The following is a 57,671-nucleotide window of genomic DNA, read 5'->3' as shown; positions in this document are numbered from 1 at the left end:
TTCGGCGTTTCGGGCCAACCCCTCGACAAATATGCCAGGTAAGGCTAAGTTAATTGCTAAAGCAGTATTTTACATGCGGGTTAACGGGCCGGCGCAGTCGCCGACACCGTCGGCCCGGCCACACGACGAGTGAGACGCACCATGAATGCACGCGACAGAGATTTCGAACAACTCCAGGGCCACTGGCTACTGGCCCGACTGGGCAAAAAGGTCCTTCGACCCGGTGGCCGGAAGATGACGGAGTGGATTCTCGACCGGGCTCGCCTCACCGACGCCCGCGTCGTCGAACTCGCACCGGGACTGGGGATTACGGCGACGGAAATCTTGAATCGCGCACCGGGGGATTACGTCGGCATCGACGAGGACCCCGACGCCGCCAAGACGACCGGCAAGGTCGTTGGCCACAGGGGCCGGGTCACCGAAGGCAAGGCCCAAGCGACGGGGCTCGGCGATGACTCGGCGGACGCCGTCGTGGGCGAGGCGATGCTCACCATGCAAGGCGACAAGGGCAAGGCGGCGATTCTCGACGAGGTTCGTCGGATTCTCGTTCCCGGCGGCCGCTACGCGATCCACGAACTGGCGTTGACCCCCGACGACCTGGATGCGGCGACGAAAGATGAGATTCGCATCGCGATGTCCAAGGCCATCCGGGTCAACGCCCGACCACTCACCGTCGCGGAGTGGCGAAACCTCCTCGAAGAACACGGATTCGAGGTCGAGCACGTCCGCATTGCGGAGATGGGCCTGCTCAAGCCCTCCCAGATGATCGAAGACGAAGGGATCTCCGGAGTTGCCCGCATCGCAGGCAACATGATCAAGCACCCCGCGGCGCGTAAGCGCGTTCTCGGCATGCGCAGCGTTTTCGTCGAGAACGACGACGCCCTCGCCTCGATAGGCATCGTGGCCCGTCTGCGCGACACCGCCGATTCCGCCGACGCCGCCGATGCGACGGGTGCCGTTTCCAACGCTTCCGAAAGCGGGCGCGAAGCATCGCCCGCCGTCCGACGCGGGCCCGAGATTGAGTTCCTCGACGACGACCAGCAAGCTGAATTGACCGCCGATCCGGAGGCTCTGAGCCTTCATGACGTCGTCGCCGCCGCTCCGCCCGCCAAGGACGGCGACGGCCCGGCGGTGAAACGTCTGCAGACGGCCGACGGGGTAAGCATCATCGCCATGCGTTTCCGCTCCGGCCAGGCCTTGCCCGATCACCGCGCTGCACGCCCGATTATGGTGCAATGCATCGAGGGCCAGGTGCGCTTCACCGTAGGCGACCGCACCGAGGTCCTCACGCCGGGGACCGTCGCACACCTGCCCACCATGGTCCCACACCGGGTCGACGCAGACGAGGACTCCGTGTTCCTGCTGTCGATGCTCACGTAGATCCGTACACGGGGTTGACCGCCGCACGGGCGGAGCGATTTCGCCGGCCCGGACCGGCCTCGCCGCCGCATCCGGCGAGGGCCCCTTCGGCCGTTCCCCCGAACCACGCGGCCTGCGGCGCGTGCTCATCACCGGCACCGCTTCCGGCTTCGGCCTCGAACTGGCCAAGCGCTTCGTCGCACGCGGCGATTCGGTCATCGCGACCGATCTGCATGACTCGGCGAACGAGGACGTCGTCAAGCTCGGCGATGCGTGCACCTACCGCGAGCTGGACGTCACCTCCGACGCGGACCGGGAGGCGGCGGCCGCGGCGATAGGCGCGGTGGACGTGCTCGTGCTCAACGCGGGCATCGCGGTCGGCGGGGCGATCGAGAACGTCACCATGGACACGTGGCACCGCGCGCTCGACATCAACCTGCTCGGGGCGGTCTGCGGCTGCCGTGCGTTCGTGCCACTGTTGGAGCCGGGCGCGAAGATCGTGATGACGTCGTCGATCGCCAGCCTGATCCCCCGTGGCGCCCGAGCGGGTAAAGATCAGCTTTTGCGCGCTGACTTTATGCTCGGAGGCTTACGGTCGGAGCTTTACGATCGGACGTTGTGACCAATCACCGCCGGGATAGTAATTGGCGCATCCCCGAAAAGCTCCTTCTGGTATTCGTTCTGCTCGAAAGCGCCGGCATCGTTATCCCTGATGGTGGCCACGTTTGTCAGTTTGCGTGCCGACGGTGCGGAGCCCTTTTGGAGCAGTCCGCCACGGCTGCCCGCAGTGGTGGCCGCGAAAGACCCTGCGCCACGGTTTCCAGCAGCGGCGCCCGCGGTTCCGCCAGCAGCACCCGTAGCTCCGGTAGCAGTACTGTTGCGTGCGCTGATTAGGGAATTCATCAATCCACTTCCGCGCTGTGAAGGGCTATTCGAGGCGTTTGGCAAGGCAGAACCAGCAACCCCGGGACCCAAGCCGGTTCCCATCCCGCGCCCCGCTGTTGGCGCTGGCATACGACCAGGACTCGAAGTCGGAAGTCCCGAGGCCGGTGGACGGGGGCTTGCGTTTCCAGAAGGCGGCAGTGCCGGGATATTGCCCGCTGGTGTGAGCCCCGCAGTGCGTCCTGCGCCGAGAGGGCCAGCCGGCCGGTTGCCGTGAACTCCGTAAGGCGAGACTCCTTGCGGTGATGTGCGTTGAAGTGGGGCGCTCGCTCCCGAAGGGGTGACCATGGCTGGATTCGCCGTGCTCGGTTGAGCCATGGTTGATGTACCGGTCGGGGATGTTGGCGAGATTGTGGAGCTCGTTGGGCTGCTAAGTGATGCTGGGTGCACAGGGGCAGCAGACGGATTTGTGGGGTTCGACAAAGTCGAAGTGCTCGGTTGCACGTGCGAAGGAGCGGAAGGGCTCGCGGATGTGGATTGTGGTGTTGGAGAATCCGGAACAGTTGAGGTGGCACCAACTGGTGTGCTGGCGGCCTGCATGCTTCCAGTCATCCCCGCAGGCGAAAGGCTGAACTGGCTAGTTCCAGAACGCCCGGCGACTGTGGCCCCAACGGACACCTCGGCAGTCACACCACTTCCCGCATCGGCAGAAACCAGGTTAGGAATTCGGGGAATAGCTGTCTGTAGCTGTGCGGTATACGGACCAGAGAGAAAGGCTGCTACCTCGGCCTGTTCAAAAGCCTTTTGCGCGCCAGGGTTTGGGAGTGCCTTGGATTCGGCTTCGATCGCTGATAGTGCATTGACGGCCATCGCTTTCACAGATGGCAATACGGCAAGGTGCCCGGCCATGACCTCCGATGCGGTGGCGATGCTGGTAGCGCGTGCGGCCAGACCTTTCATTGTCGTATCCGCAGCAGAGAAAACAGCACCGCTGTTGCTCGACACCAAGCCGGATGAGATGGAGGTTAGATTGCTGGCCAACGTGGTCATAGTGTCGGCGAAGTTGTTCCAGTAGGCGATTGCCTCGGCTACGGCACCGTCATTTGTCGAGGAAAACATGGATAGTAGGGACTTCGCATCGAGACCAAGTTCCGCAGAAAGAGTGACTGGCGCGAAAGTGAGACTTCCAGCTTCAAACATCGGCCGACGCTGAAATACACCGCTTGTTCGCGCTACTTCAGCAAGGGAAGCGCCGTCACCATTGAACGGGTTAATGCTTCGAAGAATCCGATTCATGGTGGATTCGTGTTCAGTAATCACGCGACGGAAGTCAGCGAGATTCGTTTGCGCCCAGGTGAGTTGTTTGCCCAGAGACAAGCCGACGGCGGCAGAGCTTCCTGAACTGCCGGAAATTGCGAGACTGTGTTCTGTCGCCACCAGCTGGAGTGACGGAACCTGTGAGTAGCCGGCCAAGTTGGGCTGCATAAATCTGGAACCGCTTGCTAGAACATTCGTAATACTGAACTTCTGAATTGCAGAGTCGATTGTTGGAATTACGGCATGCATCATGATTCTTCCCCCAAGTAATCAATTAACAGCTCATTTACAGGAGCGCATCGTCGGTGCTGTGGGTCAGGGCTATCTTGTCCGGTTGTGTCGATAACGAATCCGAGAGCCCCTTGTTCTGTTTCGACAGAAGCAATACAGGCAGAGCTTCCGAGCGGTTCTGTTTGAGTGAATGTCACCCAATTGAAAATTCCTTCGTGATGAGCCAAAGGCTCGGCACTGTAGCGCTCGAGTTGCGAGTGAGCGACCGCGGCATGCCAGATGCTCAACAGGCCGGAAGCGTCGGATTCGATAACGCAGCCAATCTGTTTATTACCTTCGATTCGGCCCTCCATGTACGTCTGCTCCTGGAACCCCAGCCTGTCTAAACGCCCCATAATCGCAGGGTCGTCACACGGATTGGTCAGGACGAATTCGGGTGCGTCGTAGTTGTAGTGCCCATCGGGACCAAGTGGAGCATCACCGGGCTCCGGCGGATTGTTGGGTGGAAGCACACCCGCAGGTAACGTCACGCCCGAGTCAGTAGTCATGGTTGTCGCATTGTCGCCGACAGGTTGAACGTCCTCGCCGGATGCCTCGGTCGATGCGCAACTAGTCCCCGTTATTCCCCATAGAAGTGCTGACAGTAGGGCGGCAGTAGTCGCCTTTTTCAATTTTCCCTCCCCAAAGAATTTGTGTGAGAAAGATATAACACCGCGGTCGCAATTGCGCTTGCTGAGAAGCCGAAAAAATAGACCGGCTGTGGATAACTTTTAGGGGGTGTGGACAACGCGGTCGCCGTGCAAAACGACGCCTCTGCGTAGCCACCACCTGCACCTTTGGGGTGCGTTCTCCGGGGCGTCGTTAAGCGTTGGTGGACAGCGCGGGTGTAATGACCGAAGTAATCCGAACGATTGGTTAGACTATGAGGCGCATTACAAAACCACGGGAGTGCCAACCGAAATTCCGGCACTGAGAGGACGCTAGGGATCGAGCGTCGACCGGACGAACCTGAATCTGGGTAATACCAGCGTAGGAAAGGGATGTGTTGCTTCATGGCCGCACGTGTATCTGTATCCGCTCCACCGAAAGAGGGCGAGGTTACAACTGGCCCGATTTACCGCAGCAACAAGCATTACGACGAGGTTGCGTTTAGCAACGATTTCGGTGAGGCGAACCTGCGCATTCCAGTCCGTCGAATCAATCTGACGGACGGCACTCACTTCGATGCATACGACACCTCGGGTATTTACACTGAGGAAAACCCGGAACTGAATCTGAAGGAGGGGTTGGCTAAGACTCGTGACTCTTGGCCGAAGGCTCCGGCGGTGCCGGCGGTTGCGGGGTCTGAGGACGCCCCGAAGGTCAAGACGCAGCTGGCATGGGCTCGTGCGGGAATTGTCACCCCAGAGATGGCATTCATTGCCGCTCGTGAAAATGTGGATCCGGAAGTTGTGCGCGAAGAGGTTGCTGCGGGGCGCGCCGTGATTCCGGCCAACCACAAGCACCCGGAGACCGAGCCGATGATTATTGGCAAGCGCTTTGCCACCAAAATCAACGCCAACATTGGTAACTCGGCTGTGACTTCGTCCATCTCCGAAGAGGTGGAGAAGATGGTGTGGGCGACCCGTTGGGGCGCGGACACCATCATGGATTTGTCCACTGGTAAGGACATTCACGAAACCCGCGAGTGGATTCTGCGTAACTCCCCGGTGCCGGTTGGTACGGTGCCGATTTACCAGGCGCTGGAGAAGGTCAAGGGTGACCCGGCCAAGCTGACCTGGGAAATCTACCGCGAAACCATTATTGAGCAGTGTGAACAGGGCGTGGACTACATGACCGTTCACGCGGGTGTGCTGCTGCGCTACGTGCCACTGGCCGCCAACCGCGTTACCGGCATTGTCTCCCGCGGTGGTTCGATTATGGCCGCATGGTGCCTCGCGCATCACCAGGAGAGCTTCCTCTACACGCGCTTCGCTGAGCTGTGCGACATTCTGGCACAGTACGATGTCACGTTCTCCCTCGGTGACGGCCTACGCCCGGGCTCCATTGCCGACGCTAACGATGAGGCCCAGCTGGCTGAGCTGCGGACCCTCGGCGAGCTGACCAGGATCGCCAAGTCCCGCGGCTGCCAGGTCATGATTGAAGGCCCAGGCCACGTTCCGATGCACAAGATCGCTGACAACGTGAAGTGGGAAGAGGAGTGGTGTGAGGAAGCTCCGTTCTACACCCTCGGCCCGCTGGCAACCGACATCGCGCCGGGCTATGACCACATCACGTCGGCTATCGGCGCGGCAATCATTGCGCAGGCTGGTACCGCCATGCTCTGCTACGTCACGCCGAAGGAGCACCTGGGGCTGCCGAACCGCGATGACGTCAAGGTCGGCGTGATTACTTACAAGATTTCCGCGCACGCCGCCGACTTGGCGAAGGGGCTGCCGCGCGCTCAGGAGCGTGACGACGCGCTGTCGAAGGCCCGCTTCGAGTTCCGTTGGCATGACCAGTTTGCACTGGCTCTGGATCCGGACACTGCGCTGGATTACCACGATGAGACTCTGCCTGCAGAGCCGGCAAAGACTGCGCATTTCTGTTCCATGTGTGGTCCGAAGTTCTGCTCCATGCGTATTTCCAAGGATGTACAGGACTACGCGAAGGAACACGGCCTGGACTCCGTTGAAGCGATCGAGGCCGGCATGGCTGAGAAGTCCCAGGAGTTCGCTGATCAGGGGAGCCGCGTCTACCTGCCGATTACCGCGGAGTAGCTGGTTGTCTTAGAAGCTGCTGAAGTAAGCCGTGGTCGAGCTCTATTGGGCTTGGCCGCGGTTTTCTTTTGTTTTCAGCTATTTCTGCCGGCCTCAGTGTTGAGCCTCAAACGGGGGAGGGTAAGGCGCACCTTCATAAAGGCGTTAGGTAAACCTAACTAGTGGGGTGTACATTGCTTGTATGCACAGTCTGAAGTTCCTGACTTTCGATCATTCCCACCGCCATCTTGCGGGGGCTCACGAAACTCGCCTTTCGTCCGGCTCCGAATCATCGCCCGTTGGAGAAGGCAAGCGTCGACCGGTGAGGCAGAGTGCGCGCAGAGGTGTTACTGCGGTTTCGCTGTCCGGCGCCATGGTCCTTTCAGCGTTTGTGTCCCCAGCAATGGCTGAAACTGCGAAGCCAATCGTGCCAGACAACTTTCCCAATGTGATTAATCCAGCGGAGAACTTCCAGCCGCAGGATCCGCAGTATGTCGAATCCCCGGAAGTTTCTGTCACTTTTGAGGACGGCACACCAGCTGAAGGCGCCACAGTTCATCGCGGCGATGTTCTCATTGTTCGCGGCAGTGGTTTCAACCCGTCGGCCAACCGTGGTGGTTACCCGCTTCCAATTCCTCCGGGTGTGCCCAATGGTGTTTACGTTCTCTACAGTGCGTTCCCAGACTCCTGGAAGCCAAGTGAAGGTGCTCCGTCCTCGTCGCGGAAACATCCGCACGACAACATTGCTTGGGTCACGCCGGCTGGAACTCTCGAGGCGATACCGAACCAGGGCGTCGACATGCGACGTTCTATCGCTCGTCAGGCTACCCCGATGACAGATGACGGCAGCTTTGAGGCTCGCATTGTTGTTAACCCGCCAGAGACCCCAGCTGGTGAAAACTGGGGCATTTATGTTTACCCGGCAGCCGGCTCCATTAATGAGGCCGAGGAAATCTACATCCCGTTGAATTATTCGGATGCTCCGGGCAAGAATGCCCCGGCTCCCTCCAGCGAGGATTTAGTAATTTCTGTATCTGCGCTGGAGAAGGTATTCGGCGCACTGGGTGGTGGCGTCACTGCCAAGAACGGTGCCCTAGAGCCTGAGGCCGGTGTCGTCTCATTCACCCGCGACAATGACAACAGTGATGTCGAAGGGGAGAGCTACCGCGGAGAAGTTCACATCACCGCGAAGTTCAGTCTGGTTCATGTGGTCGTTCGTAATCCGCGCATTGAGGAAGGCCCGACCGGAAAGATTATTACGGCAGAGGTCTCGCAGGGCTACGATGTCGGCCCGGATGAGATGGAGCGCATGCCCATAGCTGCCGTGGTCGACAGCGATGGAGATCAGCTGATTACGACCATCGGCACTATTTCACAGATTCGATAGTCCTCCGGCCATCACGGCCGCCAACTGTCGTCCTCCTGGCACTTTGTTCAAAGAAAGCCGTCATACCTTGTGGGTTCTTGCGGGGTGTAACCACTGCCGTATTGGAATCACTACATTAGATAGAGGCGCTTACCAGCGATGAGGAGGAACGTGGGACGGCATAGTCAGGCAGAAGGACCTGTGTCACAGGATGGCGCATCGTCACAGGCTGCGGAGTCGCAACGTGCTGCTGCGAAGTCTCGGTCACAGGTCTCGCGAAAAATGCGGGCTCGCAAACCCAGTCAGACCCCCGCGCTGGCGCAATCGCCTGTGATGAGCTGGCCTCTTATTCTGGTCTCGCTGCTCGGTGGTCTTGCCTCGCTGTTGGCCTGGAATGGTCGTACTCAGCCGGACGATTGGGCTTCGCTCTGGGTAGGCGGGCTACTTATGGACAGGGGACTTGAGTCCCATCTCTATGACGCCGATCCAATCGATTTCACCGCCATGAATGGAGAGGTCTGGCCACGCCTGGCGCAGGAAGTGTCTGCGCCATTTACGCATCCCTTTGTGCAAAACCCTTTGTTCGCAAAGGCTCTGGGAGTGATATCCCACGTCATGAGCTTTGAAACCTCGGTTGCTTGGTTGCTGTTTCTCTCCGGAATGGCCGTCGTGGTCCTGGTCGTAGCTTCCTACCACCTGTGGTTTCGGTCCACCATGCCCTGGGGTATCGCAGCGCTGGTTACCGCATGCGTATTCGCTCTGCCGACCACTATTAATTCGTTCTGGATCGGTCAGACGACACCGCTGATCGTCGCGGGCGTCGCCTATGGGCTTGCTGCCTCGCGCACTCGTCCTTGGCTCGCGGGCATCGTGCTCGGCATCGTCGCATCCATTAAATTGACTCCGTATGCGCTCATCGCTGTGATGCTCTTTTTCGCTTATCGACGGCGCGCAGCCCTCTGGTCGCTGGCCACCACGGCGGTACTGGCGGTCTGGATGTTTATCCGCGTTGATATGGCGGTGATTTCGGATTGGATTGATCGAATCGGCGACATTGGTTCATCGGTCTTGGTCGGCGGTGCGAATCAGTCGTTGGCGTCGACTTTAGCCACAGACCTGGGAAAACCTGATTTATTAGTAACAGTGGTTCGTGATTATCCGAGTCATGTGAAAACGATTCCACTGTGTATTGCGCTTGGCGTGGTGTTGATGGTCACGGCAGTTGCGTGGTTGAACCCGGTCTACCGGTTTGAATTCCTAATCACGGGCGCGTGGCTTATTGCAGCCACATTCTCATCGATTCTTTGGACCCATTACATGTTGATGCTGGTCACGTCTGTGTTCGGTTTGGTCGCCATGGCGCGGACCCGATTGACCAGACAGTGGCCGTATATCGGTATTGCGTTGCTAGTGGTCCTGCTGACGTTTCCTGTGACAAACCCGATTGCTGCTACGCCATATACCGGCGGATTTATGTATTCGGGGATTACCGCGATGCTCTTGACGCTGGCATTGATGCTCATTATTGGTGGCTGCCACGCGTTTGCGGTACATCGGTATGGCGATGGTGATACAGGCGAGGTTGGACCTGGTTTTGGCAGTGAATTAGCTGCTGTGGAGACGTTGAAATTTCCTCAGCCAGAGCCAATGGTCTTATTCGACTTGAGGAAGCGCTAGATTTAGCGGCTCAGCATAGAGACGATGTCACGGGGAGACATGTCGCTGTAGATCTCGTTCCGGGTGCTCTTAACCTGGTGGCCGAAGTGGACTGCGTTAGCGTCACTGCTGGTGTCGCGGGCAAGAGCCTCGCGCAGCGGCTGAGAGAAGAAGGCGCGCTTGGTAGTGAAAGAACGGGGGAACAGGTTTTCAAGGCTCACGGTATAAACCCTTTCTGTGGTCGGAATCCGGTCGGGACTCCGGTTTGAGAGTTTCTGTATTCAAATGGTTTTCTTTGATGCGGTTGCCACTATATGTCTGAATATGCCCGATATCGAGTTAAAACGGGCAAAAGTGACTAAGCGGATACCGTTCCCAACATGAAAGCTGCATCACACTATGGCCCGGCTTAATGCTCGGTCACGGTCAGTTGTGGACTCCAATACAATGAAATCCGGAATCAAATGTGAAGTAGGAGTTTGGTTATGGCTATTTCTTCGGCACCCACCCCTGAGTCCCCGGATTCGGCGGATACCTCGGACGTGGCATCGCGCAGCGTTCCGGCGGCAGCGCTCAGTCACGTTGAGGATTTAATTGATTTTGTGGCTGCGTCGCCAAGCTCATTTCATGCGGCACAACAGGTCGTTGACCGTCTGAGTGCAGCCGGTGCCACGGTCGTCGACGAGCACGAGCAGTGGCCAAGCGAGCCCGGTGCCTACGTCCTGCGTCGCGATGGCGCTGCCGTTGCTTGGATCGTCCCGGAGACGCCGGCTGCCGATTTCACCGGTTTCCGTATTGTGGGTTCCCACACGGATTCGCCCGGTTTTCGTGTGAAGCCCAACGCGCGCACCTCCGCCGCAGGCTATGCGCAGGTCGCTGTAGAGGTCTATGGCGGTGCGTTGTTGGGAAGCTGGACCGATCGCGAAATTGAGTTCGCCGGTCGGGTAATTGATAAAAGCGGCAATGAGCACCTTGCTCGCACTGGCCCGGTCGCGCGCATCCCGCAGTTGGCTATCCACCTCAATCGTGCGGTTAACGAAGAGGGGTTGAAGCTCCACAAGCAGAATCACACTGCACCAATCATCGGACTGGATACTTTCGGCACCGATGTGTACCAGGTCATCGCCAATGCTGCGGGCCTGTCTATCGACGACATCGTCGCCTGGGACCTCATTTCCTTCGACACCCAGCAGCCGCGCACCTTCGGTGCTCACGATGAGTTCCTGGCTTCAGGTCGACTCGACAACCTGCTCAGCGTCCACTCCTCCCTGGTTGCCTTCGAGACCTTGCTCCGCCAAAACTGGAGCACGTCAACCACCATCCCCGTCATGGTCGCTTTCGACCACGAGGAAGTCGGGTCCGCCTCCACTACGGGCGCTGCAGGGCCACTGCTTGCCGACGTTCTGTCCCGCATCGCAGCGGCTACAGGCGCTGACCTGGAACGCACCCAGCAGCTCTACCGCGGTTCCATCTGTCTCTCGGCCGACGGCGCACACGGTGTGCACCCGAACTATGCAGGCGAACACGAGCCGGGGCACCAGCCGGAACTCAATGCTGGCCCAGTGGTAAAGATCAATGCCAACCAGCGCTACGCCACCACGGCGGTTGGTCAGGCCGAGGTTGTCCGAATCGCAGCGGAAACCTCCAAGCGCATTGGCCAGGAAGTGCCGGTGCAGTATTTTGTCTCTGCGAACCATAAGCCATGTGGCTCCACTATCGGCCCAATCACCGCGACGCGACTGGGTATCGACACCATCGATATCGGAGCTGCGATGGTCTCCATGCACTCGGCGCGTGAGATGTGCGGCACGATTGATCCATGGTGGTTGGCCGAACTCACCGTGGATTTCTGGGGTGCCGGACACTAGCAGCTCGCTGGCAGCGCTGAAGTCGTCTCTAGCAGTGGAGATGTTGGGGCGCTGTGGCCGTCGTGAAGCGAAAATGGGTGAGGGAATTTCCGTAGCTGCTCGTCGTGGAGCCTATTTTCTGTCATGCTATGAACCATGACTGATGCTAACGACACCCTGCCGTCGCACCGCCTTGAAGTACCTATCGAAGAGGCGGTGGCATGGCGTCGCCAACTGCACCAGAATCCGGAGCTGAGCTTCCGGGAGTACAGGACCTCGGACATGATTGAGGATCTGCTCAATCAATGGGACATCCCGACGTACCGGTTAACCCCGACGTCCGTGATTGGCGTCATCGAGGGTACAGCGGGCGACCCCAGCACTGGCCGTGTGATTGGCTACCGCGCGGATATTGACGCCCTGCCGATTCAGGAGGAAACGGGATTGCCGTACGCCTCGCGCACGCCGGGTGTGATGCACGCCTGTGGTCATGATGTGCACACGGCGATGCTGCTGGGCACGGCGAAGGTGCTCTCTGGAATGCGCGATCAACTGCACGGCAAGGTGCTGTGCATCTTCCAGCACGCCGAAGAAATGCTGCCGGGCGGTGCTCGTGAGCTGGTCGACAAGGGTGCCGCCGATGACTTGGATGAGGTCTACGCCTTCCACGTCGCGCCGCATCCGGTAGGGCATGTGGGAATTTGCGCTGGGCGAGTGACAACCATGTCGGGCATCGTCTCCATCGCGATTCGTGGCCGTGGCGGACACTCTTCGAACCCGCAGCTGTCGATTGACCCGGTGCTCATCGCCAGCGAGGTGACTCTCATGCTGAACACGATTGTCTCCCGCGATGTGGATCCAAAGCACATGAACATCGTCAACGTCGGCTCACTGCATTCAGGTGAGGCCGGCAACGTGATCCCGGATACGGCCAACCTGGAAGTGTCCATCCGCTCGGTGGATGAGGCCGACTGGGAGATTGTCTGCCAGCGTATCGAGGCCGTCGTCAACGGCGTCTGCCAAGCTCACGGCGCACAGGCGACTTTTGACTGGCAGATTCCGTACCCGATGGTGGTCAACGCCGACATTGCAGTCAATCGCGCCTGGCATGCGGCGACGAAGGCAGTTGGCAACTCCAAGGTGTTCGCCGCCGATCCGTGGGCTCCTTCGGATGACTTCTCCTATTTTTCCCGTGAAGCGCCGGGCTGTTACATGTTTCTCGGCACCGGTGGCCCGGAAGCGGGTAATCCCTTCTTTCTCCACAATTCCAAGTTTAAAATTGTGGAGAGAGCCATGGTCAATGGCATGCGCACGGAAATCCAAATCGCGCTCGACGCACTGAACCCGTCGAAGAATCATCCGCCGGAGCGCCCTGCCACATCTCCGACCATGCCCGCAGCAGGTTCCGTGCCTCCACGGCCGCGGAAGGCAGGCCTTGGCACGCCACAGTCGCATGCGGGCCAGGCGCGGGCGTCGTCAAGCGAATCGGCGGGGGAGACCTCACCGAGTCCTGAGGCGGCGGCATCAGATAATTCCAATCAGCCTCAGGCACCTAGAGAGGATGCATAGGACAATGTCCACGACCCCCAACGCCCCTAATAAGACGCTCGCTGCCGCACCTGAGTGGTCGAAGTGGGCGATTGGATGGCACGTCTATCCACTGGGGTTTGTGGGAGCGCCCATCCGTGAGAAGGATCGAGGCGCCGCGCCGGGCAATCGAATTCACAAACTGATTGACTGGCTTCCGTACGTCCAGGAGCTCGGGCTCAACGTGCTGCAGCTGGCGCCAGTATTCGAGTCGACTAGCCACGGCTACGATACCGAGGACTACTACCGCATTGACTCGCGCCTGGGTACCGAAGAGGACATGAAGGCTGTCATCGAAGCTGCCCATGAGCGTGGCATCAAAGTGCTTTTCGACGGCGTTTTCAACCACATCGGGGCAGAGGCACCCGCGTTGAAGACCGCGAAGGAAAACCCTGACTCTGAAGAAGCACAGCTCTTTGCGTTTACTCACTCAGATGGCGACATGACCGCGCCGGTGTTTGAGGGCCATGAGAGTTTGGTCGAATTCGATCACACCAGTGACGCGACTGTTGATTTTGTCGTCAACGTGATGAATTACTGGCTGGCGCGGGGGATTGATGGCTGGCGACTGGATGCGGCCTACGCAGTGGACCCACAGTTCTGGCACAAGGTTTTGCCGCGAGTGCGTGCTGAGCACCCGCACGCCTTTATCTACGGCGAGGTCATCCACGGTGACTATGCGGAGATTGTGTCGGTGTCCGGCATGGACTCGGTGACGGAGTACGAGCTGTGGAAAGCGACCTGGTCTGCGCTGAAGGAGGAAAACTTCTTCGAGTTGGACTGGACTCTGAAGCGCCATAACACCTTCGCGGAGTCTTTTGTGCCGGTGACGTTTGTGGGAAACCACGATGTTTCACGCATTGCGACGCAGGTAGGGGCCGACAAGGCCGTGCTGGCGGCGACGGTGCTGTTTACCGTGGCCGGTGTGCCGCTGGTCTACTACGGCGACGAACAGGGCTACACCGGTCTCAAAGAGGAACGCATCGGCGGTGACGACCAGATTCGTCCAGTGTTCCCGGATAGTCCGGAGGAACTCTCTACGCTTGGCGCGGATCTCTACCGCGCTTACCAGCAGCTCGTTGCGGTGCGACGCCGGTTCCCATGGTTGCACTCCGCTCGCGTGGAGACTGATGAATTGCGCAATGGTTTTCTTCGCTACCGCGTGACCGCAACCGACGCGGCGCTCGTGGACGATGCTGCCGAGGCCTTGGGCGAGACTGGAGCTTCCGGCGAGATGCCCTCGCTCGTTGTCGAGCTGAACCTGGAAAACGGCGCAACCAGCGCCGTGATCCGTGATGGTGACCACGTGGAATTTGAGTTTTCCTAGGCTCTCTTGGCGGCTCTAGGCTGCCCTCGGAGAACCAAAACCGCCCGGACACAATGTCCAGGCGGTAATTCTTTCGTGCCCCATCGATGAGTGGGCACAAGGGGTAGTGACTGCGTTTATGTTTGCTGGCTACCCCTGTTTTCGCAGATGCAGTGATTACATCTCTGCGGTCTCAGCAGGGGTCATCTCGTCGGAGGATGCCGGAGTGGTGGCCTTCTGCTCGAAGGTCTCCGACGGGTTGGCCTGGTCGCCGACCTTCACGTCCGAGTCAACCTGATTCGGGGGAGAGCAAGCGACCAGGGCTGCTGCGGCAATGGCGGATGCGGCGATAGCGCCGGCGATGCGGTTACGCATGGATGTGGCTCCTCTGTCGGAAAAACAATAGCTACAAGGGGCTAATAAACTTTTCTCACATTATCTTAAAGCAATATCTTAGAGGATTCTTAACGGCTTGCGGGAACCAAGGGGCCAATCGCCCCCGCGCCGATGCATAGGGTTGCCCCCGGAGTCGCCTTTTCCACATCGACATGGAGAGTATTTCCGCCACCGTTGAGGTACACATAGCGCGGTCGCAGATCGTTGTTCATCTTCACGACTGTGGAACCACCGCGGGTTTGCTCTTCGGTCTCGAAAGGATTGGGGAGCGACAGGCGCACATCCATGTCCTCGGAGGCGGTGGCCGGGAACTCAAGCACCCAGTCACCGAGCTTGATGATGTTCTCCAACTTGATGTCCTCCGACGCGGTGCCGTCCTCGCCAACTGTGATGCGATGGCCACACTGCTCGACAGGGCCGTCAGTGACACGGGTGACCTCGGAGACCTTGGCGTCGATAAGCGAACCGTCTGTATTGAACATGCGCGGGTGACCGGTGACGCGCTCAAACGGCGGGCGATCGGAGACCGCATCAAACACCCGCGAGTACATGTTCATCGGAGCGGCGACGGGCACGAGAACTTCGAAGGGGACGGGCTGGTCGATGAGATTGTAGTCGATCGCCTTGTCGGGGCCAGCGGCATCGGCTTCCTCGCGCAGCGCGGACAGCGACGCCTTGGTGTTGCCGATCCACTCCATTGCGATGTCATCAGACCAGGCATTGCGGTAAGTGACCACGGAAATCGTGGAGGTGACAGCCAGCGCGATGCCCAGCGACCAAATCAGAATGTGCGTACGAGCCGGTAGCAGCGCTGGCGCCTCGTCCTTCGGTGGGAGTCCAGCCAGGGAGATCGCGACGCAGATTACGATCACGAGCGCGACATCAGAGTAGTAGTGCAAAGTGTGCGCCAGCACGCCAGAGGTGTTCTCTCCCGAGCGGAACAGGGTGATGGCGAACAAGGTGGTGAACATGTACGCCACCGATAGCGTCCACGGAGCCCAGCCACGGTAATCGCGGCCGATGAGGGTGGCGGACAGAATCAACAGGATAATGCCGCCGAGAGTAATCAGCTGAGACGAAGCGGAGGCAAACGGCTGTCCCGGAGCCCAGCGTTCCCAGCTTGTTGGTCCGCCGATGATGCCGGCAAAAATCTGGCCGAGGCCGTTGAAGAACAGTTCGGGCTGTAGCTTGTCGGAAATGAAGCCAGTGGTTTCGGCGGGGCCGAAGTAGTACCACAGTGCCCAGGCGCCGGTCAGCAGCATCGATGGGATCCAGATGACGAGGCCACGGCGGAGAACCTGCAGGATATTTCTGCGTTCCATGTAAGCCAACGTGACGACAACCAGCATGGAAATCGGCGCGATAGCCAGGGACTTCTCAAAGAACCCGAGCGCCACGGCCAGCAGCACGAACAGGCCTACGGCCTCCCCCGGGCGAGGGCCGAAGGAACGACGCATAGTCGTGCGAATAGCGACAATCATGAAAACCACGAATGCTAGGTGGAACGGCTGGGAATTGGCCGCGGCCGACCACCAGGTGTCGCCCGGAAGCATCAGCGGTGTCCAGGCGACGACCGTGATGAGGAAGAGAGACACCAGCGTACGGCCGGTGAGAAGCTCAAAGAGTTTCGCTGTGGCATATGTCAGCACTACCGACATCACGGCCATGGTGATAGCCGGTAGCCACCAGTTCCACGGCGCGATGAGGTGATAGAGGCCTTGCACCAAGAAAGCCAGTGGCGCAAGGTGCCCGTCGTGATCCTGAAGCAGGTAGTCCTTGCTCAGCAGTGGGGTGTCGTAAAGGTGGCCAACAATGATGAAGTCATCCCAGTAAAAACCATGGCTAGTCAGCACCAGAATGCGAGCGACAAGCTGTATCGCAATAACAACTCCGATGAGAGGCCACCATTGCTTCGCAGACAGGTCAAGTCTCTCGCCCCACGTCAATGTGGGCATGTAGTATGGGCGAGAACTTTCCTGCTCAGCGGTGTTGTCAGCACCAGGGGCCTCGGCAGTTTTCACTGCGGAATCCGCGACTGTCCCCTCATCGCCCACTGTCGGCGTATGAGGGGTTTGGGCAGTTGGGGTATCTCCTGTAGATGACCGCTCGGCTTTAGTCATGGTTCCTTATGTTATCTAGGCCATCTGCTGGGCGCGGTAGGGTAGGCAAAAGTTAGTGCTTAGGGCGTGTCGACACAGGCTTCATACGCCGCTAATGAATACATCAATAATGTTTGAGCAATACCGCTCGAGTTAAAGAAAAATAGGAGCAAGTGGGATGACGCAATCGGCGAGTGCAGCGCGCGCTAACTTCTCGTGGCGCAATATTGACATCATCATTGCAGCTGTTATCGGCGTGGCCGTTGGCCTGATTTTTGTTATCTGGAACATCATCGGCGGTGCGGGCTATGAAGCAGTCAACGCGCTTACTCCTGGTCTTGGCGGTTTGGTCGCTGGTATGTGGTTCCTCGGTGGTCCGCTCGGCGCGTACATCATTCGCAAGCCGGGTGCCGCTATCTTCGTCGAGGTAATCGCAGCGACGGTTTCAGCACTGATCGGTAACCAGTGGGGTATCTCCACCCTGTACTCAGGTTTGGCGCAGGGGCTCGGCGCGGAGCTGGTGTTCCTCATTTTGGCGTATAAGAGCTACAACCTGGTCACCGTGGTTATCTCGGGTCTCATGGCAGGTGTCGGCGCGTGGACTTTTGAGCTTTTCACCGGCAACCTGGCCAAGACTTTCGAATTCAACGTCATCTACCTGATCTCCACGGCGCTGTCGGGTGCCGTCCTCGCCGGTCTGCTGGCTTACTTCCTGGCTAAGGCACTGGCGGCAACTGGAGCGCTGGATCGTTTTGCCATCGGGCGAGAGCGGCACGACGACGTCTAGGAAAATCGATGACAGATGAGGCGTTGACGCGGGGGCCGTCGTCAAGCGGAAATGTCCCTGCGGTGAGCGCGCGGGGGTTCGGATATCGGCACGCGGGGCGCAAAGCTGCGGTACTGAACGACATCACGCTGGACATCGAGCGCGGTGAAAAGGTGCTGTTGCTCGGCGCGTCGGGGATGGGGAAGTCGACGCTGCTCGCCGCTATTGCTGGCGTGCTTGGCGACGACTCCGATGGCGAAGCCACCGGAAAGCTCCTGATTGAAGGTCGTACTCCTGCTTCCGCACGGGGTTCGGTGGGCTTGGTGCTGCAAGACCCTGACTCGCAGACGATTAGTGCTCGCGTTGGCGACGATGTTGCCTTTGGTGCGGAAAACCTGGGCGTTGCCCCAGCTGAGAATGGCAACCGAGTGCGCGCCAGCCTGGATTTGGTGGGGCTGGATTTGCCGCTGGATCATCCCACGCACAGACTTTCGGGTGGGCAGAAGCAGCGCCTCGCATTGGCAGGTGTGCTGGCAATGGGCGCACGGGTCATTTGTTTGGACGAGCCGACGGCCAACATCGACCCGGCCGGTGTGCCGGTACTACGCGATGCTGCGATTACCGCGGCGGAGAGGACCGGTGCGGCACTGATTGTGGTCGAGCATCGAGTGGATGCGTGGGTCGATGTGGTCGACCGCATCATCGTGCTGGGCCGCGGAGGTGTGATTGCCGATGGTGCACCGCATCGGGTCTTGGAAGACCACGGGCAAGCTCTGACGGATGCTGGGGTGTGGATTCCGGGAGCTCCGCCTGCGCTGCCGGACGCGCGTTCAGTTGCCCGCGACCAGGACGGGCACCCTAGCGGTGACATCGCGATCGAAACCCGTGGGCTGGACATCGGCTATGGCGCGAAGAAGTCGTGGTTCCGCGGTGGCGAAAATGTTGATCCGATTGCTCGCGATGTATCCGTTTCTATTCCATCTGAAGCTTCCACCTGCATTGTTGGTCACAATGGCAGCGGGAAGTCCACGTTAGCGCTGACGCTCGGCGGCCTGCTTGAGCCGATGGCGGGCACGGTCCAAGTGGCCGGCAGCGGTAGTGCGCCGTGGAAATGGCCGTCGAAGAAGTTGGCTACTCGGATTGGCACGGTGTTCCAGGACCCCGAGCATCAATTTGTCACTGGCACAGTGCTGGAAGAGTTGCAGCTTGGCCCCAAGCTTGTCGGTGTCAACGCTGATCAGCGCATCGAGGAATTACTTGAGCGGCTGCGGCTAACGGCTCTGACCAAGGCGAATCCGTTCTCGCTGTCCGGCGGTGAGAAGCGACGTCTGTCGGTGGCGACAATGCTGGCGACAGCGCCGGATATTGTGCTTCTCGACGAACCGACGTTCGGCCAAGACCGCCGGACATTCACCGAGCTGCTCACTTTGCTTCGCCAGCTTGCTGACGACGGCCGAACTGTTATCTCGATTACCCACGATCCATTGGTGGTACAAGCGATGGGGGACTACGTCATCGACATGGATTCGTTTCATCCGGAGCGGTCAGGCCGTGCGGCGCCGGGACAGCGTGGTTCAGGGGAGCAGGCCGGTCCGAGCCGCACTAGCGGTGCGCGCGGCCAGGGCGAAGCAGGAGGGAAATCGTGACTGAAGTCGGTTCCGCCGGTACGGCTGAAGGTACGCAGAGCGCCATTTCGAGTAAGCAGCCTTTCCTCGCGACGGTCAACCCGGTGGCGAGAGTACTGGGCCTATTCTTGCTCACCACACCGCTGCTGATTTCCATCGACTGGGTCTCCGCAGTGGTTGCGCTTGTCTGCACGCTTTTCTTGGTGCCGCTGTCGGGTTTGGGTTTTCGTCGTTTTCTAGGACGCAGCCTGCCACTTCTTATCGCCGCGCCCATCTCGGGCATCTCGATGGCGCTCTACGGCAACCCGGAGGGCAAAGAGTATTTCTCCTTCCTGCTTGCGCATGTGACGGATAATTCCATTTCCCTGGCCATCGCGATCATGTTGCGTGTGCTGGCTATCGGTACTCCAGTTGTCGTGTTGACAGCCAATATCGACCCCACCGATCTGGGCAATGGGCTGGCGCAGATTCTCAAGCTGCCCAGCCGGTTTGTGCTGGCAACGGTGGCGAGTTTGCGGCTCGTCGGCCTATTCATCAGCGATTGGCAGGCGCTGACCCGAGCCCGTCGAGCACGCGGTTTGGGTGACCACGGCGCAATCCGCCGCACTATTTCTCAGGTGTTCGCTCTGCTGGTGTTCGCGCTGCGCCGCGGCACCAAACTGGCTACAGCCATGGAAGCCCGCGGCTTTGGCGCACCGATTAAGCGTACGTGGTGGCACACCTCGACATTGGCCGCGCGTGACTATGTCACCATGGCCGCCTGCCTTGCCATCGCCGTCGCAGCAATCGGTATTTCCGTGTGGGCCGGGGAGTTCCGCTTCCTGGGTGTGGCGTAGCAAAGGCGTTTCGATCACGATGATTCTGCTTATCGATGGCCGTTCCGGCAGTGGCAAAACCACCTTTTCGGCAAAGTTGCACAGTATCCTCGGTTGGCCAGTTATCCACTTGGAGGATGTATATCCGGGCTGGTCCGGTCTGCAGAAAGCATCGGCCGCAGTTGCGGAGACCATTTTGAACCCCGCTCTACCGGCCGATGAGCGCGGGTATCGCCGGTGGGACTGGTACGCCAGTGAATTCGCCGAGTGGGTCCCCACGCCACCGGACTCCTCGCTCATCGTCGAAGGCTGCGGCGCTGTCACTGAAGCTAACCTTGCCGCTGCCCGCGCCATCGGCGACGGCAACGCCTGGGGAGTCTGGGTAGAGCTGGACACACAGACTCGATTTGCCCGTGCCATGGCTCGCGACGACCACTTCGAGGAACACTGGGACATGTGGGCCGAGCAGGAATCCCAGCATATGGCGAAGCACAATCCGCAACAGCTCGTCGACTGGACCATCAACGTCCCAGAACAGTTAACGTGGAAGCTCTGATGAGAAAAACACTCGCGTGCCTCGGTGCAGGCTTCGGTTCCATGCTCCTCGTCGGCGGACTACGCGTCGCCGCTAATTCGGAGCTACGCCCACCACGCCTGCCCAATCGCAGACCTCCGCGGTGGGTTCTTCCCACAGTAGGTGCCGCGTGGACACTGGCCAGCTGCCGCGCCTACTACGCTCGCGCATCGCATCGCTTGACGACGCCCCTGCTCGCCGGCCTCGCAGTACCAGGAGCCGCAGCGATCGTTTTCGAGGCCGTTCGCCTTCGATGTGCAGCCCAAAAACCAACTCTGCCGCCACACACCGTGGTTGTACTGGGATGCGGATTGAAGAACAATCGGCCCTCGGCCCTGCTGGCCAGAAGATTACAGCGAGCAGTCTCAGCGTGTGATGAGCGTACCGAGCGAATCATCTGCTCCGGTGGGGTCGGCAGTGAAGCGGTGACAGATGCCACCTGCTCCGAAGCGGACGCCATGGTGGAGTGGTTGGAGGCGAACGCTGGGGACGTCGTAAAGCGCGGCGACATCGAGTTGATCCCCGAGGACCAATCGACGAATACGTCGGAAAACATTGACTATGCGTGCGAATGGATGCGCGGCATGGACGGTGCGTTGAGCGCTGGAACGGTTGTTGTGACCAGTGATTTTCATGCGCCACGGGTAGCGAAGCTCGTGCGCGAACGGGGGCTGGAATCCTGGTGTGTCGTCGGAGCCTATACGCCGTTAAGGTACTGGGCGACATCGCTGCTGCGAGAATTCCTAGCGCAGTTTATTCTGTGGGCGCCGCGCGGCAACGCGAGAATTTTACGAATTTCGCGGGTGCAACAAAGTGTTAGCCACTAGTATCAAACGAAGATAATTACGTCGTGCGGTGATAGTGCTGCGTAGAAATGCGTAGAGCGCGATATCGACCACGACATCGGAATCATTAAATCGGGAGGAACACCCACATGGCTTTGACCCCAGGATTCGACCTGTTCCAGCTGCCAGAGGAGCACCAGGAGCTCCGCGCCGTTATCCGTGATCTGGCGGAGAAGCAGATTGCTCCGTACGCAGCGGACGTCGATGAGAACGAGCGTTTCCCGGAGGAGGCCCTGAAGGCTCTCAACGAGGCTGGCTTCAACGCCGTCCACGTGCCGGAGCAGTTCGGTGGTCAGGGTGCGGACTCGGTTGCGGCCTGCATCGTTATTGAGGAAGTTGCTCGCGTCTGTGGCTCGGCTTCTCTTATCCCGGCTGTGAACAAGCTGGGCACCATGGGCCTGATCCTCAAGGGCTCCGACGAGCTGAAGAGCAAGGTCCTGCCGGACATCGCCAACGGTGAAATGGCTTCCTACGCGCTGACTGAGCGCGAGGCTGGTTCCGATGCCGGTTCCATGAAGACCCGCGCTGTCCGTGAGGGCGATGAGTGGGTCCTCAATGGTTCCAAGTGCTTCATCACTAACGGTGGCCGCTCCACTTGGTACACCGTCATGGCTGTCACCGACCCGGAGAAGGGTGCTAACGGCATCTCCGCATTCATGGTTCACAAGGACGACGAAGGCTTCCGCGTCGGTGGCCTGGAGCACAAGCTGGGTATCAAGGGCTCCCCGACCGCGGAGCTGTACTTCGAAAACTGCCGTATCCCGGCTGACCGCATCATCGGCGAAGAGGGCACCGGTTTCAAGACCGCCCTGGAGACCCTGGACCACACCCGCCCGACTATTGGTGCACAGGCACTGGGTATTGCGCAGGGTGCTTACGACTACGCTGTCGGTTACGTGCAGGAGCGTCAGCAGTTCGGCAAGCCGATTGCTGCTTTCCAGAACACCCAGTTCATGCTGGCTGACATGCGTATGAAGATTGACGCTGCTCGCCTCATGGTCTACACCGCAGCCGCTAACGCTGAGCGTGGCACTGCTGAGGGCGGCGCTCGCCTGGGCATGATGGCCGCAAACGCCAAGGCTTTCGCCTCCGACGTTGCTATGCAGGTCACCACTGATGCCGTGCAGCTGCTCGGCGGTTACGGCTTCACCCGTGACTTCCCGGTTGAGCGCATGATGCGTGACGCCAAGATCACCCAGATCTACGAGGGCACCAACCAGATTTGCCGCATGGTCGCAGGTCGCCAGATCCTCGCAGACGCACAGAAGCGCTAATTACCAGCGCAAACGCTAAGCCCTCGCTACCAAGGCGGGGGCTTTTTCATGCCGCCACATCACCCAGAATTTGTCTATTAACCCCAATGCGAGTTACCGACTGCGTTTATGTTTGGCGACCGCGAGCCAATGCGAGTTACCGACTGCGTTTATGACAAAAATGGCCCGAAAAACGGCTTCAAAGTGTCATAAACTCGCACAGTTTCACATTTGCAGCCCGTAAGTTTTTGGGTTAAGTAGCAAGAAGCATGTCCGGTCGGCGTGTGGCAGGGCATAAGGTTTGTCTCTTAACCCCAGGTTTTCGGCCGTCCTGCACGAGTCCGGCACCACACCATCCACCAGCTCGCCAGCAGCCGCACGCATCAGCCTCGCTAATCACACCCTCATTTCGCCAACCAAGCACAGGCAGCTACAACGATTGCCTCTGCTCCCCGGTCAAGAGTGGGGTGGAGCTCAGGGATGAAAGCTGGGTTGTGGTTGCCAACAGCGCTGCTCTCATCCGCGAAGCCGCCGAGCCACTGAGAGCTGCCTACGTCGTCACAAAGAACTTCTGGTTTCGCTCGCCGCGGTAGGACTGGGCGGTTGCAGTTGCGGCGATGATAGAGGCAACGATCAGCAGGCCAGCTGTAATCAAACCGAGCACCGACGAGTCTCCGGAGCGTATCTGGGAAATCGTTCCGACCAGAGTCATTGATGCATTAATGACAAAAACTGCCGCCGCCACGGACAGCACCGTGCGCGCTGCAGTCGATCCTTCAAGGAGTTTGCCGGCAAGCCACCAGCACGCAATCGCCGTTGCCGTCTGCGCGATAATCGCGAACGCGAAGCTCACGGCCAAGCTGGTCTGTGCAGCAGAAACCTCGATGTTGTTGGCCTTTGCCGCTTCCGTAACAGTCGCATCCCATTTCAATAGGGAACTGACCACGGTGAGGATTAGCGCTGGGACGTAAACATATACCGCCAGCCGCCACCACCGAAAGGACTGCGCCGCATGGAAAGGAACGTCTTTAGCCGAATTGACTGTCATAACTCCACACTCTAAACCACGCTATCGCGGCGCGAAACGTCACTGCTAGGTTGCACTTATCGCTTGCCGACGAGCAGATAACCGGCAACCATCACAAAAGCTAACTTTTATGCAGCGCTGGTGCGGTGCGGGTCGGTGAAGTCGACACCTTGGGTTTCCCACACGCGACGCAGTTCGTCAACGCCCTTAGCCCGAGCAAGGGCAAATTCGTTGGTCGTGGCCGGGACCGGCTGGAAGATTGTGACTTCGGTTTCCTCCACCGCGACCGGCGGGATTTCTGCCTTGAGAAGCACAAAACCGGTGAAGCGCGACTGATCCCACAGTGGCTGGCCGAAGTCAATAAGTGCCCCCTCGGTCAGGACGAGGCCTTCGATGCTTGGGGAAGCGGCAAGAATACCCAGCGGGCGGATGACTTCGTCCAGTCCACCACGAATAGGCAAGATGAGTTCGGCACGCGGGCCAGAGTTGGTGTCCACCACCATTGCGGACGGATCTTGCATCGCCTCGGCACTGCAGCCCAGTGTCGCGTAGGTGACGATCCGGTCTGTGTCAGGCCCGAAGCGAAGCATCTTCAGTGGCGCAGAGCCAAGGAAGGTCAGCTGGGCTTCGCCGGGGTCGGACTCTTCAAAGTAGGAGGTAAATGCTGCTCGGACGGCTTTGATAATCGCATTGCTATCAGGGCCGGTGGGAGGAATGGGGCCGGTTAAGTTATCGAACACGGGCGGTACTCCTTTGTTGAGGTGGTAGGTCTAGGCCGCAGGCGAAAGCTCAACGGCATCAGCCCACGTCGCATCGAGGTTCAAAGTCTGCATCCACGCATCAATGTTGTCACCGTGTGCAGCGATTGCGGCGCGTGCAGTCAGTGTGGTCTCGATAGCGAACTCGGTGAGTTCATCGCTAATCAGTCCCTGAGTATGAGCCGCGACGAGCTCGTCGACATCTTCAACTCGAATCTGTGTGGCCGCATCGCCAGGTAGGGGAGCTATGGCCTCAGCGTCGGTCGGTGCCTGCAGGATGTCGAGATACAAATCGGTCATACGCCAGCACTGCGGATCAGTTCGGTCGATGCTGACAATATCGACGTAGCGTTGGTGTTCCACCTTCACGCCCGGGCGGAAGTGATAAATGCTGATGCGCAACCCTTCGTCGGCAAGCAGGAATGACTCAAGATATCCAAACTTTGGATGATCCATCCCACGGCGCATATAAAGGCGGCTGGGAGTGAGAGATCGGAACTCGTCGACATTGCGCCGAAAGCCCTTGGGGTCGGTGTTGACCATTTCACGTAGGTCAAAGGTCTCGACTTTCGGAGGATGTGTGTCCTGACTCGAGCGGATTGGGGAGAGTGCAGGAGCTGCCGCGGTCGAAGCCGAAGTGGCCGGTGAAGTGGACATGCGAATACCTTAACGTGTAGGGGTTGCCTTTTTGGGCATAGAAAAGCCCTTTCTGCATACGTGATGCAAAAAGGGCTAGGGGAGAACTAGAAAAACTTAGTTCAGGCCGACCGGGAAGACACCGGCGGTCGGGGTGTAGCTGCAGTTGGTCGGACCAGGCTCTTCCTGAGTGGTGATACCGCCCTGCATGACAGCGATGACCACGCCCTTGCCCGTGTCAGCGGTGCCGTTGACAGCGCCCGGGCCCTCCTCGGCGTTGATGCCGTTGTTCTCCAGGGTGGTCTTGCCGTACTTGCCGTTAGCAACGTTGACCCAGTAGACATTCATCTCTGTGTCCTGCTGCTTAGCCAGCTGCTTGGTGCCCAGGCCAGTGAAAATGAAGCCAAGCTGGTTTTCTGGAACACCTGGCAGAGGCAGGTCTGCCGGGCCCGGAACGGTAGTGGCCAGGCCGAAGGAACGACCTTCGCCGCCGATGCACTTGTCGGCAACAGTAGGCAGCAGGAACTGGTTGGTCTTCGGGGCACCTTCCGGAACCTTGAAGCCCGGCTCGCCCTCGCCCTCACCAGTCAGGAAGTCAATTCCCTTGTTCAGTGCGCTGGAAATTTCCTCAGGAACGCCTGGGGAGTTAATGATGTCGCGCGCGTTGCCGTAGAGATTCGGCGAAGCGATGTTCAGGGAGTCCAGCGACGGGGAAGCAGAAGCGGCGGGAGTCATGCCCGCAGTGAGAATTGCAGCTGCACCCAAGGTCGCTGCGGCACGGCGCAGGAAAGAGCGTCCAGTCGAAACCACGGTGAAGAACCTCTCATTCGTGGGCTATTGGAGTCGGAATCAAAATTTCGGAATCGTTGCTCATCTTAGAACGACTCCAACGGGAATTGGAAAGATTTGAAAAAGAAATGTTCAGAATCTTCTCAGGAGATTAACGCACGGATTCTCGCGTGTCGCAAGTTAATTAGAGTGATTTGTGATGTAGAACGAGATGATTGTGACAATTGAGGCGCAATGCGTACGCATGGGGTTAATGGTGTTTCGCAGCGTGTAAGCGGGTGAAGTCAAGTCTCTTCCCGTGGGGTTACAGCTATGACATTTAGTCACATCTACCACACGGTGGGCTGAGAGATTGCCGTCGTGAAGCGTTGTGGCGCTGGCGGATATGCCGTTATGGCTGTCGGTAAAGCGGGGGTGCAGTAAGGGGGTAATTTATCCCTAAGGGTGGCGCGGCAGTGCCACTTTGCATGACGGATAGGTGCTCGGGGTTGCGAGAATCTCTGCCAGATGTGCAGGGGCATTAAGAAGGAGTACACTGTAGAACGCTTTATTACGCGTTGATGCGGGGCGTTAAAGGCAGTCGTAAAGACAGTCCTTTAGAGCAAGGCCGTATCTTTTTCTTTTAGTCCTCTTAGCTTGTTAGGAGCTATCCGCCTGTGAGCGATACCGAGTTCCGTAATGTCGCCATTGTCGCACACGTCGACCATGGCAAGACCACTCTCGTGAACGCCATGCTGGAGCAGTCCGGCGTTTTCAGCGACCACGAAGAAGTTGCAGACCGAGTGATGGACTCTGGTGACCTTGAAAAGGAAAAGGGCATCACCATCTTGGCGAAGAACACCGCTATTCGCCGAAAAGGTGAGGGCAAGAACGGCGAAGACCTCATCATCAACGTCATTGACACCCCTGGTCACGCCGACTTTGGTGGCGAGGTGGAGCGCGCACTGTCCATGGTTGACGGTGTCGTGCTGCTGATCGACTCCTCTGAAGGTCCGCTGCCGCAGACCCGCTTCGTCCTGGGCAAGGCGCTTGCTGCCTGCATGCCGGTGATTATCGTGGTCAATAAGACTGACCGCCCAGATGCGCGTATCGACGAGGTTGTCGAGGAAGCACAGGATCTGCTGCTCGAGCTAGCCTCCACCCTGGAAGACCCGGAAGCTGCTGAGGTCGCTGAGCGCAACCTTGAGCTGCCGGTTCTCTATGCCTCTGGTCGTGCCGGTAAGGCTTCTACCGAGAACCCGGGTAACGGCAACTTGCCGGAGTCTGAGAACCTGCAGCCGCTGTTCGACGTCATCACCGAGGTGCTCCCGGAGCCGTCCGCTGAGATTGATGCCCCGCTGCAGGCGCAGGTTACCAACCTGGACTCCAGCTCCTTCCTCGGTCGAATTGGTCTGATTCGTATCCATAAGGGCCGTATCCGCAAGGGACAGCAGATTTCGTGGATTCATTACGACTCCGAGGGCAATGAGCATGTCAAGAATGCGAAGGTCGCGGAGCTGCTGCGTACCGTCGGCGTGACCCGCGTACCTGCTGAAGAGGCCATTGCTGGTGACATCGCCGCTATCTCCGGTATCGACGAGGTCATGATCGGTGACTCTCTCTGTGATGCCGAGCATCCGGACCCGCTGCCGCGCATCCTGGTCGATGAGCCGGCTATTTCTATGACGATCGGCGTGAACACCTCGCCACTGGCAGGCCAGGGTGGTGGCGATAAGCTGACCGCTCGTATGGTCAAGGCCCGCCTGGACCAGGAGTTGATTGGTAACGTCTCGCTGCGCGTGCTGCCGACCGAGCGCCCGGATGCCTGGGAGGTGCAGGGCCGTGGTGAAATGGCGCTGTCCGTTCTGGTTGAAACTATGCGTCGTGAGGGCTTTGAGCTGACCGTCGGTAAGCCGCAGGTTGTTACCAAGACCGTCGACGGCAAGGTTCAGGAGCCGTACGAGCACCTGACCATTGATGTTCCTGAAGAGCACCTGGGTGCTGTCACTCAGCTGATGGCGGCTCGTAAGGGGCGCATGGAGCAGATGGGTAACCAGGGCACCGGTTGGGTGCGCATGGAGTTCCTCATTCCGTCCCGCGGTCTGATTGGCTTCCGCACTACTTTCATGACGGAGACCAAGGGCACCGGTATCGCCAATCACTACTCGGCCGGCTACGGCGAGTGGGCTGGTGAGATTAAGGACCGTCCGACAGGATCGTTGGTGGCTGACCGTACCGGCCAGATCACCGCTTACGCACTGATTCAGCTTTCTGACCGCGGCACCTTCTTCGTCGAGCCGGGTGACCAGGCTTACGAGGGCATGGTCGTTGGCCAGAATCCGCGTGATGAGGACATGGACATCAACATCACCAAGGAAAAGAAGCTGACCAATATGCGCGCAGCCTCGGCTGATGCGACCGTGACTCTGGAGAAGGCGCACAAGCTTTCCCTCGATGAGGCTATGGAGTTCTGTGGTGCTGACGAGTGCGTTGAGGTCACCCCGGAGGGCATTCGCGTACGCAAGCAGATCCTCAGCGCCACCGATCGCGCTCGCGCTCGTTCCCGCGCGAAGGCCATGAATAAGAAGTAATTCGGGTTGGTAGGGGACTGGGCCACCTGAAAACCAGTCTCGGGGTAACTGACTCGGTCAGGTGTCGAGTAATCTCGTGGATATGTTTATTCGCAGCCGTCGTCACGCAGCTTCTCGTCGATTTTTCGTAGCATCGACACTCTGCGTGACGGCGGCTTTGGCGTCTTCGTGCATGGCTCGCCCCTCGGACGCTCCGACTGTGCCCGGGCAGCAGGAAGCGCCGGTGCAGCAGGAAGACACCGCTGACCAGGCCAAAAAGATGCGTGAAGTCACGGTCGGTGTCGACGAGTTTGTCGAAGGCTTCAATCCGCATTTGCTTGCCGACGTCTCCCCGGTGACCAGCCTGGTAGCGCGACTGACACTGCCTAGTGTTTTCACCCCTGCGCCGGTAGAGGGCGAGGCTGGTGACGCTAGTGCCGCCGCGCAAGCTCCCGGAGTGGTGGATAACGCTGCCAATGCTCGCTCGGCAGGAGCTCCCCAATGGCTTCTCAACTCCGACTTGCTGGATTCCGTGCAGGTCATCGAGAGTGATGACAGCAAAGACGGTGACGCCAGAAACGGAGCTGGAAACGGGAAAGCGGCCGATGTTGACATCACGGATCCGACGGTAGCGGCAGAGCATGTCCGCTACCGCATTCGAAAAGGGGCGCAGTGGAGCGATGGCACGCCAATCAGTGGCGAGGACTTCCGCTACCTATTTTCCCAAGTCACGTCCACGCCAGGATCGCTGGATACGGCGACTTATGAGCTGATTAAATCCATTGATGTCTCCGACGGTGGCCGTCAGATTGATGTGACGTTCACTCAGCCGATTACGCATTGGCAGCGCCTGTTTGCACATCTCTTGCCAGCGCATTTGATGCGGTCGAACACTGATGGTTTTTCCGAAGGGCTGGCCAGCCGTTTCCCGGCCTCCGGTGGGCAGTACACCGTCGAGTCGATGGATGTCGGCCGCAACATCATTCGACTGGTTCGAAATGACCGCTACTGGGGTGAGCAGCCAGCAGCCTCGGAGGTTATTACGCTGCGTGCCATGCGTAGTGCCATCGATGGTGCGGAGCAACTGCGTTCGAAGCAGATCCAGGCCGTGCAGGTCCGTCCGACGGAGACGTCTGAGCTGACGTACGGTCTGATCCCCGGTGTTGCTGAGTTCTTCCATGAGCCCAACCGGGAACTGGTTTTCAGTACCAACCTCGCGTCGAGCAGGCTTGCCGACGAATCCGTCCGCCGGGCCATTCTGAACACCATCAACGTTGCACAGGTCTCAGAGGTGGCCACCGGGCGCCGAATCGCAGGTGGCTCTGGTGACGGTCGTGACCAGGAGAAAACCGAGGCGCCACAGGCCGGTTTTACTGAGGACAATCCGCTACGAATCGGCATCATTAGCGACGGTATAGCGGCACGCGCTGCGGCTTTTGCGGTCGCTGACCAGTTGACTGCAGCTGGTATCCCCGCCACCGTTGTTTCGTATTCACCGGCGGACATGCTGCGTTCTTCGTTGCCCTACGGAACCGTCGATGCCGTGGTGGCATGGGCAGAGCAGCCCAATTCCGTCCAGGCGGCCCGGGAACGCTATGCGTGTACGGAAGGCTCGATCAGTTCGCTACCGCCGAAGGACCTGGACGAAGCGGGCGCAGAGTCGGCTGCTGAGTCTGAGTCCGAGTCTGATTCTGAGCTCGTCGATAGTTCGACAAGGCCTGCGCCAAGTGGAGATCGGGAAAAGAGTGCTGAAGAGCAGGGCTCGTTGGACGGGACAACACCATCTGAACAGTCCAAATCTTCTACCTCAGCGGAGCCGGCTGACCTAAATGGAGTACCAGTTGCTCCGAAATCGGCTGCTCGGAGCGAGAATCTCTCCGGTCTTTGTGACCCACAGATTGATGAGCTGCTCGCTCCCGACAGTTCTGCGTTGCCCGCTGAACTCGCCGATATCATTGCTGGCCACAGTATCGAGCTGACCTTGGTGAAAGACGGCTTGCTGACGGTGGTCAGCCCGGAAATTACAATTACCGGGAGGAGGGACTCTTCGCAGTGGACCGATGACCCAGTGTTGGGCCGCCTCGGTGTTCTGGGCGAGGTTCGCCGTGTCTCGACACAGAGTGGGGCTCGAGAATCGTCTGAGAATTCTCAGACGAGAGATAATCCGCGCGAAGATACAGAGCAGGACGGTTCGGGTCAGAACCAAGATGGCCGCGATAACATCGACCAGGAGAACAAGGGGAAGTAAGAAAGTCCGTGAAGTTACTTTTTGTTCACGCACATCCAGATGACGAGTCCATTTGGACAGGTGGTTTGATTGCGGCTGCCGCGCGTTCCGGAGCGTCGGTAAGCGTAGTGACCTGCACGATGGGCGAGCTGGGAGAGGTCATCGGTGCGCCGTACCAGGGGCTAGTTGCTGATGAAGCCGACCAGTTGGGCGGTTTCCGCGTCGCCGAGTTGCGCTCGGCGCTGCGTGCGTTAGGCGCCAACGGTCCTGATAACGCGCCGCGGTTCCTCGGCGGCGCTGGACGTTGGCGTGACTCCGGGATGGCCGGTGACAAGGGCAATGAGCATCCGCGTGCCTTCGTGAACTCAGGTGATGAGGCGGTCGCCCAGCTTCGCACCATCCTCGATGAGCTGCAGCCAGACCTGGTCATTACCTACGACGCCGATGGTGGCTATGGGCATCCGGACCACATTCGTGCGCACGATATCACTGTCGCGGCGTGCGGAAATCGCTTTCCGACGCTGTGGGCGGTCACCGATCGTGAGGCAATGGCGGCGGGGCTGGATGCCATTACCGTGGTACCGGAGAGCTGGCAGTCGTGCGATGTCGACGACTTCGCCACCGTGACTGGCCATTTCGAGGTTCAGCTGGATGACGCCGCTGTGGCTGCCAAGGTTGAGGCCATGCGCGCGCATGCGACGCAGGTGTGGTTCGCCGATGGTTCCGTCAGCGAGGTTAATCCGGATGCTGTCTATGGGCAGACCGATGGCTCTGGTCGTGCGCGAGCCGTCTGGGCGTTTTCCAATTTGCTGTGTCAGCCGGTGACACCGACTGAGGCATACCGTTTTGGTACGGCGACCGCTGCGTCCCTGGAAGAGCTGGGGGAGCTGGTGAATATCCAATTACCGCCAGAGCCGGTAGCGAGCGTCGACTCTGTACCGAGCGTGGATCTGGAAGCGGAGGGGAGTGCGGACGATGAGTAACCCTCAGCCTCACGAAAGCGAAGACTTGATTAACGCTGCTGGCGGAAAGTTGAAGAACGAGCGCTTGAGTATTGAAAAGCGCACATTCGGGGATGAGCGCTATTGGGGTGACCCGGAACGTTCGCAGCCACGCGAGAACTTCCATCAGGGGGAGGTCACAGTAGCGCTAGTCTGGCTGTCGCTGGCTGCGTTGGCAGCGTTGGTGATTGAAGTAGTTTTCCTCGGAGTGTGGATTACCATCGGCTCGGTTGCTATTCCGTTGCCGTGGACCATTCCGCTGGCCTATATTGCCAATCTGATTATCACCAACACAGCGTTGCTGTGGACACGCGATCGCTCCAAAGCTGCAATTCCGACTGTCATCTGGGTGCTGGGCTTTGCAGGCATTCTGCTGTGGGCAGTGCTGCCCTTCGGTGGGGACTTGGCAATGGGGCAGTGGTTGCGAACAGTGCTGCTGCTTGTTTGCGGTGTGCTGGGCGGTGCCTGGCCACTGCGCCATCTGCGGGCACTCTAGCGAAAACCGCAGCGGATACTGCAGGAGACGGTGAGGAATTGATACAGGGCAGGCCCGCATCAATGTGGCTCTTTCTGGAGCCAGTTGAAAACAACACCCACGTTGGGTGTAGACTCCAATCTGAATATACCGCTCTGTCTATTTTGCTCTGTTTCTCGTCGGAACGGCATAATCGACAGATAGCGAAAGCCTCATCCCATATCTTGTGAGAAAGGTTCTTAAACCTAAAACCATGACTTACATCATTGCCCAGCCATGTGTTGACGTCCTCGACCGTGCCTGTGTTGAAGAGTGCCCGGTTGACTGCATTTACGAGGGCAAGCGCATGCTCTACATTCATCCTGATGAGTGCGTGGACTGTGGCGCTTGTGAACCGGTCTGCCCAGTCGAGGCCATCTTCTACGAGGACGATGTTCCGGATGAGTGGGTTGAATTCATCGATGCGAATGTCGACTGGTTCGATGAGTTGGGTTCCCCGGGTGGTGCCGCCAAGCTCGGCCCCCAGGACTTCGATGTGCCATTCGTGGCAGCTCTGCCGCCGCAGGCAGAAGAATAAAACCACAGATGATTAAACCTATTTCTTTTCCCGGGAAGGACTTCATCACCGCCCATGTCAGCTGCCCGTAAGCGCGTAACTCCCGGTTCTCTTTTGCCTCAGTTTCCGTGGGATTCTCTCACGCAGGCGAAAGCCACTGCGGCTGCGCATGAAGAGGGCATGGTCAATCTCTCGGTCGGCACACCGGTCGATGAAGTCGCTCCGATAATTCGGAAGGGCCTTACCGAAGGTGCTGCCGCACCGGGTTACCCTCAGACCGTCGGCACGCCTGAGCTACGTGCTGCGATTGTTGCAGCGATGGCGCGGCGCTACGGCGTGACGGGACTGGAGTCAGCGGTCAATGGCGGCAATGTGCTTCCGGTCATCGGCACCAAGGAAGCGATTGGCTGGCTTCCCTTCCTCCTCGGCGTAGGCGCGGGGCACACCGTCGTCATCCCCGAGCTGGCATATCCCACCTACGAGGTCGGCGTTCGCATCGCAGGCGCTGAGCTGCTGCGTGCGGACTCGCTGACGCAAATCGGCCCCGCCTCGCCGACGCTGATGTTCATCAATTCCCCGGGCAACCCCAACGGCAAGGTCCTCGGTGTTGAACACCTGCGCAAGGTGGTTGAGTGGGCGCGTGCTCGGGACGTCGTTGTCGCCTCTGACGAGTGCTACCTGGGGCTCGGTTGGACTGAACAGCCAGTCAGTATTCTCGACCCGCGAGTGTGCGACGGTGATTTCACCAACCTGCTGGCTATTCACTCGCTGTCCAAGACGTCGAACATGGCGTCGTACCGCACCGGCTGGTTCGCTGGCGACGCGGACCTCATCGCCGAGCTGGTTTCCGTGCGCCGTCACATGGGGCTGATGATGCCGGGACCCATCCAGCACGCCACGATCGCCGCGCTTAACGACGACTCCCACGAGGCCGAACAAAAGCAGCGATACTGTGACCGCCGTGAGATTCTGCATGATGCACTGGTAGCCGCAGGTTTTCGTATCGATGACTCCGAGGGCGGGCTCTATCTGTGGGCTACGCGCGGGGAAGACTGCTGGCAGACCGTTGATTGGCTGGCCGAACGCGGCATTTTGGTCGCGCCGGGTAGCTTCTACGGCCCCAAGGGTGCGCAGCACGTGCGGGTGGGGCTCACAGCAACGCTCAACGACATCGAAGTGGCGGCGGCGCGTATTCGCGGCTAGCCCCGGCCAGATGTGCTGGCCCGCGTAGGCCGAATGCTGCAAACGGTGCCGACATCGGCATAGACCAAATCATGAAAAAGGGAGTGTGCCGTGGGACGTGCCGCAGGCAATCGAGATGCGTGGTGGGGCCTTGAGAAGAACCGTCAGGCAGCGCAAGTCGATGCCGCCGCTCACGAGCGCGAGGAGTACATCCCCTTTGAGCCGGCAATCGTGGCCGACACCGATGAGTTTCTGGTCGTAGACAAGCCACCTTTTCTGCCGGCGACTCCCAATGGCCGCATCGTGGCCAATACCGTGCAGGAGCGACTGCGACGTAGTCTCGGGGAACCGGAGATAGTGGCCGTTCACCGCCTGGATCTTCTGACCAGTGGGCTGCTGTTGCTTTCCCGGAATCCGGCTACCCGTGCGCGCTACCAGCAGCTTTTCCAAAACCAGGAAATCACCAAAGAATACGAATGCCTCACCGTGATGCCCGATGATTGGCATGTGGGGGAAACCAGGGATGTCACGCTTCTGCTCGATCCCAACCCGGCGGGGCGCGGAGTAAAAGTCGTGGAGACCGACGATTTCGCTCGCGCTGCCGCGAAGAATCCCAAGTTCAAGCTCGCACGCACAACCGTGACCTTCCTCGGCCGAGTAGCCGCGGACATCGGCGATGTGCTGGCGAACAGCCATGGCGGTGGTGCGACCAGCACCAGCATTCCGCTGCACGCAGTCGGCTGTGGTTGTGGGCATTGCGGCAGCCGCATGCAGGTGGGGCACTGGCGGCTACAGCCCCATACGGGCCGCACGCATCAGCTGCGGGCGACGATGGACTGGCTAGGCTATCCCATCCTCGGTGAGGATACCTATGGCCGGGAAGCGGGGGCGCAGGGGCCGTCGGCAAGCGCGAGTGGAGTGCCAAAGTACACGCCGCAGTTGCGATTGACGGCGACCGCGCTGGCCTTTGTCGACCCCGTCACTGGTGAGCGACGTGCCTACCGGAGCGCGCGGACTATCGCGGCCCCGGCAGACGTGCCGACGACCCCTTAGTTAGCGTGCAGCTCCGCGCTGAGCTTCACCTTTTCGGCAGCCCACGGCACAACCTCGACTGCACCAGAGAGCGAGTTGCGGCGGAAGAGCATATTCGATCCGCCCGAGAGCTCGCGGGCCTTGAGCGTCTTCTTCACACCGTCTAGGGCAACGTGGCACTTGGTGCCGGCAGTGATGTAGAGCCCGGCTTCGAGTACGCAGTCATCGCCGAGCGAGATGCCGAGTCCAGCGTTCGCACCGAGTAGGCATCGCTTGCCGACGGACACAACTTCCTTACCTCCACCGGATAGTGTGCCCATGATGGACGCACCACCGCCGATATCGGAGCCGTCGTCGACGACGACCCCCTGAGAGATACGGCCTTCCACCATGGAGTGTCCAAGCGTGCCTGCGTTGAAGTTGACGAAGCCCTCGTGCATGACTGTGGTGCCCTCTGCGAGGTGGGCGCCTAGGCGTACGCGGTCAGCGTCACCGATGCGGACTCCGGTGGGAGTGACGTAGTCGACCATGCGGGGGAATTTATCGATGGAGTAGACGGTGACAGGCCCGCGGCGCGACAGCTTGGCTCGGGTTACCTCGAAGCCTTCGACAGCACAGGGGCCAAAATTCGTCCACACCACATTGTTGAGCTTGCCGAAGATGCCGTCCAGGTTGATGCTGTTGGGGGTGGCCAGGCGGTGGGACAGCAAATGGAGGCGCAGGTAGGCATCGATGGTGTCAACTGGTGCGTCATCGAGTGAAGCGATGGTAGCTGTGACCAGATGGCGGGTGGTGCCGCGGTCCGCATCGGCTACGGCCAGATCTGTGAGGTAGGTGAAATCTTCAGGCAGTGCGTCGGCGTCGATGGTTCCGGTCGTGGTGGAGGTTGCCACGCCCTCTTCGATGAGCTTGGGGGCGGGGAACCAGACGTCGAGAACAGTATCGTTGTTAAAAGTGGCAATGCCGGTAGCTTGTGCTCCAAATTTCATGGAAAACAGGCTACCGGCATATCCCTATCTATGAAAAGTGTTCCGCAAATGTGTAGCAAGGAAGTGTTCGGATAGGGGTAGCAGGGTGGTTAGACCCTGCAATTAATTGTCATGGGCTAGTTGCTTTCGCTGGACTCGAGAGCCTCGCGGGCCGCGGTGCGGCTCTTCTTAGTCAGTGCAGCGAGTACCGCGAGGAACGCAGTGACACACACAACGGCGATAACCTGCTGGCGAGCACCAGGATCGGTGAGCATGCCAACAGCGAGGCCCAGGATCAGGATGACCGCTACCCAGGACAGTGCCGGGTAGGCCCACATGCGAACGGAAAGCTCGTTGTTGGCCTCCATCTGCGGGCGCAGCTTAATCTCGGACAGGGCGATAACCAGCCAGATCACCAGCAAGCAGCCGCCGACAGCGTTCAGCAGGAAGACCAGGACACTCGAGCCGTCGAAGACAACCTGCAGGCCAACAGAGACGAAGGCGAAGACCATCGACATGATGACCGCACGGTTCGGAACTGCGTGCTCATTGGTGTGGGCGAAGAAGCGCGGTGCCTCACCGCGGGTGGACATCGAGTAGACCAGGCGAGAGGTGGCGTAAATCTGAGCGTTGAATGCGGACAGCAGCGCCAGAACGATAATGGCCTCCATGAAGCCAACCGCACCTGGAATGTTCGCCTGCTTTAGAACCTGGGTGAACGGCGACTCAGCTGCGGAGTCAGCGCCGTCGATCTGGGAGTACGGCAACAGCAGGATGATGACGGTCACGCAGCCCAGGTAGAACACAGAGATGCGGAAGATTACCGAGCGGACAGCAGCAGCGATGGAGCGCTGCGGATCCTCGGCCTCAGCAGCGGCAATCGTGACAATCTCGATACCGCCGAAGGCGAAGGCCACAGCCAACAGACCAGCGGCAATGCCGGAAACGCCATTCGGGAGGAATCCGGATTCGGCAATATGCGTCGTACCGACGAAGCTGGTGCCTGGCAGCAGACCGAAGAAAAGAAGAACGCCAATGACCAAGAACGCGATAATCACCGCGACCTTGATGAACGCGAACCAGAACTCAAACTCGCCGAAACCGCGCACATTCGCCAAATTCACTACAGCGAAGAAGACAACACAGATCAGGCCTGGAATCCAGCCCGGAATACCGAACCACGCACCCATGATGGCACCGGCGCCGGTGATTTCAGCACCGAGCACCATGATGAGCATGAACCAGTAGAGCCAACCGAGGACAAAGCCAGCCGAAGAACCAAAGGCCATCTCAGCATAGGTGGAGAAGCTACCCGGTGTCGGGCGGGCAGCGGCCATCTCGCCGAGCATCTGCATGACGAGGACGACAATGAAGCCAGCGATGACATAGGAAATGAGAACACCCGGGCCAGCTGCCTTAATGCCGACGCCCGTACCAAGGAAAAGACCGGCACCGATTGCGGAGCCAAGACCCATCATGGTCAGGTGTCGAACCTGCAGCCCCTTGCCCAGCTGAGATGTCTCGCCGGAGGTGGAGGTAATTTGCGATTCGGTCATGTCGCAAACATTACCTCGCTGATAACAGGGGCAATAACCGTATTACGGGTTTACCCCCATTCACCGTTTCGGGGCCCATTAATGTGCCTTCAAGACACCTAAAGTAGGTTATCCGGCCAGCTCATCCGGCACGTCGGCAAGCTGAGTGAAAGTAGCGGCACCTTCGTCATTGCCCGGGCGTTCCGTGCGGCGGACGCACACTGCCGAGTGGTCCGGGTGATGGTAGAAGTGCATATTGTTGCGGCCGGAGATTTCCCATGCCTGAATACGGCGGTTCTCCGCGGGGACATCGATGGGCGTATCGGGGGCAATGAGGATGCTTCGGTCAATAATGCAGTCATTACCGAGGCTGACGCCGACGGTGCCGGCCGCGATATCGATGTGGCAGCGCTCGCCAACCGTGAGCGGCTTACGCTGACCGGAATCGTCGTGAGCGGCAATGATGGAGGCCGACAGCCCCACCTTCGTGTGCGCACCAATGACAACACCGGAGGATAGACGTCCCTCAATCTTGCATGGGCCCAGAGTGCCCGAGTTCAGCGAGACAAATCCCTCGCGCAGTACTGACGTACCCGGTGCCAGATAAGCGCCCAACCGCACGCGCTCGGCCTCTGCAATGCGGACACCTGCGGGCAGCACATAGTCGACCATGCGCGGCATGCGGTCGATGGCGTAGACGTGAATCAGGCCGCGGACGCGCAAGTGGGTACGCAGTTGCTCGAAGTTGTCCGGCAGGCATGGCCCCTTGTTGGTCCACGCCACGACATGGAGCAGCTCGTAGAGCCCCTTGGTGTTGAGCTGGTGCGGCTTGACCAAGCGGTGGGAGAGCAGATGCAGGCGCAGGTAGGCATCGTGCGGGTCGACAGCCGGCTTGGACAAATCCTCAATAGACGTGCGCACTGCCACCTGCTCCACGCGGCGATCCTCGTCCAAAATCACCTGACGAAGCAGCTGCGGGGTCAAATCAGCGGCGCCGAGCCGGTGAGTGCTCGACTCTACGACCTCATCGCTTAACTGAGGTGCGGGAAACCAAGTATCGAGAACTGTACCGTCCATTGCGATGTTGGCGATTCCCGTAGCGACAGCACCAGATGTAATCATGATTCTTAATATTAGTATCCCTTAGAGGAATCTTCGCGGAAGGATGAACTATGCCCCTAGCTGGCCTTGAAAGCACACAGAAAATGAAGCAGTGGTTCTTAGTTAGCCTCATCATTGCTGTCAGTGTGCTCGGACTCGGCTTCGTCCTGGCCCTGCCGGTGGTCTTCTATGTCGGATTCGCACTGTTGAGTGCTTGGATTCTTGCCGTAGCCAGCTTCTTTGGTTTCGTTTTGCCGCCGCGAGCAATGCCAATTGGCGCAGTCGGTGTGGTGATTGCCGCAGTGGTTGCGCTCATCGCGCCGAACCGTCTGGTGCTGGTTATCGCAGTTGCCATCGCAGTGGGGCTCGGTGGTGGCATGATCGCCCGTCTTCTGCTGGAGCGCAAGAACCGCGATCAGCAGGCACGCATCGACGCTCTGCCGATGTGGGAGCGCGATGAGCTGGGCGATGTCGCCGAAACGCTTCGTCCTGCTTATCGACGAGACATCGATCCCACTCCAGTGCAGCTGCCACATGCAACGGCCAAGATTGTCGCGGCCGTCTGCAAGCCGTTGGCCGGTTCTACAGTGATTGTCAGCACGAATGAGCTGCGTCCGGTGATTGCGGTCTATGGCTCCCGTGTGGCTGTGGTCTATGGACCCGGCGCGGGGGTTGTCGAGGAAGAAAGCGGCAACGGAGAGGTGACCGATAATGCGGGGGAGGAGCGGGCGCTGGGGTCGTCGGCAAGCGAAACTCCGGAGGAAATCATTGCTCAAACTCTCCCGGAAGGAGCGAAAACCCTGGTCTTTGAGGTGGCTGATGGGCTTAAGCGTCCGGCGGAGGGGAGAATTGGTGTGACCTCCGCCGAACCGCATGAGCTGGCGCTGTTCCTCGGCGGTGGCGCGCCTGCCAATGGGGATGCGATCAATGGTCGTGCGGCGCATATTCATCACAAAATTCTGGTTTCGCTGGCGCACAATGGTTTGTACGCTTAATTGATGTGAAATCGAAGTTAAATCTGCTCCAAGATCCTGTAGACCTCACGGCGGCACTGGTGGACATCGAATCGGTGTCCCACAATGAGACCGCGATTGCGGATGCCGTCGAGGTGGCATTGCGTGAGGTCGCGCAGGCAGATGAGTCGATTGAGGTCCTGCGCATCGATAACAACGTGATTGCACGGACTCATCGTGGATTGCCGCAGCGTGTGATTCTGGCCGGACACCTGGATACGGTGCCGACTGCGGACAATGTGCCTTCGACGCGTGGGGTAGACGCGCAGGGAAGAGACACGCTCTTTGGCTGCGGAACTGTGGATATGAAAAGCGGGGACGCGGTCTATCTGCATGCTTTTGCGACGCTAGCGGCAAGCCAGGAGCTGCAGCGCGACCTGACGCTCATCATGTACGAATGCGAAGAGATCGCCGCGGAGTTCAACGGGTTGCGGCACTTGAGTGAGTCGCATCCGGAGCTTCTGACTGGCGATGTCGCTCTGTTGGGCGAGCCCAGCGGCAATGTCATCGAAGCCGGTTGTCAGGGCTCTATTCGCCTGCGTTTGACCGCTCACGGCACACGTGCGCACTCGGCTCGGGCGTGGCTCGGCGACAATGCCGTGCACAAGTTAGCGCCGGTGCTGTCGAGGATTGCCGCCTATGAGCCGCAGACTGTGGACATCGACGGGTTGGCCTACCGCGAAGGGCTCAACGTCGTCTGGCTGGAGGCCGGGGTTGCTACCAATACGCTTCCCGACGAGGCGGTGCTGCGAGTCAACTTCCGATTCGCGCCCAACCGCAGCGCCGATGAGGCCATGGCGCACTTCCGAGAGGTGCTTGGACTCGACGAGTTCGCGCCCGAGGACCTCACCGTCGATGTCGAGGATGTGAGCCCTGGGGCGCTGCCTGGACTGCATGCGGCGGCTGCGAAGGAGTTGGTTGCGGTCGCAGGCGACGTCGTAAAGCCCAAGTTTGGGTGGACCGATGTGGCGCGTTTTTCGGCGCTCGGCATTCCTGCGGTGAACTTTGGCCCGGGTGACCCGGCGTACTGCCACAAGAAGGATGAGCAGATTCCGGTCGAGTGCATAACGGCACTGTGGGAGGATGTGCGGCGGTACTTGACCACCGCGCCGGTGGCTGAGTGAGCCTAGAATCACACCCCACCCTCGCCGAGCGGGTGCGCGTATGTCATTGCTGGCATACATTGTGAGGTTATGAAACCTGTACGTACTCCGTCCCCAGCTAAGCGCCGTGCACTCCGCGGCCCAATCGCGATTCGACAGGCGGGCGAACCGCAGGCGTCTACGACCGACCGCAGGCTGTTGTCACACAATCCGAACACGGACTGGCTGCACAACGATACCTGGCGTGTGCTGCGCATTCAGTCGGAGTTCGTTGACGGCTTTGGTGCGTTGGCGGAGATTCCGCCGGCGGTGACGGTATATGGTTCGGCACGTCTGCCAGAGGATAGCCCTTACTACCAGTGGGGCTTCGACCTGGGCAAGGCGCTGGCGGAGGCGGGTTACGCGACCATCACCGGTGGCGGCCCGGGCATCATGGAAGCCGCCAACCGCGGCTGCTACGACGCCGACGGCCTGTCCATTGGGTTGGGCATTGAGCTGCCGCACGAGCAGCACTTGAATGACTGGGTCGACCTGGGCATGAACTTCCGCTACTTCTTCGTGCGGAAGACCATGTTCCTGAAGTACTCGCAGGCGTTTATTTGCCTGCCGGGCGGTTTCGGCACTCTCGATGAACTCTTTGAGTCACTGGTGATGGTTCAGACCGAGAAGGTGGAAAATCACCCAATCGTGCTGCTCGGCACTGAGTTCTGGTCGGGGCTGGTTGATTGGATGCGTGAGAAACTAGTGGCCATGGAGCTGATTTCTCCGACTGATATGGACCTTTTCCTGGTCACCGACTCCATTGACGAAGCGGTCGAGTACATCGAGGCCGCGCACGAAAAGCTGTTGGAAGAGTGTGAGCCGACCTCTGACGTTTCCGAAAAGCTCCGCCGAGTCCGTCGCTTCAGCGAAAGGTAGGACGCTGTGCGGAGTTTTTATCAGGACTCCGCGGTGCCGACGGTGATGGCCATCGCCAATCGCACCCCGGATTCCTTCTATGACCGTGGCGCGACGGCTGCGGAGGAGGCTGCGCTTGCTCGCGTCGACGAAGTTGTTGCGGCAGGCGCGGGCATTGTCGACATCGGCGGCGTCAAGGCCGGTATCGGTGCAGAAGTAACTGTTGCCGAGGAAATCGAGCGCGTGGTGCCGACCATCGCGAAGGTCCGCGAGCGCTATCCTGACCTGCACATTAGCGTCGACACCTGGCGCGCCGAAGTCGGAGAGGCCGCCATTAACGCTGGCGCCAACCTCATTAATGACACTTGGGCGGGCCATGACCCGGAGCTGCTGGAAGTCGCGGGTTCCCACGGGATGGGTTACGTCTGCTCGCACACAGGTGGGGCACTGCCACGCACCAATCCGATTCGCGTGCGTTACGACGACGTCGTGGACGATGTCATCTCAGAAACCGGCAAACTCGCCCAGAGGGCAGTGGACGCTGGCGTGCCGGAGGACCGCATCCTCATCGATCCCACCCACGACTTTGGCAAGAACACCTACCACGGCCTCGAACTTCTGCGGCGCTGCAATGAGCTCGTGGCTACAGGCTGGCCGGTGCTTATGGCGCTGTCGAATAAGGACTTCGTCGGTGAGACTCTGGACCGCCCGGTCGAGCAACGTGTGCCCGGCACCTTGGCCGCGACTGCCCATGCGGCAGCTGCCGGCGTTGCGGTGTTTCGTTCGCATCAGGTGTCCGAAACCCTTGATGTCTGTCGCATGACTCTGGCTATTTCTGGTGATTTTGCACCACTGCATCCGGTGCGTGGGCTGGTGTAAGGGGCGTAGTTTGAGGCGCTTCACCCATGCCGCTGCGTGAAACAAAAGACTATGATGAAGAGAAGTAGTCGAAATGCCGACCGGGATTCTAAACCGGGATTTTAAACCGGGGTCTTAGACCGAGGTCTTGAACCGGGATTGTCAATCTCCTGGCTACCACAGCTGAGCTGGGGTAGCTGGTCGTCTCCTGCATCGACATTGTCTTAGAACGAAGGAGTTCACATGGCAGCAATGAAGCCGCGTACCGGTGATGGTCCGCTGGAGGCAGTTAAAGAGGGCAAGAAGATTGTGATGCGCGTCCCCGCAGATGGTGGTGGGCGCCTGGTGGTGGAACTGTCCCCGGAGGAAGCCAAGGAGCTCGGTGCAGAGCTTGTAGCAGTAGTGGAGTAGCAGAGTAGTGGGGTATCGGGTAGAGGCCGGGTAGTGGCCGGGCCTGTCCGGTTTTGACCCAGCGGCGACCTACACCAGTGGTGTAGGTCGCCTTTTCTTTTTCAGGTGATAACGGCTCGAATGAGGGTTTATGAACAAAAAATACGGGCTGCAAATGTGAAACTGTGCGAGTTTATGACACTTTCAAGCCAGTTTTCGGGCAATTTTTGTCATAAACGTAGTCAGTAACTCGCATTGGAGTTACTTGGCTGAGCTCGACACGGGCTAAGATAGTGAAAATTATTTTTCTAGCTCAGTTTGAGGAGTGACCGACGTGCTAGCTGACATCATTGATGTGCTTGCTGACCCCATCGATGGCACTGATTTGAAGTTTGGTGATGCCGAACGAATGACTCTGAAGTCCGAATCCGGACATAGCTATGATGTCGCCCGCCAGGGTTACGTTACGCTCGCCGGAGGGGCTGGTCTGCGCTACACCGGCGATGACGCCAAGATGATTACCGCCCGCGAGGAGTTCCTCTCTGGTGGCCACTATGCTCCATTCGTTGAGGCAGTTACAGGCAACGTCCAGGACGTGCTTGACGACGCCAACGTGTCCGAGGCCGCCAGCCCAGTCATCTGCGAAGTCGGTGCGGGCACTGGTTACTACCTCGCACACACGCTGGACAGCATTCCCAATTCCCGTGGCGTAGGCATTGATGTGTCTGTGCCGGCCGCCAAGCACCTGGCCAAGAGCCACCCGCGCCTCGGCGCCGTTGTAGCCGATGCGTGGGCGCGTCTGCCGCTGCGTGATGGCTCCATCGATGCGCTTACAGTCGTCTTCGCACCTCGCAACGCGGAGGAGTTCGCTCGCGTGCTCAAGCCGGGCGGCCAGGTTGTGGTTCTGACTGCCACCACTGGTCACTTGGGTGAGCTTCGTGAGCCACTGGGCATCATTGATGTCGAGCGCGGCAAGGTCGAGCGCATGATTTCCCAGGCAGAGGGGCACCTCGTGCCTGTTGGCGACCCGGAGCTGGTGGAGTTCGGTATGAACCTCAACCAGGGTGCAATCGCCGCGCAGATCGGTATGAGCCCGTCGGCACGCCATATTCACCCGGAGGTGCTGCAGGAACGCATTGCGGCGCTACCTGCAGAGATGCACGTCACCGCCCGTGCCTACGTCACTCGTCTTGGCCGCCCGGGAGACTAGCGTTTACTCCTTGACCTCGGTTTTGTGAATCTGCTCATCCAGGTCTTCCGGATCCAGGTCAGCATCCGAGAATTCCGCCGTTAGCGGAAGGCGAAGCTGCAGGTCAGTGCCCGGGCACAGTTCGATAGTGCCCGAGCGCAGCTTAAAGTCCAGCACATGCCCGCCGCCGGTGCCGCCTTCCGCGAGGAAGTGCACGTGACAGCCGGGCACCGAAATTCCCTTCTCATAGACCGGCGTGCGGAAGCCCGCAATCGTGCCCTGCAGGTTCTCAAAATCAACCGAGGCGTCTTCTTCCGTCGCATCAACCATCTTCTGGTACGGCTTTTCCTGCTTTACGACGGTTCGAGTCTTCACCCACTCAAATTCGCCGGTAATCCGCAGTGCGTACATAAAGTTTTGGCTCGGCACCAGGGAATCGATGATGGGGCTAATTTCCTTGCGAGTCAGGTTTTCCGGCGCATCCATCACCGTGTGCGGGACGAAGTTGGTCACCACCGTGTAGGGGCTGCGCTGATCCATGGTGGCCCGGGTTGCGGAGCCGTCGTGACGCACCTGCCAGCAGACCCCGTCGAGGATTACCATTTCGCCATCGAGGCCGTCGAAGGTACCGATGCCGAAGTTTCCATGACCAAGGATTTCGCCAATGGTCATCTCGCCGTCGTAGATGCCATCGAGCAGTGCGGACATCAGTGAGTTTTGGAAAATTGTGTGTCGGACCGTTGGAAAATTCTCGTGAGTGGTCATGGAAGCCATTATATTCGCGATATTTGTAGCCCAAGCTGGGGCGGGTCGTCTGTTAGATGTCCGATCGGCTTGTGGGTAAGGAAATCGTGGCAAGAAAAACGCCCTGCGGAAAAATCCACAGGGCGCGATTTGGTGAATCGAGCGGTTGGTTCTACTTCGGCTGGATGGTGACTGTCACTTGGTCAGCAGTGGAGACGATATGAACGGTCTGGCCATCGGCAGCGACAGTGGCGTGACCGCCTTCGACATTCACTGTGAACCCATTCGGGAAGTTGATCGAGGGCACAACGAGCTCGCTGGTGGAACCAGGTGCGAAAACTCCGGTGCCGTCGACGCGGTTATTGTTCCAGCTGGCCTGGTAGACACGGGTGTCGCGGTTCCAGTCGGTAGCTTGCGGGGTGCCTGCGACCGCTCGCAGGTGTGGAGCGGCGAGGATGGTCATCTTGTCGCGGTTGAAGGCATCGGCACCTACAGGTCCTGGAACAGTAGGGTCGAAGACCATGCCCTGTTCCTTCTGGTTCTGCGTCGTCGGGTCGTTGCATCCGCAGTAGGACCAGTACTGCCAGCCGACCATGTGGCGGCGGGCAAGCGAAATTACGCCATTGAGGGTATCGGCATCGTCGGTCGCACCGAACTCGGACAGCAGTGTGGCCGAGCCGTTACCGGATGAGACGATTTCCGCATTGTCGAAGGTACGACCATCGAAGAAGTCACAGCCCGTGTAGGTGTTGAACAGGGCATTCGTGGTGCAGTAGACATGCCAGCTGAGGGCCGTACCAGCGGTTTCAGGAACCTCCGGGGCTGCCGGATTCGTGTTCAATCCGGTGTTCCACATGGAGTAGGGCTCGTAGTGGACAATAGCGTCCGGGTCCTTGTCGACAATCTGATTGGCAGCCTTCTGGTGCAGTTCATCGAGCTTTTCCTTAGCCGGGCCGCAGTCGCCGAGAGCCAGATAGCACAGTGGGTATGCGGAGCCTGGCCACGGTTCATTTATGATGTCGTAGCCCATCAGTCCCGGCATGTCGCCAAGGCGTTTGGCGACATGGCCCCACATGGCTGCGTAACGCTCCTGCAACCCAACGCCGCCTGGCCCTTCGCGGTTATTCAGGAAGTTGTCGTATGCCCTAATGAGTCCGATATTGAGAGCCTGGTTAGCGGGGAAGCCAACCTTTAAGAGGCTGGGAACCCCGTCGTCAATGACAGCCCAATCCGGGGCAAATTCGCCTTCGAACTTCTCGTTGTACATGTCCTGGTGGGCATCGACCAAGACCGCGATTCCACGCTCAGTGAGCATGGAGATAGTGCGGGCAATGGAATCCAGGTATTCGTCGTTGTACTCGCCGGGCTTTGGCTCTACTGCTTTCCAGATAATGCCGACTCGCATGGAGTCGAAGCCCTGCTGCACGAGCCAGTCAGCATCGTCCTCGTTAAAGCCTCCGGCCTCTGGGGTGTAAGGATCGTGCTTGTAGACGATGTTCGATCCCTGAGTGAGGAAAGCACGGCCGTCACCGTCGGTAAACCAGCGACCGGACTGTCCAAGGGGACCACGCTCGGTGATGGTAGCGGTACTAGGGGATGGGGCTACTTCTGTAGCGAGCGCCTGATGCGGTACTGCACCCGCTAGCGCTATGGCAATGGCGGCACCAACTGCTGCCACCTTCTTAGTGAATCTCATACTCAGTATGCTATTGACCAGGAATGATAAATTCAGCCAAAACTTAAATTAGGTTTAGGAAAGTGGGCAAAGGCATAAGTAAATGTCCTGAACGGGGTTAGTAAAAAGGCTAAAAAAGGCCCACCGCTTCCTTCTCGGAAGCGATGGGCCTTATGAGGAGACTCCGTTCGCCGCGCATCCGTGGCGTCTCGCAGACAGCCAGCTACATCAAAGACTTATAGACCTCGACGGTCTGCTGAGCGATGTTCTCCCAGCTAAACACATCTTCAGCGCGCTTCTTACCCGCCTGGCCAACCTTGGCAGCGCGGTCGCGGTCGGCGACCATGTTGTTGACAGCGGCAGCGATGCCTCGTTCGAAGCCCTCCGGATCGGACTCGTCGTAGTGAACCAGAGTGCCGGTTTCACCATCGACGACAACCTCCGGAATACCGCCGACATCAGAGGCGACAACGGCGGTGCCACAGGCCATAGCCTCGAGGTTAACGATGCCCAGCGGCTCGTAGATGGACGGGCAGACGAAGGAATCCGCGGCCGTCAGAATCTCCTGGATCTTCTCCTTCGGCAGCATGTCCTGCACCCAGAAAATGCCATCGCGCTTCTCCTGGAGGTCATGGACGAGCTGCTCAGTCTCCTTCGCGATTTCCGGGGTGTCCGGAGCGCCGGCGCACAGAACGAGCTGCACACCGTCGTCGAAAAGCGATGCGGCCTTGACCAAATGAGCGACACCCTTCTGACGGGTGATGCGGCCGACGAACGCGACCATCGGGCGAGACGGGTCAACGCCGAGCTCCTCCAGGACAGACCAGCCGTTCTGTTCCTTGGACTCTTCCCACGTCGGGCGCGGGTACCACAGCTCGGTGTCGATACCGTTCAGGACAACGTGGACCTTGTCGGGGGAGATACGCGGGTAGGCATCCAGGATGGCGTCCTTCATGCGCGCGGAAACAGCAATGACAGCGTCTGCGTACTCCATAGCATTGCGCTCGGACCAGCTGGAAACGTCGTAACCGCCGCCAAGCTGCTCGCGCTTCCATGGGCGGTGCGGCTCCAGTGAGTGCGCGGTTGCCACATGCGGAATGCCCTTGAGCAGACCAGTGAGGTGACCGCCCAGGCCCGAGTACCACGTGTGAGAGTGGACGACATCAATGTCGGTTGCCGCGGCGGCATTTGCCATGCGCAACCCCGTGGACAGCGTCTTAATCGAGGCGTTGGCATCCTTCAACTCCGGGTCAACGCCGTGGACATATACATCCGCCTCATCGCGAGGAGCACCCATGCAGTGCACATCGACGTCAACGCCGTCGAGGCCGCGCATGAAACGAGTCAGTTCAGTTACGTGAACACCTGCTCCGCCGTAAATCTCCGGAGGGTATTCCTTGGTCATCATGGCAACACGCATAGTTCCAGCGTAACCAGATTTGACAATTTCCGTCGCTTGATATGCCTGGGTGTGGGTAGCGGGGAGGGGAGACTGGCAGCGAGGAACGTAAATCGCATATAGGTTGGTTGGTGTGAGGAGTCAACCACATGTTTTGTCCATTGTCCTTGCCGGTGGCGAAGGCAAGCGTCTCTTCCCGCTGACGGAAGACCGCGCTAAGCCCGCCGTGCCTTTCGGCGGTAGCTATCGGCTTATCGACTTCGTGCTGTCGAACCTGGTCAACGCAGGTTTCTTGAAGATCTGTGTGCTGACCCAGTACAAGTCCCACTCGCTCGACCGTCACATTTCGCAGGCGTGGCAGCTGTCTGGCATCACCGGCCAGTACGTCACCCCGGTGCCGGCTCAGCAGCGTCTGGGTAAGCGCTGGTTCACCGGTTCGGCGGACGCGATTCTGCAGTCGCTGAACTTGGTTTACGACGAGGATCCGGAGTACGTCATCGTCTTCGGTGCCGACCACGTCTATCGCATGGATCCGCAGCAGATGCTGGAGGCCCACATCGAGTCTGGCGCTGGCGTGACGGTCGCTGGTATCCGCGTCCCGCGTTCTGAGGCCAGCGCATTCGGTGTCATCGATGCCGATGACAACAACCGAATCACCGAGTTCCTGGAGAAGCCGGCTGATCCGCCCGGCACCCCGGATGACCCGAACTCGACGTTCGCGTCGATGGGTAACTACATCTTCACTACCTCCGCGCTTATCGACGCTATTAAGCGTGACTCGGAAGATGAAAACTCCGACCATGATATGGGCGGAAACATTATTCCGATGCTGGTAGAGGAGGGCGAAGCTTTCGTCTGGGACTTCAAGGACAGCTACGTTCCGGGTGAGACCGAACGTGACAAGGGCTACTGGCGTGATGTCGGTACCATCGATGCCTTCTACGAGGCCAACATGGACCTGATTTCCGTCCACCCGGTGTTTAACCTCTACAACAAGAAGTGGCCAATCCACACCTTCTCAGAGGAGAACCTGCCTCCGGCCAAGTTTGTCCAGGGCGGTATTGCTCAGGCTTCGATGGTCGGTGCTGGTTCGATTGTCTCCGGTGGTACGGTCCGCAACTCGGTGATTAGCACCAACGTTGTGGTCGAGGATGGCGCGACGGTGGAGGGCTCGGTTCTCTTCCCAGGCGTTCGCGTCGGCCGCGGAGCAGTGGTTCGCCATGCGATTTTGGACAAGAACGTTGTAGTTTCCGACGGCGCCATTATCGGTGTCGATCCGGAGAAGGACGCAGAGCGCTTCAAGGTCAGCGCTGGTGGCGTTGTGGCCGTTGGTAAGAACCAGGTTATCTAGACTGTCTGAGTCCGACCGGCTGAAAAGGCACGTACCGTGGGGTACGTGCCTTTTGCCTTTAACCCTTTTTGCTACCTAGTTGCTACCTAGCCCCAAAACTGGCAGCCCTAAAAGTTGCGGGCTGCACCTGTGAATATGGGGTGCGCATGTGAATACGGGCATGGGCTGCAAATGTGAAACTGTGTGAGTTTATGACACTTTCAAGCCATTTTTCGGGCCATTTTTGTCATAAACGCAGTCAGTAAGTCGCAGTGGCCCACCGCTGCCGCTAGCCGGCCGGCCAACAGTAGAAAACTACTTCTTCACCAGCACAGTGGTGCCAGCTGCTAGAGGTAGGCGCATCACGTAAGCGTCGTCAAGCTGGAGCATATATTCGTCGGCTTCGCGGGCAGCGACGGTGTCACGGTCAGTGCGTGACGAGTCAGCGACAGTGCCGTCGAGGAGCGCGCCGGTCAGGACGAGCGCGCCACCGGAGCGAAGCAGCGGCCAGGCCTTTTCCTGGGCGGCGCGGAGGATCGCCGGGGCGACGTCCAAGTAGACCAAGTCGTAGGAGTCGGCGGCCAGTCGATCCATGACCTCCAGCGGCTGCGAAGGCAGGAAGCGCTGTCGGTTGGGGCGGATGCCTGCGGCTCGGAAAGCGGACTTTGCCAGAGACTGGTGCTCGAGCTCCGGGTCGATGCAGGTGAGAACGCCGTCATCGCCGAGGCCGGCGGCCAGGTGCAAACCGACTACGCCTGCCGCAGGCGATGCGATGACAGCGGCGGGGTGACCGTCGCGGCGGGCACTGGTCAGAGCCATGAGCGAGGTCAAAGCGGCGCCGGTCATCGTATCGGGGACGGCAACTCCGTATTCGCGAGCGCTCTCTCGGGCGCTTTCAAGGGCCTCGGAGACTACGGTCGTGTTGTTGACGTGCTGTGCAATAGCGTCACGTGCGGATAGCGGGGTAGCAGAAGAACTCGTTTCGGACACGTTCTATAGCGTAGGAAAAAACTTCGGGCAGGGCAGCGGGGCGCGCCGGTCAGTGCCGGACTAGGTGGGTAAACAAGCCTCAAGTTTGTCTGGACTCTCAAACTATTTTCAGGGTAAGGTCACTACAAACCTAAGGTTGGTAAGGAACACTGAACCTCATGCCCGAACGAGTCAAGTCCGAACGAGTCAGCGTAGGCGCCAGCCGCGAGGACGCCGCGTCCGCTGACGTAACTGAGCAACTGTCCGGCACCGCGGCTTTTGACGCAGGTGTGGGGGAGATGCCGTCGTGGTCGGAGCTGGTCCAGGCCCACGCGGATAGTGTTTATGGGCTCGCATATCGGTTGACTGGTAACCAGCAGGACGCGGAAGACCTGACGCAGGAGACATTCATGCGTGTGTTCCGCTCGCTGAAGTCATACCGTCCCGGCACTTTTGAAGGCTGGCTGCATCGGATTACCACTAACCTGTTTTTGGATATGGTCCGGCATCGGCAGGTCATCCGGATGGAGGCGTTGCCGGAGAACTACGACCGCGTCCCGGGTACGCTGAAGACCCCGGAGCAGGCCGTCGATGACGCGATGCTCGACCCGGATTTGGAAATCGCGCTGGCTGAGCTGCAGCCGGACTATCGCGCGGTGGTTGTCCTCTGTGATGTGGTGGGGCTGACCTACGAGGAAATTGCCAGCACCCTTGGGCTCAAGATGGGCACTGTGCGTTCGCGTATTCACCGGGCACGTTCCAGCTTGCGGGCGACGTTGGAGCGCCTGGAGAAGGAACGACAGGAGCTGCCGGAGTCGGTCACCGCAGGCTAGATTTCCCGCACTCAATCCGCGGGAGCGGCTATTGTGGGGCTAGTTAAATAGGTGCGATTTCTGGAGGTGCTGCAGTCTGTGATTCAGCAGGGCGATGACAAGCGTTTTTTGTCAACGGAGCATCTCGGCACCGAGGCGATTGCCGCTTTTGTTGACGGCGAGTTGTCGGTCGTAGCTGAGCGTCGTGCGCAGGCGCACCTGATGGCATGCCCGGAGTGTCGCCGGGAGGTCGCGAAGCAGCGGCAGGCAGCCAAGCGTCTGCGTGATAGTGCGCCCTTGCACATTCCAGCTGAGCTGCGCGCTCGTATTGCTGATTTCGCAGGCAGTTGCGAGGACTCAGAGCCCCATCGGTCGGCGCGGCATCTCACGCACCGTCCGCCGGAGTCGCTGAGTGCCGCGTTGGAGCAGATCGTTCGCGGTTTTCGTAAAGGTGGTAGTCACTAGTGGGCAAACATCGCTCTTTCGATGATTCCGCGTTCGCCCCGGACTCCGATCGTGCCGCCGCAACTGGCGGGTTACAGCGTGCTCCAGGGCAGAAGCTTGACGACGACACCAGTGCGACCGCCCAAGAGTATTCGCCGTGGCAGGATTCGTCGTCACGCATGACGACGGGGCGTCCAGCCCGCAAACCCGAAGCGAAAAAGAAGCCTCGCCCGAAGACGGCTCCCCGCGTCAGCGCGCGGGAAGTGATTTTTGGCCGCGAGGTGCCGTGGCGTGTGATTGCGGCATCGTCGGCCGTGGTGCTGCTCATTGGCGGTGTTGGCGGCTTTGTTGGCGGTTGGGCTGGCAAGTCTTTCCGCTCGGACTACCAGCGTGTGGAGCTGCAGCAGATCGAGGGGCGGCCGGGCAACGGTGATTTGACTGAAATCGGCAAGGTGGCGGAGGCTCTTCGTCCCGCGGTGGTGTCGATTGCGGTCAGTGCCGGTGAGGTCTCGGGCGTGGGCTCGGGGTTTGTCATTGATGGTGACGGTCATATTTTGACGAATAACCACGTCGTTTCGGCGGTGGCGGACCGGCAGGATATGCAGGTCTCCGTAACGTTTTGGGACGGCGGAAAGCTGAAGGAAGTGCCGGCCAAGATTATTGGCCGCGACCCGAAGACCGACCTCGCTGTGATTAAGGTCGAAGATGTTGCGGGGCTGACTGTGGCGCAGCTTGGTGATTCCAACGCGGTTGCGGTCGGTGACACAGTGATTGCGATGGGCTCGCCGCAGGGGCTTGGCGGCACGGTGACCTCGGGCATTGTCTCGGCGCTCAATCGCCCGGTGCGCCTGGCTGCTGAGGGGACCGACACGGACGGTTACGCCGATGCGATTCAGACCGATGCCTCCATCAACCCGGGTAACTCGGGTGGTCCACTGGTGGATATCCGCGGTGCCATTATCGGTATTAATACGGTGATTTTCAGTAGTTCGGGTGGCTCACAGGGGTTGGGCTTTGCGATTCCAATCAATTCAGCCGTTGCCATCGCGGAGCAGCTCATCGCCGGTGAGCAGCCGGTTCATCCGGGGATTGGCGTGACAGCGCGCACGGTTTCCAATGGCGCACTGACTGGTGCCGAGATTGCCAGCATCCTGCCGGGAGGCGTTGCCGACCGGGAAGGCCTGCAGGAAGGCGATGTGATTACGGCTGTGGGAGACCGCGCGGTATCGTCCGCAGATGAGCTCACGGTGGCGCTGTGGACTGTTGGCGCTGGTAATGAGGCGGTATTGAAGATCGTTCGCCACGGAGCCGAGCTGGAGGCGAAGATCACGCCGGAGTAGGGGGCGCTGGTTTCTGCGGATTTAGCAGATTTGGTGGATTTGGCCACGCAATGCTGCATGCGAGGTGCACTGTAACTAAGGTGGTATAACGTGTTTTCTAATGTTGGCTGGGGCGAGATTCTTGTCCTCTTTATCCTCGGACTAATTCTCATCGGACCTGAGCGGTTGCCGAAGGTAATTGAGGACGTCCGCGCATTGCTCTTGGCTGCGCGCACCGCAATCAATGACGCACGCGATAACCTCTCGGACGAGTTCGGCGAAGACTTCGACGATCTTCGCAAGCCGCTGCAGGAGCTCAACGATCTCCGTCGTCTCAACCCGAAGACCGCCATCACCAGGACGCTTTTCGACGGCGATGACACCTACCTGGACATGCTCTCCGGTAAGCCCGCAGCGGGTGGTGGCGGAACTGGTGCAGCCGGAGCTGCAGGAGCGGCCGGGCCTGCGGGTCAGCAGTACCAGCAGTCCAATACGAACCAGCCAGTGCAGCCGGCTCCGTCGCAGCAGCCGCTCCCGCAGCCGGGGACGTGGCAGGATCCAGTTGCCCAGGCCCGCCAACAGCAAGCACAGCAAACACCACAGCAGCCGCAACAACCTCAGCAGCCCCGTGGGGTGCAGGCCTGGGTCGACGACGACAACCTATAGAGGTTGCAAACCGTTCCCGACCGCAAGTTACTGACTAGGTTTATGACACTTTGAGCACAAATTTTGCCACGAAAGTGTCATAAACCTAGTCAGTAAGTGCACGCAGCCGCTTTGATGGATGCACCACCGAAAGCGCCCACAACACATACGCCCCAGACACCGCAGCCGCAAAAGCAGACGCCCCCTTCCCGGCACCGAAAATACCGGGGAGGGGGCGTCGCTGTGATCGTCGTAAAGCGAAGGCCTACTTCGGAGTTACGCCCAAGCCGAGCGACTTGCCTGCGAGCGACTCGCGACGAACAACCAGCTTGTCAGCGATAGCGTTCAGGGCCTCGCCCGCGCCCGAATCCGGCTTGGACAGGACAATCGGGGTGCCCTTGTCGCCGCCTTCGCGTAGCTCTGTGTCCAGCGGCACCTGGCCGAGCAGCTCGACCTTTCCGCCGGTGATCTGGGTAAGACGACGGGCAACGGTCTCGCCGCCACCTGCGCCGAAGACCTCCATCTTGGAGCCGTCCGGCATCTCCATCCAGCTCATGTTCTCGATGACACCGGCGATGCGCTGGCGGGTCTGCAGCGAAATGGTGCCGGCGCGCTCTGCGACCTCGGCGGCGGCCATCTGCGGGGTAGTAACAATCAGCAGCTCAGCGTTCGGCACGAGCTGCGCCACGGAGATGGCGATGTCGCCGGTTCCCGGGGGCAAGTCGAAAAGCAGGACGTCCAGGTCGCCCCAGAACACGTCCGCGAGGAACTGCTGGATAGCGCGGTGCAGCATTGGCCCACGCCAGACAACCGGTGCGTTGTCGTCGACGAAGTGTCCGATAGAAATCAGTGACACGCCGTGCGCTTGCGGAGGCATGATCATGTCGTCGACCTGGTGTGGCTTTTCCTCGGAGCCCATCATGTGTGGGATGGAGTGTCCGTAGACGTCGGCATCGAGGACACCGACAGACAGACCCTTCGCGGCCAGCGCGGCGGCGAGGTTCACGGTCACGGAGGACTTACCGACGCCACCCTTACCGGAGGCGACGGCGAACACGCGGGTGCGGGAGTCCGGCTGGGCGAATGGGATCACCGGCTCGGAGGCGGTGCCGCGGACGGCGTTGCGGAACTCGCGGCGCTGCTCGTCATTCATCACATCGGTGGTGACGGTGACGTTGCCAACGCCCTCGATACCGTTCAGCGCCTCTTCGGTGCGCTCGATGATGGTGTTTTTCATGGGGCAACCGGCGATGGTGAGGTAAATCTCCACGGCCACGTCATTGTTGTCCGCCACCGAGATGGACTTGACCATGCCAATCTCGGTAATCGGGCGACGTACCTCAGGATCTTCGACCTGCGCCAGGGCGGTGCGAACTTCAGCTTCAGTAATCGTAGACATTATGTAGTGAATCTTATCGTGAGACCCCGCAAGACAAAGAACTACTGACGAAATCAGTAGTTTGCCGCTTTACGACGGTCACAGCGACCAACCCTTCCGGCAAGAGCGGTGGCGGTGGAATGGGCGGCGGACCAGTCGGTGGAACAATTGCCAATCGTCTGACGTTGTCCTTGATAGAACGCCTTTTGGCGATAGTTTTAGCAATATTTTTAGCAACTGAGTCACCTTTTACTGTGACAACAACTGCAAGGGAACGGTGAGAGTACCGATGGCAAATGGGGAAGCGGGCAGCGGTTGGGGGAGCGGCCGGGAACAGAGTATGAAGTCCCGGTTGCCTCAGCGCCAGGTGCCCGAGGGGTGGCCGGTGGGCAGTTTCACCAACTACTCCGACGCGCAGGCGGCGGTGGATTCGCTCAGTGATCGCGATGAGTTCCCGGTTTCCGACCTCACCATCGTCGGTGTTGACCTGATGCAGGTGGAGCGCGTGGTCGGCAGGCTGACTTGGCCGAAGGTGCTCGGCGGCGGCGCGCTGTACGGGCTGTGGATGGGCCTGTTCTTCGGCCTGATTCTGGGGCTTTTCCAGGACGATTGGGTGAGCCCGCTGATTGTTGGCCTCGGTATGGGCGCCATCTTCGGCATCGTGCTGGCCGCAGTTCCGTACGCAATGCAAAACGGCAAGCGGGATTTCTCGAGCACTACGGAGATTGTTGCCCGTCGCTACGATGTCCTGTGCAATCCCCGCAATGCTGAGCGGGCCCGTGACCTGTTGGCGCAGCGGGCGCTCGGTGGGAACCGTGGGTAGGTTGCTGTATCCGTCGTAAAGCGATGCCTGCCAGAAGCAGAGCCTATAGCCACTTGTTGCGGCGCAGGACCCACACCAAAAACGCCACGATGGCGAACATGATGGCGAGGACGATGAAGTAGCCGTACTCCCAGTGCAGCTCGGGCATGTGGTCAAAGTTCATGCCGTAGATGCCGGCCAGGGCGGTCGGGACGGCGAGAATAGCCGCGTACGCCGAGATGGTACGCATATCCTGGTTCTGCTGCAGCTGGATTTTCACGGCGGCGGCGTCGATGAGGGCGGAGAGTCGTTCGTCGAGTCCGGAGACGAGGTCCGCGGCGGCGAGCTGGTGGTCGAGAACATCGGAAAGGTAACGGCTGACGTCCTTAGGCATGATGTCTTCCCGCAGATTCATCAGGGAGCGCAGCGCCGGTGTCAGCGGATCGATCGCGTGGCGCATCTCCAGAATCTCTCGTTTGAGGATGTAAATGTCCTCAATATCCGAATCCAAGTTCGGCTCGAAGACTTCGTCTTCCATAATCTCCACGCGATCTTCCAGCTGCATCGCGATGCGCAGGTACGCGTCGACGAGGTTGTCCGTCAGCGCCCACAGCACGCCCGCGGGGCCGTAGTCGATGGCGTCGGTGGTGTTCTCCACGCGTGCGCTAATGCGCTGCATATCCGAGCTCGGCATGCCCATGCGAATGGTGATGACGTACTCCGGGCCGATGACAATCATCAGCTGGCCGGAGCGAATGATCTCATTTTCGTCATCCGCGAGACCTTCCGGGGAGTAATGAATCGAGCGAATTACAAAAACCACGTGATCATCGTGGATCTCAATCTTGGGACGCTGGCGGTTAGTCAGTGCGTCCTCCACCGTCAGCTCATCCAGCCCGTAAAGCTCGGCGATGGCGTCCATCTGTGTCGCGTTGGGGCGCGACAACGATAGCCACGTGAAGCCCTCGCCAAAATTCCGTACCTCGGACAGCCCGGAGAAGTGGTCGTAGGTGCCGGGCAAACGCTTGCCGCCGATGTAGACGCCGCAATCGCGCAGGGCATCGCGCACCGCCCTCGACTGTCCTGTTCCTGTGCTTGACGACGAGCCGTTGGTGCGCGTCACCTTCGAGACAGCCGACTTCGCTGCGGATTTAGCCGCATTCGTCGCCCGAGCGGTTTTACCGGGTTTTGCTGTGGCCGACGGTTTTTGGCTTTGACTGGCCGAGCTAGTTCGCGGATTGCGAGCCTTCGCCGAAGCGCTGATGTTGCGGCTTTTCTCTTCGCCCATTCTGGGTGACCTCACAATCCGTTCGTAGGTTACGCTGGTGTCGATGATTGATTTTAGACGTGCGAACGCCGGGTTCCACTTTCGCATCCGCTCAATGGGGTGCAAGGGTAGCTCCACGGCTACTGCGTGCACTTTTACCGCCCTGGCATTGGTCACTGGGGCGACGGGGTTCGGTCTTGCCGCATGTTCTGATTTGGATCCGCAGATGCCCGTTCCTCCCGAGCAGGAGGCGGTAGTGACTGTCGGGGCAGACCTACGCAACCCTGAGCAAGCAGCTCTTGCGTACGTGTATGCGCAAAGCTTCGAGAGAATAGGGCGGCAAGCGGAGGTCGTCGGCATTCGCAATGCTGACGACCGGTTGCGGGCCGTACGCAATGAAGCGGTCCTGGTCTCCTTCGGATGCACAGGTGAGCTACTCGGCCTGAGCGACCCTGCGTCGGCGGCTTCACTGGCGGAGGAATACGCCGACGACTCCACCCCGGACAAGCAGTTCAGCGGAGAGTGGCGCGACCGCGTGTACGACGCATTTTCGCGGTCGCTGCCGGGCGAAGTAATGGCCACCGACGCGGGCATGGCACAGGGCTGCGCGGATCTGTCAGCTGACAATGCTGGGGCTGACTTGCCGCAATGGCTTGTGCCTTTCTACGTCAAGCCAGCGCTGGACCGAGATGATCGAGTCCGCGTGCTCAATGAGATAGCGGGTTCGCTGAGCACTGAGGACTTAAAGCTGATGACCCGGGCTGTGGCTGGTGGCGCCAGCCCTGAGTTGGTCGCTCAGGAGTGGCTGGATAAGGCGTAGTCGGGGTGGCGGGGGCTAGTTGTGGCGGTATCGGACGTGTATCTGCTGTTGGCTGCCGCCAAGTTTGTTGATTAACCCATGAATGCGGGCTGCAAATGTGAAACTGTGCGAGTTTATGA

53 protein-coding genes, 1 pseudogene and 1 riboswitch are annotated in these 57,671 nt (G+C 59.4%); of the genes and pseudogenes, 35 read left to right on the top strand and 19 right to left on the bottom strand.

The window, feature by feature from the left end; genetic code table 11:
• Positions 1-141: 141 nt before the first annotated feature.
• Positions 142-1,380, top strand: coding sequence for a methyltransferase domain-containing protein (locus HMPREF2849_RS11585; protein WP_083327232.1), 1,239 nt, complete (start codon positions 142-144; stop codon positions 1,378-1,380).
• 121 nt (positions 1,381-1,501) lie between these two features.
• Positions 1,502-1,981: an SDR family oxidoreductase gene (locus HMPREF2849_RS07770; RefSeq protein WP_070566844.1), complete on the top strand. Its 480-nt coding sequence runs from the start codon at positions 1,502-1,504 to the stop codon at positions 1,979-1,981.
• Here the strand turns inward: HMPREF2849_RS07770 and HMPREF2849_RS11370 are convergent.
• Positions 1,963-2,262, bottom strand: coding sequence for a hypothetical protein (locus HMPREF2849_RS11370; protein WP_224784042.1), 300 nt, complete (start codon positions 2,260-2,262; stop codon positions 1,963-1,965). The two genes, HMPREF2849_RS07770 and HMPREF2849_RS11370, sit on opposite strands and share 19 nt — an antisense overlap.
• A gap of 808 nt (positions 2,263-3,070) precedes the next feature.
• Here HMPREF2849_RS11370 and HMPREF2849_RS11365 point away from each other — a divergent pair.
• On the top strand, positions 3,071-3,316 hold the full coding sequence (locus HMPREF2849_RS11365; RefSeq protein ID WP_246820052.1) for a hypothetical protein: 246 nt from the start codon (positions 3,071-3,073) through the stop codon (positions 3,314-3,316).
• A 490-nt stretch (positions 3,317-3,806) separates the two neighbouring features.
• Here the strand turns inward: HMPREF2849_RS11365 and HMPREF2849_RS07760 are convergent, their stop codons facing one another.
• Positions 3,807-4,337 carry a hypothetical protein gene (locus tag HMPREF2849_RS07760; protein WP_241482348.1) on the bottom strand — a complete coding sequence of 177 codons (531 nt, stop codon included), beginning with the start codon at positions 4,335-4,337 and terminating at the stop codon, positions 3,807-3,809.
• Between the two features lie 384 nt (positions 4,338-4,721).
• Positions 4,722-4,843: riboswitch (TPP riboswitch) on the top strand.
• Between HMPREF2849_RS07760 and thiC the strand changes: the two genes are divergently transcribed.
• From thiC to HMPREF2849_RS07745, 3 genes are all read left to right on the top strand, one after another.
• Positions 4,842-6,548 carry a phosphomethylpyrimidine synthase ThiC gene (gene thiC / locus HMPREF2849_RS07755; protein ID WP_070566839.1) on the top strand — a complete coding sequence of 569 codons (1,707 nt, stop codon included), beginning with the start codon at positions 4,842-4,844 and terminating at the stop codon, positions 6,546-6,548. (Overlaps the previous riboswitch by 2 nt.)
• A 382-nt stretch (positions 6,549-6,930) precedes the next feature.
• Positions 6,931-7,914: an HtaA protein gene (locus HMPREF2849_RS07750; protein WP_246815120.1), complete on the top strand. Its 984-nt coding sequence runs from the start codon at positions 6,931-6,933 to the stop codon at positions 7,912-7,914.
• A 180-nt stretch (positions 7,915-8,094) separates the two neighbouring features.
• Entirely contained in the window at positions 8,095-9,570 is a 1,476-nt protein-coding gene (locus HMPREF2849_RS07745; protein WP_246822135.1) for a glycosyltransferase family 87 protein, read from the top strand.
• 2 nt (positions 9,571-9,572) lie between these two features.
• Here HMPREF2849_RS07745 and HMPREF2849_RS07740 read toward each other — a convergent pair whose 3' ends face one another.
• Positions 9,573-9,770, bottom strand: a complete 198-nt coding sequence (locus HMPREF2849_RS07740; RefSeq protein WP_049180842.1) for a hypothetical protein — start codon at positions 9,768-9,770, stop codon at positions 9,573-9,575.
• A gap of 264 nt (positions 9,771-10,034) precedes the next feature.
• Here HMPREF2849_RS07740 and HMPREF2849_RS07735 point away from each other — a divergent pair, with 264 nt between their 5' ends.
• The 3 genes from HMPREF2849_RS07735 (at position 10,035) to HMPREF2849_RS07725 (ending at position 14,310) form a co-directional block, all read left to right on the top strand.
• Positions 10,035-11,417, top strand: coding sequence for a M18 family aminopeptidase (locus tag HMPREF2849_RS07735; RefSeq protein WP_070862841.1), 1,383 nt, complete (start codon positions 10,035-10,037; stop codon positions 11,415-11,417).
• Between the two features lie 135 nt (positions 11,418-11,552).
• Positions 11,553-12,965 (top strand): M20 metallopeptidase family protein, encoded by a 1,413-nt coding sequence (locus HMPREF2849_RS07730; protein ID WP_048732929.1) that lies wholly within the window; start codon positions 11,553-11,555, stop codon positions 12,963-12,965.
• A 4-nt stretch (positions 12,966-12,969) separates the two neighbouring features.
• Positions 12,970-14,310, top strand: coding sequence for an alpha-amylase family protein (locus tag HMPREF2849_RS07725; RefSeq protein WP_070605530.1), 1,341 nt, complete (start codon positions 12,970-12,972; stop codon positions 14,308-14,310).
• Positions 14,311-14,466: 156 nt separating this feature from the next.
• Here the strand turns inward: HMPREF2849_RS07725 and HMPREF2849_RS07720 are convergent, their stop codons facing one another.
• Together HMPREF2849_RS07720 and HMPREF2849_RS07715 are read right to left on the bottom strand one after the other, a co-directional pair.
• Positions 14,467-14,664, bottom strand: coding sequence for a hypothetical protein (locus HMPREF2849_RS07720; RefSeq protein WP_049172707.1), 198 nt, complete (start codon positions 14,662-14,664; stop codon positions 14,467-14,469).
• 89 nt (positions 14,665-14,753) lie between these two features.
• A complete protein-coding gene (locus HMPREF2849_RS07715) occupies positions 14,754-16,805 on the bottom strand; it encodes a DUF2339 domain-containing protein (RefSeq protein ID WP_070437977.1) in 2,052 nt (683 codons plus the stop codon).
• A gap of 157 nt (positions 16,806-16,962) precedes the next feature.
• Between HMPREF2849_RS07715 and HMPREF2849_RS07710 the strand changes: the two genes are divergently transcribed.
• The 6 genes from HMPREF2849_RS07710 to HMPREF2849_RS07685 all read left to right on the top strand — a co-directional run bounded on the left by HMPREF2849_RS07710 (position 16,963) and on the right by HMPREF2849_RS07685 (position 22,683).
• Positions 16,963-17,571, top strand: a complete 609-nt coding sequence (locus tag HMPREF2849_RS07710) for an ECF transporter S component (protein WP_048732921.1) — start codon at positions 16,963-16,965, stop codon at positions 17,569-17,571.
• A gap of 8 nt (positions 17,572-17,579) precedes the next feature.
• On the top strand, positions 17,580-19,196 hold the full coding sequence (locus tag HMPREF2849_RS07705) for an ABC transporter ATP-binding protein (protein WP_070862840.1): 1,617 nt from the start codon (positions 17,580-17,582) through the stop codon (positions 19,194-19,196).
• Between the two features lie 44 nt (positions 19,197-19,240).
• The gene (locus tag HMPREF2849_RS07700; protein WP_049172749.1) at positions 19,241-20,011 is read left to right on the top strand and encodes an energy-coupling factor transporter transmembrane component T family protein; all 771 of its coding nucleotides are present in this window, start codon (positions 19,241-19,243) and stop codon (positions 20,009-20,011) included.
• A 19-nt stretch (positions 20,012-20,030) separates the two neighbouring features.
• Positions 20,031-20,546, top strand: coding sequence for a nucleoside/nucleotide kinase family protein (locus HMPREF2849_RS07695; protein ID WP_049193649.1), 516 nt, complete (start codon positions 20,031-20,033; stop codon positions 20,544-20,546).
• Positions 20,546-21,391: a YdcF family protein gene (locus HMPREF2849_RS07690; RefSeq protein WP_070862839.1), complete on the top strand. Its 846-nt coding sequence runs from the start codon at positions 20,546-20,548 to the stop codon at positions 21,389-21,391. Before HMPREF2849_RS07695 ends, HMPREF2849_RS07690 begins: the two co-directional genes overlap by 1 nt.
• A gap of 107 nt (positions 21,392-21,498) precedes the next feature.
• Positions 21,499-22,683 carry an acyl-CoA dehydrogenase family protein gene (locus tag HMPREF2849_RS07685; protein WP_070856325.1) on the top strand — a complete coding sequence of 395 codons (1,185 nt, stop codon included), beginning with the start codon at positions 21,499-21,501 and terminating at the stop codon, positions 22,681-22,683.
• A 383-nt stretch (positions 22,684-23,066) separates the two neighbouring features.
• Here the strand turns inward: HMPREF2849_RS07685 and HMPREF2849_RS11360 are convergent.
• The 5 genes and pseudogenes from HMPREF2849_RS11360 to HMPREF2849_RS07665 form a co-directional block, all read right to left on the bottom strand.
• A pseudogene (locus HMPREF2849_RS11360) lies at positions 23,067-23,198 on the bottom strand (amidohydrolase); the annotation flags it as partial.
• Positions 23,199-23,212: 14 nt separating this feature from the next.
• Positions 23,213-23,710, bottom strand: a complete 498-nt coding sequence (locus tag HMPREF2849_RS07680; RefSeq protein ID WP_070862838.1) for a hypothetical protein — start codon at positions 23,708-23,710, stop codon at positions 23,213-23,215.
• Positions 23,711-23,817: 107 nt separating this feature from the next.
• Positions 23,818-24,429: a suppressor of fused domain protein gene (locus tag HMPREF2849_RS07675; protein WP_070862837.1), complete on the bottom strand. Its 612-nt coding sequence runs from the start codon at positions 24,427-24,429 to the stop codon at positions 23,818-23,820.
• A 30-nt stretch (positions 24,430-24,459) separates the two neighbouring features.
• Entirely contained in the window at positions 24,460-25,104 is a 645-nt protein-coding gene (locus HMPREF2849_RS07670) for a ribonuclease FAU-1 family protein (RefSeq protein WP_070862836.1), read from the bottom strand.
• A gap of 96 nt (positions 25,105-25,200) precedes the next feature.
• On the bottom strand, positions 25,201-25,893 hold the full coding sequence (locus HMPREF2849_RS07665) for an Rv1157c family protein (RefSeq protein ID WP_016422388.1): 693 nt from the start codon (positions 25,891-25,893) through the stop codon (positions 25,201-25,203).
• Positions 25,894-26,528: 635 nt separating this feature from the next.
• Between HMPREF2849_RS07665 and typA the strand changes: the two genes are divergently transcribed.
• From typA to HMPREF2849_RS07630, 7 genes are all read left to right on the top strand, one after another.
• Entirely contained in the window at positions 26,529-28,442 is a 1,914-nt protein-coding gene (gene typA, locus HMPREF2849_RS07660; RefSeq protein ID WP_016422389.1) for a translational GTPase TypA, read from the top strand.
• An 82-nt stretch (positions 28,443-28,524) separates the two neighbouring features.
• Positions 28,525-30,669 (top strand): ABC transporter family substrate-binding protein, encoded by a 2,145-nt coding sequence (locus tag HMPREF2849_RS07655; RefSeq protein WP_070862835.1) that lies wholly within the window; start codon positions 28,525-28,527, stop codon positions 30,667-30,669.
• 8 nt (positions 30,670-30,677) lie between these two features.
• Positions 30,678-31,631 carry an N-acetyl-1-D-myo-inositol-2-amino-2-deoxy-alpha-D-glucopyranoside deacetylase gene (gene mshB / locus HMPREF2849_RS07650; RefSeq protein WP_069358855.1) on the top strand — a complete coding sequence of 318 codons (954 nt, stop codon included), beginning with the start codon at positions 30,678-30,680 and terminating at the stop codon, positions 31,629-31,631.
• On the top strand, positions 31,624-32,145 hold the full coding sequence (locus HMPREF2849_RS07645) for a hypothetical protein (protein ID WP_069358854.1): 522 nt from the start codon (positions 31,624-31,626) through the stop codon (positions 32,143-32,145). Before mshB ends, HMPREF2849_RS07645 begins: the two co-directional genes overlap by 8 nt.
• A 232-nt stretch (positions 32,146-32,377) precedes the next feature.
• Positions 32,378-32,701 carry a ferredoxin gene (gene fdxA, locus HMPREF2849_RS07640; protein WP_069358853.1) on the top strand — a complete coding sequence of 108 codons (324 nt, stop codon included), beginning with the start codon at positions 32,378-32,380 and terminating at the stop codon, positions 32,699-32,701.
• A 54-nt stretch (positions 32,702-32,755) separates the two neighbouring features.
• Positions 32,756-33,883: a succinyldiaminopimelate transaminase gene (gene dapC, locus HMPREF2849_RS07635; RefSeq protein WP_069358852.1), complete on the top strand. Its 1,128-nt coding sequence runs from the start codon at positions 32,756-32,758 to the stop codon at positions 33,881-33,883.
• 90 nt (positions 33,884-33,973) lie between these two features.
• Positions 33,974-34,915: a pseudouridine synthase gene (locus HMPREF2849_RS07630; protein WP_069358851.1), complete on the top strand. Its 942-nt coding sequence runs from the start codon at positions 33,974-33,976 to the stop codon at positions 34,913-34,915.
• Here HMPREF2849_RS07630 and dapD read toward each other — a convergent pair.
• The 3 genes from dapD to HMPREF2849_RS07615 form a co-directional block, all read right to left on the bottom strand.
• Complete coding sequence (gene dapD, locus HMPREF2849_RS07625) at positions 34,912-35,883, bottom strand: 2,3,4,5-tetrahydropyridine-2,6-dicarboxylate N-succinyltransferase (RefSeq protein ID WP_049190052.1); 972 nt, start codon at positions 35,881-35,883, stop codon at positions 34,912-34,914. The genes HMPREF2849_RS07630 and dapD overlap by 4 nt on opposite strands.
• Positions 35,884-35,999: 116 nt before the next feature.
• Positions 36,000-37,403: an amino acid permease gene (locus HMPREF2849_RS07620; protein ID WP_275451916.1), complete on the bottom strand. Its 1,404-nt coding sequence runs from the start codon at positions 37,401-37,403 to the stop codon at positions 36,000-36,002.
• A gap of 123 nt (positions 37,404-37,526) precedes the next feature.
• Complete coding sequence (locus HMPREF2849_RS07615; RefSeq protein WP_038628339.1) at positions 37,527-38,519, bottom strand: 2,3,4,5-tetrahydropyridine-2,6-dicarboxylate N-succinyltransferase; 993 nt, start codon at positions 38,517-38,519, stop codon at positions 37,527-37,529.
• An 83-nt stretch (positions 38,520-38,602) separates the two neighbouring features.
• Here HMPREF2849_RS07615 and HMPREF2849_RS07610 point away from each other — a divergent pair, with 83 nt between their 5' ends.
• The 6 genes from HMPREF2849_RS07610 to HMPREF2849_RS07585 all read left to right on the top strand — a co-directional run bounded on the left by HMPREF2849_RS07610 (position 38,603) and on the right by HMPREF2849_RS07585 (position 43,969).
• Positions 38,603-39,493 (top strand): hypothetical protein, encoded by an 891-nt coding sequence (locus HMPREF2849_RS07610; protein ID WP_242451379.1) that lies wholly within the window; start codon positions 38,603-38,605, stop codon positions 39,491-39,493.
• Positions 39,494-39,498: 5 nt separating this feature from the next.
• The gene (gene dapE, locus HMPREF2849_RS07605) at positions 39,499-40,635 is read left to right on the top strand and encodes a succinyl-diaminopimelate desuccinylase (protein WP_070429516.1); all 1,137 of its coding nucleotides are present in this window, start codon (positions 39,499-39,501) and stop codon (positions 40,633-40,635) included.
• Between the two features lie 69 nt (positions 40,636-40,704).
• Complete coding sequence (locus tag HMPREF2849_RS07600; protein ID WP_070429515.1) at positions 40,705-41,532, top strand: LOG family protein; 828 nt, start codon at positions 40,705-40,707, stop codon at positions 41,530-41,532.
• A 45-nt stretch (positions 41,533-41,577) separates the two neighbouring features.
• Positions 41,578-42,390 (top strand): dihydropteroate synthase, encoded by an 813-nt coding sequence (gene folP, locus HMPREF2849_RS07595; protein ID WP_070862834.1) that lies wholly within the window; start codon positions 41,578-41,580, stop codon positions 42,388-42,390.
• A gap of 222 nt (positions 42,391-42,612) precedes the next feature.
• Complete coding sequence (locus HMPREF2849_RS07590) at positions 42,613-42,780, top strand: DUF3117 domain-containing protein (protein WP_005509573.1); 168 nt, start codon at positions 42,613-42,615, stop codon at positions 42,778-42,780.
• 313 nt (positions 42,781-43,093) lie between these two features.
• On the top strand, positions 43,094-43,969 hold the full coding sequence (locus HMPREF2849_RS07585; RefSeq protein WP_048732862.1) for a methyltransferase domain-containing protein: 876 nt from the start codon (positions 43,094-43,096) through the stop codon (positions 43,967-43,969).
• 3 nt (positions 43,970-43,972) lie between these two features.
• On the opposite strand, the gene budA is transcribed toward HMPREF2849_RS07585, so the two are convergent.
• The 3 genes from budA to glgA all read right to left on the bottom strand — a co-directional run bounded on the left by budA (position 43,973) and on the right by glgA (position 47,787).
• Positions 43,973-44,722, bottom strand: coding sequence for an acetolactate decarboxylase (budA, locus tag HMPREF2849_RS07580; protein WP_083280597.1), 750 nt, complete (start codon positions 44,720-44,722; stop codon positions 43,973-43,975).
• Positions 44,723-44,864: 142 nt separating this feature from the next.
• Positions 44,865-46,388 (bottom strand): glycoside hydrolase family 5 protein, encoded by a 1,524-nt coding sequence (locus tag HMPREF2849_RS07575; protein ID WP_070546829.1) that lies wholly within the window; start codon positions 46,386-46,388, stop codon positions 44,865-44,867.
• Positions 46,389-46,590: 202 nt separating this feature from the next.
• Positions 46,591-47,787 (bottom strand): glycogen synthase, encoded by a 1,197-nt coding sequence (glgA, locus tag HMPREF2849_RS07570; RefSeq protein WP_070546826.1) that lies wholly within the window; start codon positions 47,785-47,787, stop codon positions 46,591-46,593.
• 112 nt (positions 47,788-47,899) lie between these two features.
• Here glgA and glgC point away from each other — a divergent pair, with 112 nt between their 5' ends.
• Positions 47,900-49,117 carry a glucose-1-phosphate adenylyltransferase gene (glgC, locus tag HMPREF2849_RS07565; RefSeq protein ID WP_042388575.1) on the top strand — a complete coding sequence of 406 codons (1,218 nt, stop codon included), beginning with the start codon at positions 47,900-47,902 and terminating at the stop codon, positions 49,115-49,117.
• A 294-nt stretch (positions 49,118-49,411) separates the two neighbouring features.
• On the opposite strand, the gene HMPREF2849_RS07560 is transcribed toward glgC, so the two are convergent.
• On the bottom strand, positions 49,412-50,086 hold the full coding sequence (locus HMPREF2849_RS07560; RefSeq protein ID WP_049193703.1) for an O-methyltransferase: 675 nt from the start codon (positions 50,084-50,086) through the stop codon (positions 49,412-49,414).
• 158 nt (positions 50,087-50,244) lie between these two features.
• On the opposite strand from HMPREF2849_RS07560, the gene sigE reads away from it, so the two are divergent.
• The 4 genes from sigE (at position 50,245) to tatB (ending at position 53,306) form a co-directional block, all read left to right on the top strand.
• Positions 50,245-50,898 carry an RNA polymerase sigma factor SigE gene (gene sigE / locus HMPREF2849_RS07555; protein ID WP_070429357.1) on the top strand — a complete coding sequence of 218 codons (654 nt, stop codon included), beginning with the start codon at positions 50,245-50,247 and terminating at the stop codon, positions 50,896-50,898.
• 51 nt (positions 50,899-50,949) lie between these two features.
• Positions 50,950-51,342 carry an anti-sigma factor family protein gene (locus HMPREF2849_RS07550; RefSeq protein WP_239271898.1) on the top strand — a complete coding sequence of 131 codons (393 nt, stop codon included), beginning with the start codon at positions 50,950-50,952 and terminating at the stop codon, positions 51,340-51,342.
• Entirely contained in the window at positions 51,342-52,661 is a 1,320-nt protein-coding gene (locus HMPREF2849_RS07545; protein ID WP_070429356.1) for a S1C family serine protease, read from the top strand. Before HMPREF2849_RS07550 ends, HMPREF2849_RS07545 begins: the two co-directional genes overlap by 1 nt.
• A gap of 90 nt (positions 52,662-52,751) precedes the next feature.
• Positions 52,752-53,306 (top strand): Sec-independent protein translocase protein TatB, encoded by a 555-nt coding sequence (gene tatB / locus HMPREF2849_RS07540; protein WP_070429355.1) that lies wholly within the window; start codon positions 52,752-52,754, stop codon positions 53,304-53,306.
• Positions 53,307-53,550: 244 nt separating this feature from the next.
• Here tatB and HMPREF2849_RS07535 read toward each other — a convergent pair whose 3' ends face one another.
• Positions 53,551-54,684 carry an Mrp/NBP35 family ATP-binding protein gene (locus HMPREF2849_RS07535; protein WP_049193006.1) on the bottom strand — a complete coding sequence of 378 codons (1,134 nt, stop codon included), beginning with the start codon at positions 54,682-54,684 and terminating at the stop codon, positions 53,551-53,553.
• Between the two features lie 319 nt (positions 54,685-55,003).
• Between HMPREF2849_RS07535 and HMPREF2849_RS07530 the strand changes: the two genes are divergently transcribed.
• On the top strand, positions 55,004-55,486 hold the full coding sequence (locus HMPREF2849_RS07530) for a YflT domain-containing protein (protein ID WP_070862833.1): 483 nt from the start codon (positions 55,004-55,006) through the stop codon (positions 55,484-55,486).
• 43 nt (positions 55,487-55,529) lie between these two features.
• On the opposite strand, the gene HMPREF2849_RS07525 is transcribed toward HMPREF2849_RS07530, so the two are convergent.
• Entirely contained in the window at positions 55,530-56,753 is a 1,224-nt protein-coding gene (locus HMPREF2849_RS07525) for a magnesium and cobalt transport protein CorA (protein WP_016422415.1), read from the bottom strand.
• A 43-nt stretch (positions 56,754-56,796) separates the two neighbouring features.
• On the opposite strand from HMPREF2849_RS07525, the gene HMPREF2849_RS07520 reads away from it, so the two are divergent.
• Entirely contained in the window at positions 56,797-57,552 is a 756-nt protein-coding gene (locus HMPREF2849_RS07520) for a type 2 periplasmic-binding domain-containing protein (RefSeq protein ID WP_069358843.1), read from the top strand.
• Positions 57,553-57,671 lie beyond the last annotated feature (119 nt).

Origin of the sequence: Corynebacterium sp. HMSC073B01, assembly GCF_001838255.1 — a bacterium.
Lineage (GTDB): Bacteria > Actinomycetota > Actinomycetes > Mycobacteriales > Mycobacteriaceae > Corynebacterium > Corynebacterium jeikeium_D.
The sequence above is the reverse complement of the archived record's forward strand: the minus strand, read 5'-3'. Positions and strand labels throughout refer to the sequence as shown.

Coding starts and splice junctions, on each gene's coding strand:
- HMPREF2849_RS11585 (WP_083327232.1), top strand. CDS start 142: ATGAATGCACGCGACAGAGATTTCGAACAACTCCAGGGCCACTGGCTA.
- HMPREF2849_RS11370 (WP_224784042.1), bottom strand. CDS start 2,262: ATGAATTCCCTAATCAGCGCACGCAACAGTACTGCTACCGGAGCTACG.
- HMPREF2849_RS07760 (WP_241482348.1), bottom strand. CDS start 4,337: ATGACTACTGACTCGGGCGTGACGTTACCTGCGGGTGTGCTTCCACCC.
- thiC (WP_070566839.1), top strand. CDS start 4,842: ATGGCCGCACGTGTATCTGTATCCGCTCCACCGAAAGAGGGCGAGGTT.
- HMPREF2849_RS07750 (WP_246815120.1), top strand. CDS start 6,931: ATGGCTGAAACTGCGAAGCCAATCGTGCCAGACAACTTTCCCAATGTG.
- HMPREF2849_RS07735 (WP_070862841.1), top strand. CDS start 10,035: ATGGCTATTTCTTCGGCACCCACCCCTGAGTCCCCGGATTCGGCGGAT.
- HMPREF2849_RS07730 (WP_048732929.1), top strand. CDS start 11,553: ATGACTGATGCTAACGACACCCTGCCGTCGCACCGCCTTGAAGTACCT.
- HMPREF2849_RS07725 (WP_070605530.1), top strand. CDS start 12,970: ATGTCCACGACCCCCAACGCCCCTAATAAGACGCTCGCTGCCGCACCT.
- HMPREF2849_RS07720 (WP_049172707.1), bottom strand. CDS start 14,664: ATGCGTAACCGCATCGCCGGCGCTATCGCCGCATCCGCCATTGCCGCA.
- HMPREF2849_RS07715 (WP_070437977.1), bottom strand. CDS start 16,805: ATGACTAAAGCCGAGCGGTCATCTACAGGAGATACCCCAACTGCCCAA.
- HMPREF2849_RS07710 (WP_048732921.1), top strand. CDS start 16,963: ATGACGCAATCGGCGAGTGCAGCGCGCGCTAACTTCTCGTGGCGCAAT.
- HMPREF2849_RS07705 (WP_070862840.1), top strand. CDS start 17,580: ATGACAGATGAGGCGTTGACGCGGGGGCCGTCGTCAAGCGGAAATGTC.
- HMPREF2849_RS07695 (WP_049193649.1), top strand. CDS start 20,031: ATGATTCTGCTTATCGATGGCCGTTCCGGCAGTGGCAAAACCACCTTT.
- HMPREF2849_RS07690 (WP_070862839.1), top strand. CDS start 20,546: ATGAGAAAAACACTCGCGTGCCTCGGTGCAGGCTTCGGTTCCATGCTC.
- HMPREF2849_RS07685 (WP_070856325.1), top strand. CDS start 21,499: ATGGCTTTGACCCCAGGATTCGACCTGTTCCAGCTGCCAGAGGAGCAC.
- HMPREF2849_RS07680 (WP_070862838.1), bottom strand. CDS start 23,710: ATGACAGTCAATTCGGCTAAAGACGTTCCTTTCCATGCGGCGCAGTCC.
- HMPREF2849_RS07670 (WP_070862836.1), bottom strand. CDS start 25,104: ATGTCCACTTCACCGGCCACTTCGGCTTCGACCGCGGCAGCTCCTGCA.
- HMPREF2849_RS07655 (WP_070862835.1), top strand. CDS start 28,525: ATGTTTATTCGCAGCCGTCGTCACGCAGCTTCTCGTCGATTTTTCGTA.
- HMPREF2849_RS07645 (WP_069358854.1), top strand. CDS start 31,624: ATGAGTAACCCTCAGCCTCACGAAAGCGAAGACTTGATTAACGCTGCT.
- fdxA (WP_069358853.1), top strand. CDS start 32,378: ATGACTTACATCATTGCCCAGCCATGTGTTGACGTCCTCGACCGTGCC.
- dapC (WP_069358852.1), top strand. CDS start 32,756: ATGTCAGCTGCCCGTAAGCGCGTAACTCCCGGTTCTCTTTTGCCTCAG.
- dapD (WP_049190052.1), bottom strand. CDS start 35,883: ATGAAATTTGGAGCACAAGCTACCGGCATTGCCACTTTTAACAACGAT.
- HMPREF2849_RS07615 (WP_038628339.1), bottom strand. CDS start 38,519: ATGATTACATCTGGTGCTGTCGCTACGGGAATCGCCAACATCGCAATG.
- HMPREF2849_RS07610 (WP_242451379.1), top strand. CDS start 38,603: ATGAAGCAGTGGTTCTTAGTTAGCCTCATCATTGCTGTCAGTGTGCTC.
- HMPREF2849_RS07600 (WP_070429515.1), top strand. CDS start 40,705: ATGAAACCTGTACGTACTCCGTCCCCAGCTAAGCGCCGTGCACTCCGC.
- folP (WP_070862834.1), top strand. CDS start 41,578: ATGGCCATCGCCAATCGCACCCCGGATTCCTTCTATGACCGTGGCGCG.
- HMPREF2849_RS07590 (WP_005509573.1), top strand. CDS start 42,613: ATGGCAGCAATGAAGCCGCGTACCGGTGATGGTCCGCTGGAGGCAGTT.
- budA (WP_083280597.1), bottom strand. CDS start 44,722: ATGGCTTCCATGACCACTCACGAGAATTTTCCAACGGTCCGACACACA.
- HMPREF2849_RS07575 (WP_070546829.1), bottom strand. CDS start 46,388: ATGAGATTCACTAAGAAGGTGGCAGCAGTTGGTGCCGCCATTGCCATA.
- glgA (WP_070546826.1), bottom strand. CDS start 47,787: ATGCGTGTTGCCATGATGACCAAGGAATACCCTCCGGAGATTTACGGC.
- sigE (WP_070429357.1), top strand. CDS start 50,245: ATGCCCGAACGAGTCAAGTCCGAACGAGTCAGCGTAGGCGCCAGCCGC.
- HMPREF2849_RS07535 (WP_049193006.1), bottom strand. CDS start 54,684: ATGTCTACGATTACTGAAGCTGAAGTTCGCACCGCCCTGGCGCAGGTC.
- HMPREF2849_RS07530 (WP_070862833.1), top strand. CDS start 55,004: ATGAAGTCCCGGTTGCCTCAGCGCCAGGTGCCCGAGGGGTGGCCGGTG.
- HMPREF2849_RS07525 (WP_016422415.1), bottom strand. CDS start 56,753: ATGGGCGAAGAGAAAAGCCGCAACATCAGCGCTTCGGCGAAGGCTCGC.
- HMPREF2849_RS07520 (WP_069358843.1), top strand. CDS start 56,797: ATGATTGATTTTAGACGTGCGAACGCCGGGTTCCACTTTCGCATCCGC.